The sequence below is a fragment of the Ruegeria denitrificans genome (assembly GCF_001458295.1).
Lineage (GTDB): Bacteria > Pseudomonadota > Alphaproteobacteria > Rhodobacterales > Rhodobacteraceae > Ruegeria > Ruegeria denitrificans.
The window spans coordinates 169,979-226,053 of record NZ_CYUD01000007.1 but is presented as its reverse complement, the minus strand read 5'-3'; the positions used below and the strand labels follow the sequence as shown (position 1 = coordinate 226,053).

The 56,075-nt window shown below is 52.4% G+C and carries 57 protein-coding genes (2 of these 57 running past the window's edge); 27 read left to right on the top strand and 30 right to left on the bottom strand.

Features of this window, described 5'->3' with window-relative positions; all coding sequences use genetic code 11:
- The 5 genes from RUE5091_RS12650 to RUE5091_RS12630 all read right to left on the bottom strand — a co-directional run.
- Nucleotides 1–616, bottom strand: partial view of a D-TA family PLP-dependent enzyme gene (locus RUE5091_RS12650; RefSeq protein ID WP_058282279.1) — the 5' portion only. It extends 440 nt beyond the left edge of the window; 616 of the gene's 1,056 nt are visible here — the first part of the coding sequence; it begins with the start codon at nt 614–616; its stop codon lies beyond the left edge, outside the window.
- On the bottom strand, nt 613–2,079 hold the full coding sequence (locus RUE5091_RS12645) for a M81 family metallopeptidase (protein WP_058282278.1): 1,467 nt from the start codon (nt 2,077–2,079) through the stop codon (nt 613–615). The genes RUE5091_RS12650 and RUE5091_RS12645 overlap by 4 nt, the downstream gene beginning before the upstream one ends.
- A gap of 88 nt (nt 2,080–2,167) precedes the next feature.
- A complete protein-coding gene (locus tag RUE5091_RS12640; RefSeq protein WP_058282277.1) occupies nt 2,168–3,208 on the bottom strand; it encodes a TRAP transporter substrate-binding protein in 1,041 nt (346 codons plus the stop codon).
- A 36-nt stretch (nt 3,209–3,244) separates the two neighbouring features.
- Nucleotides 3,245–4,528, bottom strand: coding sequence for a TRAP transporter large permease (locus RUE5091_RS12635; protein WP_058282276.1), 1,284 nt, complete (start codon nt 4,526–4,528; stop codon nt 3,245–3,247).
- Nucleotides 4,525–5,043 carry a TRAP transporter small permease gene (locus RUE5091_RS12630; protein ID WP_058282275.1) on the bottom strand — a complete coding sequence of 173 codons (519 nt, stop codon included), beginning with the start codon at nt 5,041–5,043 and terminating at the stop codon, nt 4,525–4,527. The genes RUE5091_RS12635 and RUE5091_RS12630 overlap by 4 nt, the downstream gene beginning before the upstream one ends.
- Before the next feature lie 201 nt (nt 5,044–5,244).
- On the opposite strand from RUE5091_RS12630, the gene RUE5091_RS12625 reads away from it, so the two are divergent.
- Nucleotides 5,245–6,180 (top strand): MurR/RpiR family transcriptional regulator, encoded by a 936-nt coding sequence (locus RUE5091_RS12625; RefSeq protein ID WP_058282274.1) that lies wholly within the window; start codon nt 5,245–5,247, stop codon nt 6,178–6,180.
- 517 nt (nt 6,181–6,697) lie between these two features.
- Here the strand turns inward: RUE5091_RS12625 and RUE5091_RS12620 are convergent.
- Entirely contained in the window at nt 6,698–7,180 is a 483-nt protein-coding gene (locus RUE5091_RS12620) for an Lrp/AsnC family transcriptional regulator (protein ID WP_058282273.1), read from the bottom strand.
- A gap of 136 nt (nt 7,181–7,316) precedes the next feature.
- Between RUE5091_RS12620 and RUE5091_RS12615 the strand changes: the two genes are divergently transcribed.
- The 3 genes from RUE5091_RS12615 to RUE5091_RS12605 all read left to right on the top strand — a co-directional run bounded on the left by RUE5091_RS12615 (nt 7,317) and on the right by RUE5091_RS12605 (nt 8,942).
- Nucleotides 7,317–7,907, top strand: a complete 591-nt coding sequence (locus RUE5091_RS12615; RefSeq protein ID WP_058282272.1) for a LysE family translocator — start codon at nt 7,317–7,319, stop codon at nt 7,905–7,907.
- A gap of 17 nt (nt 7,908–7,924) precedes the next feature.
- Nucleotides 7,925–8,332 (top strand): DUF2000 family protein, encoded by a 408-nt coding sequence (locus RUE5091_RS12610; RefSeq protein ID WP_058282271.1) that lies wholly within the window; start codon nt 7,925–7,927, stop codon nt 8,330–8,332.
- 127 nt (nt 8,333–8,459) lie between these two features.
- Nucleotides 8,460–8,942 carry a bleomycin resistance protein gene (locus tag RUE5091_RS12605; protein ID WP_058282328.1) on the top strand — a complete coding sequence of 161 codons (483 nt, stop codon included), beginning with the start codon at nt 8,460–8,462 and terminating at the stop codon, nt 8,940–8,942.
- Between the two features lie 323 nt (nt 8,943–9,265).
- On the opposite strand, the gene soxR is transcribed toward RUE5091_RS12605, so the two are convergent.
- Complete coding sequence (gene soxR, locus RUE5091_RS12600) at nt 9,266–9,697, bottom strand: redox-sensitive transcriptional activator SoxR (protein WP_058282270.1); 432 nt, start codon at nt 9,695–9,697, stop codon at nt 9,266–9,268.
- Between the two features lie 72 nt (nt 9,698–9,769).
- Here soxR and RUE5091_RS12595 point away from each other — a divergent pair, with 72 nt between their 5' ends.
- A complete protein-coding gene (locus RUE5091_RS12595; protein WP_082643652.1) occupies nt 9,770–11,206 on the top strand; it encodes an MFS transporter in 1,437 nt (478 codons plus the stop codon).
- 317 nt (nt 11,207–11,523) lie between these two features.
- Here RUE5091_RS12595 and RUE5091_RS12590 read toward each other — a convergent pair whose 3' ends face one another.
- Nucleotides 11,524–11,994 (bottom strand): nucleoside deaminase, encoded by a 471-nt coding sequence (locus RUE5091_RS12590; protein WP_058282268.1) that lies wholly within the window; start codon nt 11,992–11,994, stop codon nt 11,524–11,526.
- A gap of 84 nt (nt 11,995–12,078) precedes the next feature.
- On the bottom strand, nt 12,079–13,449 hold the full coding sequence (locus RUE5091_RS12585) for an amidohydrolase family protein (RefSeq protein ID WP_058282267.1): 1,371 nt from the start codon (nt 13,447–13,449) through the stop codon (nt 12,079–12,081).
- A 98-nt stretch (nt 13,450–13,547) separates the two neighbouring features.
- Here RUE5091_RS12585 and RUE5091_RS12580 point away from each other — a divergent pair, with 98 nt between their 5' ends.
- The gene (locus tag RUE5091_RS12580) at nt 13,548–14,468 is read left to right on the top strand and encodes a LysR family transcriptional regulator (protein WP_058282266.1); all 921 of its coding nucleotides are present in this window, start codon (nt 13,548–13,550) and stop codon (nt 14,466–14,468) included.
- Between the two features lie 295 nt (nt 14,469–14,763).
- Nucleotides 14,764–15,855 (top strand): BMP family ABC transporter substrate-binding protein, encoded by a 1,092-nt coding sequence (locus RUE5091_RS12575; protein ID WP_058282265.1) that lies wholly within the window; start codon nt 14,764–14,766, stop codon nt 15,853–15,855.
- Between the two features lie 528 nt (nt 15,856–16,383).
- Here RUE5091_RS12575 and RUE5091_RS23435 read toward each other — a convergent pair.
- From RUE5091_RS23435 to RUE5091_RS12550, 5 genes are all read right to left on the bottom strand, one after another.
- Nucleotides 16,384–16,548, bottom strand: coding sequence for an antibiotic biosynthesis monooxygenase family protein (locus tag RUE5091_RS23435; protein WP_207383735.1), 165 nt, complete (start codon nt 16,546–16,548; stop codon nt 16,384–16,386).
- A 126-nt stretch (nt 16,549–16,674) separates the two neighbouring features.
- Nucleotides 16,675–16,995: a hypothetical protein gene (locus RUE5091_RS23590; RefSeq protein ID WP_243470775.1), complete on the bottom strand. Its 321-nt coding sequence runs from the start codon at nt 16,993–16,995 to the stop codon at nt 16,675–16,677.
- 62 nt (nt 16,996–17,057) lie between these two features.
- Nucleotides 17,058–17,936, bottom strand: a complete 879-nt coding sequence (locus RUE5091_RS12560; RefSeq protein WP_131726311.1) for an FUSC family protein — start codon at nt 17,934–17,936, stop codon at nt 17,058–17,060.
- A gap of 165 nt (nt 17,937–18,101) precedes the next feature.
- The gene (locus RUE5091_RS12555) at nt 18,102–18,941 is read right to left on the bottom strand and encodes a hypothetical protein (RefSeq protein WP_243470774.1); all 840 of its coding nucleotides are present in this window, start codon (nt 18,939–18,941) and stop codon (nt 18,102–18,104) included.
- Between the two features lie 213 nt (nt 18,942–19,154).
- A complete protein-coding gene (locus RUE5091_RS12550) occupies nt 19,155–20,249 on the bottom strand; it encodes an HlyD family secretion protein (RefSeq protein ID WP_058282261.1) in 1,095 nt (364 codons plus the stop codon).
- Nucleotides 20,250–20,580: 331 nt separating this feature from the next.
- Between RUE5091_RS12550 and RUE5091_RS12545 the strand changes: the two genes are divergently transcribed.
- Nucleotides 20,581–21,522: an AraC family transcriptional regulator gene (locus tag RUE5091_RS12545; protein ID WP_165590779.1), complete on the top strand. Its 942-nt coding sequence runs from the start codon at nt 20,581–20,583 to the stop codon at nt 21,520–21,522.
- An 89-nt stretch (nt 21,523–21,611) separates the two neighbouring features.
- Nucleotides 21,612–22,832, top strand: coding sequence for a sodium/glutamate symporter (gene gltS / locus RUE5091_RS12540; protein WP_112297175.1), 1,221 nt, complete (start codon nt 21,612–21,614; stop codon nt 22,830–22,832).
- Nucleotides 22,833–23,500: 668 nt separating this feature from the next.
- Here the strand turns inward: gltS and RUE5091_RS12535 are convergent.
- On the bottom strand, nt 23,501–24,607 hold the full coding sequence (locus RUE5091_RS12535; RefSeq protein WP_058282259.1) for an alkene reductase: 1,107 nt from the start codon (nt 24,605–24,607) through the stop codon (nt 23,501–23,503).
- A 122-nt stretch (nt 24,608–24,729) separates the two neighbouring features.
- Nucleotides 24,730–25,326 (bottom strand): TetR/AcrR family transcriptional regulator, encoded by a 597-nt coding sequence (locus tag RUE5091_RS12530; RefSeq protein ID WP_058282258.1) that lies wholly within the window; start codon nt 25,324–25,326, stop codon nt 24,730–24,732.
- 570 nt (nt 25,327–25,896) lie between these two features.
- Between RUE5091_RS12530 and RUE5091_RS12525 the strand changes: the two genes are divergently transcribed.
- Nucleotides 25,897–26,316 carry a hypothetical protein gene (locus RUE5091_RS12525; protein ID WP_058282257.1) on the top strand — a complete coding sequence of 140 codons (420 nt, stop codon included), beginning with the start codon at nt 25,897–25,899 and terminating at the stop codon, nt 26,314–26,316.
- 329 nt (nt 26,317–26,645) lie between these two features.
- Here the strand turns inward: RUE5091_RS12525 and RUE5091_RS12520 are convergent, their stop codons facing one another.
- On the bottom strand, nt 26,646–27,416 hold the full coding sequence (locus RUE5091_RS12520; RefSeq protein ID WP_058282256.1) for a lysophospholipid acyltransferase family protein: 771 nt from the start codon (nt 27,414–27,416) through the stop codon (nt 26,646–26,648).
- Between the two features lie 338 nt (nt 27,417–27,754).
- On the opposite strand from RUE5091_RS12520, the gene RUE5091_RS23290 reads away from it, so the two are divergent.
- Nucleotides 27,755–27,910 carry a hypothetical protein gene (locus tag RUE5091_RS23290; protein ID WP_165590778.1) on the top strand — a complete coding sequence of 52 codons (156 nt, stop codon included), beginning with the start codon at nt 27,755–27,757 and terminating at the stop codon, nt 27,908–27,910.
- A 33-nt stretch (nt 27,911–27,943) separates the two neighbouring features.
- Here RUE5091_RS23290 and RUE5091_RS12510 read toward each other — a convergent pair whose 3' ends face one another.
- Together RUE5091_RS12510 and RUE5091_RS12505 are read right to left on the bottom strand one after the other, a co-directional pair.
- Entirely contained in the window at nt 27,944–28,714 is a 771-nt protein-coding gene (locus RUE5091_RS12510; RefSeq protein ID WP_082643651.1) for a hypothetical protein, read from the bottom strand.
- 73 nt (nt 28,715–28,787) lie between these two features.
- Nucleotides 28,788–29,303: a DUF805 domain-containing protein gene (locus RUE5091_RS12505; protein ID WP_058282253.1), complete on the bottom strand. Its 516-nt coding sequence runs from the start codon at nt 29,301–29,303 to the stop codon at nt 28,788–28,790.
- Between the two features lie 567 nt (nt 29,304–29,870).
- Here RUE5091_RS12505 and RUE5091_RS12495 point away from each other — a divergent pair.
- From RUE5091_RS12495 to RUE5091_RS12480, 4 genes are all read left to right on the top strand, one after another.
- Nucleotides 29,871–30,170 (top strand): hypothetical protein, encoded by a 300-nt coding sequence (locus tag RUE5091_RS12495; protein WP_058282251.1) that lies wholly within the window; start codon nt 29,871–29,873, stop codon nt 30,168–30,170.
- Between the two features lie 185 nt (nt 30,171–30,355).
- The gene (locus RUE5091_RS12490) at nt 30,356–30,730 is read left to right on the top strand and encodes a DUF4345 domain-containing protein (protein WP_058282250.1); all 375 of its coding nucleotides are present in this window, start codon (nt 30,356–30,358) and stop codon (nt 30,728–30,730) included.
- Between the two features lie 16 nt (nt 30,731–30,746).
- The gene (locus tag RUE5091_RS12485) at nt 30,747–31,604 is read left to right on the top strand and encodes a DUF302 domain-containing protein (protein WP_058282249.1); all 858 of its coding nucleotides are present in this window, start codon (nt 30,747–30,749) and stop codon (nt 31,602–31,604) included.
- Between the two features lie 276 nt (nt 31,605–31,880).
- Complete coding sequence (locus RUE5091_RS12480; RefSeq protein WP_058282248.1) at nt 31,881–32,501, top strand: cysteine hydrolase family protein; 621 nt, start codon at nt 31,881–31,883, stop codon at nt 32,499–32,501.
- A gap of 204 nt (nt 32,502–32,705) precedes the next feature.
- Here RUE5091_RS12480 and RUE5091_RS12475 read toward each other — a convergent pair whose 3' ends face one another.
- On the bottom strand, nt 32,706–33,941 hold the full coding sequence (locus tag RUE5091_RS12475) for an adenylate/guanylate cyclase domain-containing protein (protein WP_058282247.1): 1,236 nt from the start codon (nt 33,939–33,941) through the stop codon (nt 32,706–32,708).
- A 407-nt stretch (nt 33,942–34,348) separates the two neighbouring features.
- Between RUE5091_RS12475 and RUE5091_RS22660 the strand changes: the two genes are divergently transcribed.
- From RUE5091_RS22660 to RUE5091_RS12460, 4 genes are all read left to right on the top strand, one after another.
- On the top strand, nt 34,349–34,606 hold the full coding sequence (locus RUE5091_RS22660) for a YjhX family toxin (protein ID WP_082643650.1): 258 nt from the start codon (nt 34,349–34,351) through the stop codon (nt 34,604–34,606).
- A 9-nt stretch (nt 34,607–34,615) separates the two neighbouring features.
- Nucleotides 34,616–34,990: a GNAT family N-acetyltransferase gene (locus tag RUE5091_RS22655; protein WP_082643649.1), complete on the top strand. Its 375-nt coding sequence runs from the start codon at nt 34,616–34,618 to the stop codon at nt 34,988–34,990.
- 236 nt (nt 34,991–35,226) lie between these two features.
- The gene (locus RUE5091_RS12465) at nt 35,227–36,081 is read left to right on the top strand and encodes a CE1 family esterase (RefSeq protein WP_058282245.1); all 855 of its coding nucleotides are present in this window, start codon (nt 35,227–35,229) and stop codon (nt 36,079–36,081) included.
- Between the two features lie 87 nt (nt 36,082–36,168).
- The gene (locus RUE5091_RS12460) at nt 36,169–36,990 is read left to right on the top strand and encodes a class I SAM-dependent methyltransferase (RefSeq protein ID WP_058282244.1); all 822 of its coding nucleotides are present in this window, start codon (nt 36,169–36,171) and stop codon (nt 36,988–36,990) included.
- Between the two features lie 179 nt (nt 36,991–37,169).
- Here RUE5091_RS12460 and RUE5091_RS12455 read toward each other — a convergent pair whose 3' ends face one another.
- Nucleotides 37,170–39,050: a tetratricopeptide repeat protein gene (locus tag RUE5091_RS12455; protein WP_131726310.1), complete on the bottom strand. Its 1,881-nt coding sequence runs from the start codon at nt 39,048–39,050 to the stop codon at nt 37,170–37,172.
- 208 nt (nt 39,051–39,258) lie between these two features.
- Here RUE5091_RS12455 and RUE5091_RS12450 point away from each other — a divergent pair, with 208 nt between their 5' ends.
- From RUE5091_RS12450 to RUE5091_RS12440, 3 genes are all read left to right on the top strand, one after another.
- Complete coding sequence (locus RUE5091_RS12450; protein ID WP_058282242.1) at nt 39,259–39,891, top strand: tyrosine-type recombinase/integrase; 633 nt, start codon at nt 39,259–39,261, stop codon at nt 39,889–39,891.
- A gap of 252 nt (nt 39,892–40,143) precedes the next feature.
- A complete protein-coding gene (locus tag RUE5091_RS12445) occupies nt 40,144–41,886 on the top strand; it encodes an adenylate/guanylate cyclase domain-containing protein (RefSeq protein ID WP_058282326.1) in 1,743 nt (580 codons plus the stop codon).
- A 204-nt stretch (nt 41,887–42,090) separates the two neighbouring features.
- Nucleotides 42,091–43,806 (top strand): adenylate/guanylate cyclase domain-containing protein, encoded by a 1,716-nt coding sequence (locus RUE5091_RS12440; protein ID WP_306347354.1) that lies wholly within the window; start codon nt 42,091–42,093, stop codon nt 43,804–43,806.
- A gap of 244 nt (nt 43,807–44,050) precedes the next feature.
- Here the strand turns inward: RUE5091_RS12440 and RUE5091_RS12435 are convergent, their stop codons facing one another.
- Both RUE5091_RS12435 and RUE5091_RS12430 read right to left on the bottom strand, forming a co-directional pair.
- Nucleotides 44,051–44,245: a DUF1059 domain-containing protein gene (locus RUE5091_RS12435; protein ID WP_058282241.1), complete on the bottom strand. Its 195-nt coding sequence runs from the start codon at nt 44,243–44,245 to the stop codon at nt 44,051–44,053.
- Between the two features lie 31 nt (nt 44,246–44,276).
- Nucleotides 44,277–44,687, bottom strand: coding sequence for a GFA family protein (locus RUE5091_RS12430; protein WP_082643648.1), 411 nt, complete (start codon nt 44,685–44,687; stop codon nt 44,277–44,279).
- Nucleotides 44,688–44,846: 159 nt separating this feature from the next.
- Between RUE5091_RS12430 and RUE5091_RS12425 the strand changes: the two genes are divergently transcribed.
- A complete protein-coding gene (locus RUE5091_RS12425) occupies nt 44,847–45,743 on the top strand; it encodes a LysR family transcriptional regulator (protein ID WP_082643647.1) in 897 nt (298 codons plus the stop codon).
- Between the two features lie 53 nt (nt 45,744–45,796).
- Here the strand turns inward: RUE5091_RS12425 and RUE5091_RS12420 are convergent, their stop codons facing one another.
- From RUE5091_RS12420 to RUE5091_RS12410, 3 genes are all read right to left on the bottom strand, one after another.
- On the bottom strand, nt 45,797–46,192 hold the full coding sequence (locus tag RUE5091_RS12420) for a rhodanese-like domain-containing protein (protein WP_058282238.1): 396 nt from the start codon (nt 46,190–46,192) through the stop codon (nt 45,797–45,799).
- 186 nt (nt 46,193–46,378) lie between these two features.
- The gene (locus tag RUE5091_RS12415; RefSeq protein WP_058282237.1) at nt 46,379–48,025 is read right to left on the bottom strand and encodes a hypothetical protein; all 1,647 of its coding nucleotides are present in this window, start codon (nt 48,023–48,025) and stop codon (nt 46,379–46,381) included.
- A gap of 385 nt (nt 48,026–48,410) precedes the next feature.
- A complete protein-coding gene (locus RUE5091_RS12410; RefSeq protein ID WP_058282236.1) occupies nt 48,411–49,691 on the bottom strand; it encodes a tetratricopeptide repeat protein in 1,281 nt (426 codons plus the stop codon).
- A 266-nt stretch (nt 49,692–49,957) separates the two neighbouring features.
- Here RUE5091_RS12410 and RUE5091_RS12405 point away from each other — a divergent pair, with 266 nt between their 5' ends.
- The 3 genes from RUE5091_RS12405 (at nt 49,958) to RUE5091_RS12395 (ending at nt 52,312) form a co-directional block, all read left to right on the top strand.
- Complete coding sequence (locus tag RUE5091_RS12405; protein ID WP_165590777.1) at nt 49,958–50,878, top strand: sulfurtransferase; 921 nt, start codon at nt 49,958–49,960, stop codon at nt 50,876–50,878.
- A gap of 63 nt (nt 50,879–50,941) precedes the next feature.
- Entirely contained in the window at nt 50,942–51,733 is a 792-nt protein-coding gene (locus tag RUE5091_RS12400) for a class I SAM-dependent methyltransferase (protein WP_058282234.1), read from the top strand.
- A gap of 126 nt (nt 51,734–51,859) precedes the next feature.
- Nucleotides 51,860–52,312, top strand: a complete 453-nt coding sequence (locus tag RUE5091_RS12395; protein ID WP_058282324.1) for a MaoC family dehydratase — start codon at nt 51,860–51,862, stop codon at nt 52,310–52,312.
- Nucleotides 52,313–52,475: 163 nt separating this feature from the next.
- Here RUE5091_RS12395 and RUE5091_RS12390 read toward each other — a convergent pair whose 3' ends face one another.
- On the bottom strand, nt 52,476–53,363 hold the full coding sequence (locus tag RUE5091_RS12390; protein WP_058282233.1) for a LysR family transcriptional regulator: 888 nt from the start codon (nt 53,361–53,363) through the stop codon (nt 52,476–52,478).
- Nucleotides 53,364–53,460: 97 nt separating this feature from the next.
- On the opposite strand from RUE5091_RS12390, the gene RUE5091_RS23285 reads away from it, so the two are divergent.
- The gene (locus RUE5091_RS23285; RefSeq protein WP_165590776.1) at nt 53,461–53,682 is read left to right on the top strand and encodes a hypothetical protein; all 222 of its coding nucleotides are present in this window, start codon (nt 53,461–53,463) and stop codon (nt 53,680–53,682) included.
- 328 nt (nt 53,683–54,010) lie between these two features.
- Here RUE5091_RS23285 and RUE5091_RS12380 read toward each other — a convergent pair whose 3' ends face one another.
- The 3 genes from RUE5091_RS12380 to RUE5091_RS12370 all read right to left on the bottom strand — a co-directional run.
- Nucleotides 54,011–54,790, bottom strand: a complete 780-nt coding sequence (locus tag RUE5091_RS12380) for a methyltransferase domain-containing protein (protein WP_058282231.1) — start codon at nt 54,788–54,790, stop codon at nt 54,011–54,013.
- A 222-nt stretch (nt 54,791–55,012) separates the two neighbouring features.
- The gene (locus RUE5091_RS12375; protein WP_058282230.1) at nt 55,013–55,585 is read right to left on the bottom strand and encodes a carboxymuconolactone decarboxylase family protein; all 573 of its coding nucleotides are present in this window, start codon (nt 55,583–55,585) and stop codon (nt 55,013–55,015) included.
- A gap of 457 nt (nt 55,586–56,042) precedes the next feature.
- On the bottom strand, nt 56,043–56,075 hold the end of the coding sequence (locus RUE5091_RS12370) for a hypothetical protein (RefSeq protein ID WP_058282229.1). Its footprint extends 156 nt past the window's final position; the window shows 33 of its 189 coding nt (coding positions 157–189); the start codon falls outside the window, past its right edge; the stop codon is at nt 56,043–56,045.

The following is a 56,075-nucleotide window of genomic DNA, read 5'->3' as shown; positions in this document are numbered from 1 at the left end:
GTGAACCGCCATGGGATACGACGTGCACCGACAACCCGATCTCTTCGATTTCTCGTTTGGCTCTGGTGAGCCATTCTTGAACAGCAACCTCTTGGCCCACCGGCGGATAAGTCATTAGACCGAGGAATGTTACACCCGGTTGTCTATCGATGTAGCGCGCGAGATCTCGCGCCTGCTCAGGTGTGGTTACGCCGCATCGTGCCGCGCCTGTATCGCACTCCACAAGTACACACAGTGGTGTCGCGGCATCAGCAAAGAATCTCGACAAACCGTCAACGGTTTCGGTGTTGTCCGCGACCACAGACAATCTCACCTTCTCTGACAGGGCACGCAACCGCGCCAGCTTGGCGTCGCCGAGGATATTAAAGGTTATCAGCACGTCGTCGATACCACCCTCAGCAATCATTGCCTCGGCCTCGCTCACTTTCTGGCATGTTATGCCAATAGCACCGGCCTCAATTTGCCGTTTGGCTAGCATAGGGAGTTTGTGGGTTTTGATGTGCGGTCGGACGGCAAGTCCGTGTTTCGCACAATGCCCCTGAAAGCGATCGATGTTCGCTTCGGCGATATCCAGGTCAACCAGGACAGCCGGTGTGTCGATATCAGAAAAAATCATTCCACAACTTCCTCATGAGGGTTCTTGACGATAGGCCAAATTGGGCGTGTCAGATTCTTGTAACGTGTTTTGGTGGGATCATTCGGATAGGGGCCTTCGACGGCTGCATAGATTATTTCGGCAGCGACGTCTGAGAAGGCACCATGAAAATGGTTTGTAGATTTGACGACCAGTATCTTTTTCTCAGTGACATCGATGCCGAGGTTAGTGAACAGGTCTGGCGAGAAAGCCTGACTTCGGTTTGAGTTCAAAACGACCTCAATCCCACCCAAACGAATGACCGAGCAGTCCCCCATGGGGACGATAGATGCACCAAAGCTCTGAACTGCATTGCGTTGATTGCGGACGACCGTGACCGTGGCGTCAATTGGGTTACCTGCGAGAGCCGACGTTTTGCCTCCGAAGCGAAGATCGAACACTGCGCCTTCTCCGGCCGCATGGCATAGGCGAACAGCCATGGGATCCCATATCGTGCCGAATGCGACAGATTTGAGGTTTTGAGCAATGGCCTCTTCAAGGATCAGGGTTGAATCCCCCGCGACGCCTCCGCCCGGGTTATCCCACACATCCGCCACGACCACAGGTCCATGCGCGGCTTTCTGAGCCTTTCTCAATGCTTCAACCGGGGACAGGTAGTCTGGCTTGGTCTGTCCTCGGAACGAAAATAGCTCCGTTCCCAAATTCCGGGCTATATTGTCGGCTTTGGCTTGATCATCATCTGTCAAAACGACGATTTTGGCGCCGAGATCTGGGGAATCCCCGGCCATAAACCCGTGAATGACAGAAGCTGAGAGAACTTCCCCCTTTGCTTCCATCTGGTTCAACTGATCAACAAATCCGCGCATGGGTTCCTGGCTGGTTGGCAGGACATCCAACATACGAACGTCAAAAACTGAGATAACGGGCCGAATGTCTCCTTTGATCGTGCGCAGGGTAAGGTCGACACAGGCTTCTCCTGCTTCAACAAAATCAGTATGCGGAAACTCTTTGAACACAGTGATTACGTTGGCATTCGATACACGTTTTTGGCTGAGATGACTGTGCGGGTCGAAGCTGGCTCCGATAACCGTTTTGGGGCCGACAATCGCGCGAATGGCTTCGATCAATTCACCTTCGCAATCCACACACCCTTCGGCAATCATCGCCCCATGCAGACCCAGAACAACACCGTCCAAAGGTAGCGCAGCGTTCACCTGATCCAGCACCTCGCGTTTAAGGCGCGCCCATGTTTCGCGATTTAGCAACCCGCCCGGTTCCGCCCATGTGGCGGTGCCCTCGATCAACTCCAACTCATTGTCCTGTGCCCGTTTTCTCAGCGCCGGAAACACCGCGCTGCACAACGTAGGGGTAACGGGGTGCTCGCCGGGCGGTGCGTAAAAGCTCTGCTCAAAATCGGAAAAATCCGTGCGCAGGGGGGAAAACGTATTTGTTTCGGTCGCAAGGGACGCACAGAAAACCCGCATGTCTAATCCAATTCGTTGGTTGGGCCGGAGACCAGAAACTGGTCTCCGACAAGAGGTGCTGCCGGTTGGTTCCGGCAGTCAGGGAGGATCAATCGAGGTAAGACGCGTTGTTGGCGTTCTCCACCGCAGCTTTGAAACTTGCCAAAAGCTCGGCCGCTTTCTCATCCAGGTTTTCCTGAACATGCGATTCAAAAGCAGGCTGCGTTGCAGCCGCCATGGAACTGCGTTGCTCGTCAGTCAGGGCCGTCACTTCAATCTGATCCATGAGGCCCGCAAGACCTCTATCTGAGGATTCGATGATCCGTGACAGACCGCGGCTTGCAGTTACGCAGTTTTCAGCGGCCGTACGGATCGTGGCCTGCTCGGCCTCGGACAGGCCCTCAAAGAATGCGCGGTTGATCATGAAGGTGTAGGGCGAAAACAGATGGTTGGTCAGCGTCAGATACTGCTGAACTTCGGCAAAATTGGCGAAGGAGATGATCGGGACTGGATTCATCTGGCCGTCAATCACGCCGGTTTGAAGGCCGGAATACACCTCGCCCCACGAGAGGGGATAGGCTTCTGCACCCAAGGCTTGCACGATCTTTTGATGTGAAGGCAAAGTCATCGTGCGGATGCGAATGCCATCAAAGTCCTTCAGGTCCGCAATAGGTCTCTGAGAGTTGGTGACCGCAAAGAATCCGCCCGTATCAGGGAAGCCCAGCACCACAACATCACCCATTTCTGCTTCGATATCTGCGGCCAGGGCTTCGCCAAACTCGCCGTCAAAGACTTCGTAGGTCGAGGCGTTGCCATTAAATGCAAATGGCAGATTCAGCACATCAATCCGTGGGTAGTAGCTTGCCAAGGCACCAGTCGATGTCAGGGTCGCCTGAATGATGCCGTCCCGCACCTGCTGCACATGCTCGGCGGCCGAGCCCAATTGGTTCGATCCGAATACTTCAACCGTGACGCTGCCGTTGGTGCCGGAATTCACAAGGTTGGAGAACACGGCCGTACAGGCGTGCGCCGGATTTTCAAACGGATCGGTTTTGTTATCATGCCCAAACTTGATGACGCCACCTTCGGCCAGCGCACTGGATGCAAGCATAGTCGCGGTAAGCGCCGCTCCTGTCAGAATTTTCTTCATTGTACTTCTCCTGTTGGTTTGGTTTTCGTGGGGAATTTACTGAGCAAAGCCCAACATCCGGGGCAGCCAAAGGGCGGCGTCCTCCCAAAATGCAAAGGCAAATAGGATAGCGACTTCGGCGATCAGAAACGGAAACAGCTTGATTGAGATCCGTTCTAGCTTTTCGCCGGTCACGGAAGACAGAACAAACAGGCAAGCGCCCACCGGCGGGGTCATCAACGATATGTTTAGAGCCAGAACAAAGATGATCCCGGCGTGAATGGGTTCCAGCCCAACCTGCTGTGTGAGTGGAACCAACACCGGCGCAAGGATGATCAGAATGGCGGTGATATCCATCACCATACCAACAATAAGCAGCAATCCGATTATGATCGCGATTACGGCATACCGGTTATCTGAAAGACCAAGAACGGTTTCCGCGATAAGTTGCGGAATGCGTTCAAAACTCATCCACCAGCCGAGAATACCGGCGAAGGCAATAATCACAAAGATAACACCAGTGATGCGCGCCGTACGGACAAGCATCGCGTAGAAACCTTTGAATGTCAGCGATCGATAGACAAAAATCCCGATGAACATCGCGTAGGCCACAGCAATCGACGCAGCTTCTGTCGGGGTGACAATCCCACCCAGAATGCCCCCCAGGATTATCACAGGCATCGCCAACGCAGTCAGTGAGGAAACAAATGTACCCCAGACCTCGCGAGGGGTCGCACCGCGCAATGCTTTTGGAAGGTTTTCTCGCTTACCGCCGATTGCTATGACCGCCATGCAAACGATACAAATCACTAGGCCTGGCAGAACGCCTGCGGCGAACAGGCCTGCAATGGAAACACCCATTAGCGACCCATAGACAACCATTAGCCCCGAAGGCGGAATGGTCGGGCCGATGATGGATCCCGCTGCCGTCACCGCACAGGCATAATCACGTTTGTAGCCTTCTTTTACCATTGCAGGCACAAGTGTCCGACCAAAGGCCGCCGCGTCCGCAGTCGCCGAGCCTGTTAGTCCAGCGAAGAAAACCGAAGCCAGCATGTTGGTATGGGCCAACCCACCACGGAACCGTCCAACCAGAACCTGAGCCAGTTTCACAAGGCGGCTGGTGATCCCGATGTCATTCATTATCTCACCGGCCAGGATGAAGAACGGCATGGCAAGAAAAGGAAAGATATTGAGCCCGTTGAATATCTTGCTGGGACCAATCGCAAGGAACTGAGTTCCGCCCATGTCAATCAGACCAACGACGCCGGCAAGGCCAATGGCAAACCCAATCGGCATCCCGAACAGGATAAGGGCGACAAAAACGATTGCGACGATCACAGCGTTTCCTCCGCCTCAGTGGCAAAGGGTGGTTCGTCAATATGCGACCCCAGATCCCGAAACAGGACCAGCACCAGCTGTACAGATGACAGTGCTGCCGCGACGGGAATGGCTGCGTAGAACGGAGCAAGGCTGGCACCAAAGATCATCGCGTGGCGGGGAGCTCCGCTTTCGGCGAAGCTGATCCCAAAGAACGCGACGTATAAGAACAAAGCCAGCGCCAAGACGTCCATCGCAATCAGCAGAGTACGGCGCAAACCGACGGGAAGTATCATGATGAACGCAGTCAATCCGATGTGGTCCCTGCGCGCGATTCCGGAAGAAACGGCAAGCAATGCGGCCCAGATCATCAGGTAGCGGGCCAGCACCTCGGGCCAAGGAAGTTGCCAGTGAAAATAGTAGCGGTCGGCGACGCCAAGCCAGACATCCAGCACCAAGGACAACATCAACGCGGCAACGATACCCTCGACGACTGAGTTTATCCTTGCGCTTGCGGTGGCAAACCAGTCTGACATTCGCACTCCTCCCCAGGATCCGAATCTGTAACTTGGTTACACTTTGCGCGATCAGGGCCGAGCTTTCAATGAAAAAGTGTAATTTAGTTTCTTATTTGTGGCTGAAACTGAGGATTTTCCGCAAATATCGGCGAATTCCTTGCTCGATCGCGGCGTTCCGTGTAACTAAGTTTCATCAGCGACCAAGAGAAAATCACGCACATGCCGAACCAACCGCGCCCTGTCTCAGATGAAAACGCGCCCCCGCATAAGGGCCGCATTGGCGCTGTGGATCTAATCCCGGCACTGCATAATTCGCAGACCAAACTGGCGGTTCAGGAGCAGAAAGTCGCTGACTACGTAAAGGACCACCTCAACGAAATCAGCTCGATGACCATCGGGGATCTCGCGGAACGTTGTTCGGTCAGTAAGCCAACAGTTGTGCGGTTCTGCCGTAGCCTCGGCTGTGAAGGCTTTCGGGACTTCAAGCTCCGCCTGGCCCAGAACGTCGCCGTAAGCGCTCAGTACTTATACAGAAATGCCGGTGATGAAAGCTCTGACGCGAATTCAGCGATTGACCAGGTCCTGGGGGCATTGTTCGCAACCCTGGATGTCATGCGCGGTCAAATCGATACCGAGAGGCTTGAAAAAGCAAGGGATGCCTGCCTAGACCGGCGGCAAATCCTTTTCGCTGGAATAGGAGGAGGGTCTTCTCTTGTCGCTCAGGAAGCATCCAATCGCTTTTTCAGGCTCGGAATTCCATCATTCTTTGTGAATGACAGCTACGTCCTGCAAATGCGCGCGGCGGCGCTTAGACCCGAAGATGTTCTTTTTCTCGTTTCAGCTAGTGGTGAAGCTGACGCAATCGTCAGTGCCGCGGAAGTCGCCAATGGTTATGGCGCAACCACCATCAGTATTACAAAACCCAATACCCGACTGGCGGACATATCTAAAATTGCCCTTCTCACGGAATTGCCAGAAGACAGTGACATCTACAAACCGACCGCATCGCGATATGCGCACCTAGCGATTGTCGACGCATTGGCTATGACGGTGGCGCAGGAGATGACTGACGAAACGAAGGAGAATCTTCGTCGAATTCGTGCGTCCTTGACGGCTTACCATGGAAGAACTGGGCCACAGCCTTTGGGCGACTAACTTAGGGACGAACAGATCAGTTTGATTAAGCGTCGCTGATCGGTATTTGCTGGTAATAGCCCGGCAGTCTTAGGCAATTGTGAGCCATTGAATTGGAGCGGTTTGCGAGTTTGGAAGCGTGGTGCGCGTCGTAGGCCTAGATATATCTAGCTGCATTGGCAACGATGTGCTTACGACTATCTTTCACTGTAATACGCATAAGCGACGGGTCACGGCCCCAATTCGACTCCCCAATAACGGGTCATTTGTTTCGCGACTCGGCTTGGCGGGTTTTCTAATTGACGCCGTCGAGCGGAAGGAAACCGTCGGTCATGTTTTTGGTGTTTCTCGGCAGAATGATTGAGGGTGCCAAAACGCGACTTGCCGGGTTGCCTTGTCACGTCCAATCTGGGGTCAACTCGGCGGAGTGCAAACTAGGGTGGTAGAGGGCACCTAGATCGGATTGATTGGAAAACGATCTCCCCTGCACCCCAGGGGAAATAGGCGACCCCCACACTCCCTAGGTTCACGCAAAGCCTTACGGCTGATGGTTCGTCAATTCGAGTGTATCGGAGAGATCGTGCTGAGAAACGCTTTCAAAAACGATAGATGTCTCTATTCGACTGATCTCTTCTCGTGACGAAAACCGTTCAACAACCAACCGATGCAGGTGTGAGGTGTTTTTTGTTACAACTTCCACGACCGCATCAAATCGGCCGCTGATCATCCAGCCTGCACGTACCTCAGGGATCTTCAGAATTTCCTTCAGAATTCGATCAAGGTCACTCTTTTTGTGTTCAGACATTTGAATGAACAATAACGCTTTCAATGAGAGGCCCAATCGTTCCAGCCGAATGTCAGTATATGCCCCCACTACCAAACCGCTGTCATGGAGACGCTTTAGCCGCTCGTGGACGCTTGAGGCCGCCAAGCCAACATCATGTGAAAGCTCTTTGTTGGTCTTCCGTGCATCATTCGACAAAAGCGCCAAAATTCGTCGATCCGTTCGGTCAATGTCCACTTTCGCTCACCTCTTCCGAAATAGCTTCGATATATTTGCCTACTAATGAATGATATACGATTTAGATAGAGTTTTACAGAATAAAACTCCCACATATATCAAGAACGACGAAACAACATAGGAAGAGGTGGCAACGATGGAACTGCCAGCATTTTTTCTTTTTGCCTTCCTGGCATCAGTGACGCCAGGCCCATCCAATGTACTGTTGACAACGATTGGCGCTCAGATGGGCGTTCTGCGCGGGCTTCCTGCATTGGTTGGAACCGCAATGGGAACGGGACTGATCCTCTTTACAGCGGGATTTGGTCTTGGCGCATCTGTTCTTGGAAACGAAGTCGTGCTTTCCACACTGCGCGTTGTCGGAATGGGAGCCATACTTTGGCTGGCTTGGGTCATTGCTAGCGCCCCGATTTCAAGAGACGAAGCACTGAGTACCCGTGAGCTCAAAATTGGTTTCCTGCCCGCCTTGTTACTTCAGTGGGTCAATCCGAAAGCATGGATCGTATCGGTCTCTATCGTTGGTGCATTCATGATCTCGGAAGGGTCTGCCTTTCAACAAGCTGCAACGCTTAGTGTGGTTTTCACCATTGCCGCAGTTGTGGGCTGTCTTCCTTGGCTTGTGGGCGGAGCGGCATTGCAGAGACTTTTGCAAAACCCAACACTAGCCCGTCTGATCAATCTGGCTCTTGGCCTTGGCCTCGCCGTGTCAATGATCGCGCTGATTTAAGAAGGAAGGACGTACAAATGTTTGACACCAAGATTGCCATCATTGTCCGTGATGACCTTGCCACTTGGCAAAAACTAAACGTAACGGCCTTTTTGATGAGCGGCATTACCGGCGCCAACCCCGATCTTATTGGCGATTTCTATAAAGACTCTGACGGCAACTCTCATCTGCCGATGTCCGTTCAGCCAGTAATCGTGTTGTCAGGCGCTGCCAATGTTCTGACCAACATTCGCAATCGCGCCCGCAATCGGGGCGTCGAAACCGTGGCTTACATCGAAGAAATGTTTGCCACTGGCCATGACGAGGCTAACCGGGCCGTTTTTTCTGAACATGGCCCCGACGAACCCAACACCGTGGGCATAGCCCTACGCGCTAACAACAAGGTCGTGGACAAGATCACCAAAGGGGCGAAGATGCATGGATAAATGCAGGCTTTGTGACGTTCGGCTTCCTGCGTCAATTAATGAATTGAAACAGATAAGCTACTTTAGCTTGGCTTCAACTTCACTTGAGAAACCAGAATGAGGAGGTGACACCCTCTTGGAGAGCGATATGACATTCAGAATCGAGCCATTGGTTCCGGAGCTTTGGTGCACTGACTTTGAGAAATCGATGGCGTTTTATACGGAAACCATCGGCTTTGAGGTGGCCCAACAACGCGGACAAGATCCTCACGCCTATCTATCGTTGAATCAGGCTCAGATTATGATCGCGCATTGGACCATCGACGGAAGCTGGGAGCCCTGGTTTCCCAAGTCGATGGAGCGGCCCTTCGGACGTGGGATCAATTTTCAGTTCATGGTCGACAACGTTCAGGACCTGTATGACAGAGTACGCGCAAAGGGGATTAAGCCGTTCGTCGAAATTCATGATGCAGAAGATTGGAAGACCGATTGCATGGATACAAGGCGGCAGTTCATAGTTCTTGACCCCGACGGATACCTTTTGAGGTTTGCGCAGAGTGTTAGTACGCGCGCAGTCACAGATAGTGATCATAAACAACTAAATCAGAAATATGGGACGAGTTTCCTTTGAAGCGGCCTCAGGTTGATCGCCGTCGCGAAGCTGACATTTGTGACCGTATGAACCATAAGCAGCTCACAAGGGAATAGAACACATCAAGATCAAAGAGATAAGCGTTTTTCAGAAGACATTACCGCATGTTCGGGGCAAGCTTGCTGTTGGTGATCGTACGGCAGAGCGCACGGTAACTTGCGATACAGGCGCTGGCGTCAGTGGTGGATGTGGCGAACGGCGGCTTATGTGAGGTTCAACAGGTGGGGCGTGCCGCATTAGGATCGGGCGTTTCTGAACTCACATTGCACGTCTATGCGATAGCAGCGGATGTCGCCTTTTTACTATAGAAGCCTCGGCCCCGACCCTTCTTCCGCCAGATGGTCGTTTTCATTGTAGAGCGGGCAAGTTTTGACACTTAGACAGCCACACCCGATGCACTTACCCATTTTGTCTCTCAGAGCGGTAAGCAGATTGATCCGGCGTGTCAGATCATCAAACCAAACCTCGGAGATACGGGCCCAGTCATCAGTGTCTGGCGCTGCACCCGGAGGCAAGCTGGAAAGTGCTTCCGCGATTTCGGCAAGAGACACCCCGGCACTCTGGGCCACCTTGATCACCGAAACACGGCGCAGAATTTCACGGCGGTAAACCCGATGATTGGCTGCATTCCGTTCGGAGGCAATCAGCCCTTTGCGTTCGTAGAAATGCAAAGTTGAGACCGGCAGGCCGCTGCGGCGAGCAACGTCTCCGACCGAAAGAAATTTCTCTGCCATTGATTTTCCCCTCTTGACCTCAACCAATGTTGAGGTCGTAGCAGGGAAGCTGTCAACACGTTGGAGATAAAGATGGCCGCACCGGGTAGCGACAATAGTGCCGACAGTTTTGTTCCATGGCGAGAGTTCCTGACGAGCGCTTATGCGCCGTCTCTTGCACTGGTTTGCCTCGCCGTTTGGCTGCACGCCGCTGATGGGCTCATCGTGGCAACCATGCTTCCCTCTATTGTCTCCGACGTTGGCGGGGCTGCGTTGGTCGGATGGTCTGTGTCGCTTTATGAGATTACTTCGGTTGTGGCCGGGGCAGCGAGCGCGCTCTTGACGATGCGACATGGGCTGCGGCGTCCGATGAGTCTTGCGGCAGCCCTGTTTGGGATTGGATGCCTACTCAGTGCTTTAAGCCCTACGATGGCCCTGTTCCTTGCCGGACGCGCCATGCAGGGGCTGGGCGGCGGCGGGCTTGTCGCCATGGCCTTCGTGGCGGTGGGTTCGATTTTCCCAACACGATACACGGCACGCGCAATAGCCATGGTTTCAACTTTCTGGGGTCTTTCCGCGTTTCTTGGCCCGTTGATCGGAGGCTTCTTTGTCGAGTATGCAACATGGCGCTGGGGGTTCGGTTTCTTCGCGCTTCAGGCTTTCGGATTGTCCGTCTGGATTGCTCTGCGACCGGATCAGGCAGCATCTAAAACGACGGATTCCGGCAAGTTTCCCCTTAGGCGACTGGCGTTGCTGTGTCTGGCGGTCCTGTTGGTGTCGTCGGGCGGGGTTGAGGTCAAGCCAATACAAACCTCGCTTCTGGTAGCGATGGGTCTGTCATGTCTGGTCATTTTCCTGCGCCTTGATGGCCGCGCCGGGACAGACAGGTTGCTGCCGAACCACCCGTTCGGGCTGGGCACGACGACGGGGGCCGCGCTTCTGATGATATTGTCACTATCCATCGCTACTGTCGCCCTGACAGCCTTCGGCCCGCTTCTGGTGATCGCCATACATGGTGTATCCGCCTTGACCGCGGGCTATATCATTGCCTGCTCTTCCATCGGTTGGTCGATTGCGGCGGTGCTTGTGAGTGGCTCACCGGAGCGATTTGATCGTCTGATGATCGCTGCCGGGATCACCCTGGTGGTACTGAGCATTGCAGGCTTTCTTTACGCTGTTCCCAACGGGCCTGTCTGGCTGATCGCGGTATTCGCTGCGATGGATGGAGCCGGGTTTGGCGTGGCCTGGACCTTCATTCTTCGCCGCACCACATCGCTTGCCGAACCGGGTGAAGTGCAACGAATCTCAGGTGCGATGCCCACAGTCCAGAGATTGGGATACGCGTTGGGAGCCGCCTACATTGGGATTGTCGCAAATGCCTCAGGTTTCGTTACCATGAGCACGACTCAGGCAGCATCAGACGTTGCCAGATGGGTTTTCCTCGCCTGCTTGCCGTTTGGGCTTATTGCACTCATGGCGATGTTCACTCTGGTGCGGAAGCAACCTGCTTCGCGGGAGGTGTCGGCATGAACGTCGTTCGCAATTGGCGGCATTCCTTCAACGAGTGTTTTGTTGCGCATCTCGCTCGCTGATCGAATAGATCACGCTACGCTCGGAATGATGAAAATGCGGCAAAATTTTTTGTTGCCAGCGCACGCAGTGAGAATTCCAAATTTACGGGTTCGGCTCTGCTGGCATTCTCTGCAACACACATAAGTGACTGGTCGCAGCCCAAACCGGACATTCACAATAAGGCTTTGCAGTTTCTGGGATGCGCAACAAACTCGCCATTTCAATTTGAAAATACAAGGTTCATTTGGCAAATTGTTCTCGTAGCTGACATCCAATTACCAGAAACCCGAATGACCCTCGGCAACTTCTTCTTCGATTTCGGCAAATGGTCCGCGGGTCTCTACTTTTCGTTGACCTGCTGCAAATACGGTTTCACAAGGTAGATTCAGCGTCAGGTTCTCTTCGTTGTCACCGGTGAGTACAGCTAATCGCTTTTCAGTCATCCCGTAGACGACAGTTCCAATTCCTGCCCAATAGCAAGCTCCCGCGCACATGCAACAGGGCTCTACGGATGTGTATAGCGTACATTTTTCCAAGTATTCAGGTTGGTACTTTCGGCTCGCTGCTCGGGCAACATTCAATTCCGCATGCCCAACGCCTTTTTCATACGAGTACGAGTTTCCTGCCCGAAGCAATATGTCACCTTGGGGGCCGACGAGAATGGCCCCGAAGGGATGGTTGCCGGAATCTCGGCACTCTTGGGCTATCTTTATGGTTTCACGCAGATATTTCAGATCATCGCACATTTGTTTTTCCTATAATGCCCGTAAAGCCTGCCAAACATAGTTCGCCCTTTGACTGGCATGTTTCCTCCGAAGCTACGCTGTTCCTCAAACCGGGCTGACCGCACCATCGGTGTTTTCAGACAGAAAGGCGGCTCGGCGTTCAAACAATCCCGGAAGAACTTCGTGAACTTCATTGATCATGTCGGACAGATCAGCGGTCACAAGCCGCCCCTCTTTCACGATCTGATTTCCGTCCACCATTGTCATGACCACATCCGAGCCCCGCGCTGAATGCACGAGATTGTAATGGAGGTTGAAGAACTCACCATCGCCGATCAGGGGCGTCATCCGTGGCGTATCAGTCCGTACGGCAATAATGTCAGCCTTCTTGCCAGCCTCCAACGAACCGATTTCGTTCTCCAGACCGATGCTTCTGGCGCCATCGATTGTGCCCATACGCAGAACTTCCCACGCGTCCAGCGCACTGGCGTTCAAGTTGTTCAGCTTTCCAAGAAGCGATGTGCACTTCATGTCGTCGAACATATCGAGATTGTTGTTCTCCTTTTCGCCATCTGTGCCGATCCCGACAGCGACACCTGCCCTGAGCAGCTTTTCCACCGGTGCAATGCCACTTGCCAGCTTCATGTTGCTGACCGGGTTATGGGCGACGCCGACACCATTTTCGGCAATGATCTCGATTTCCGTATCGTCCAGCCAGACACAATGCGCGAGCAGAGTGTTGCGGGGTTCGAAAAACCCAAGATCCCTGAGAACATGAACCGAGCGCTTGCCATAACGGCGGTCCATTTCCCGCAGTTCTATTTCGGCTTCGTTGCTGTGGGTATGGAAGCCCGTGTCATATTTCAGCGCCAGATCAATGAAGTCCCGATGCTTTTCTGGCGACGCATAGAATAAATGTTCCAGGCCCACCCAGACATTGATCCGACCATTCGACTTGCGATGCCAGTCTTTCAGAAGCTGTTCGTTGGATTCGAGCGTTTCGAAATAATCATAGTCCGGGTGTTCGCCGACATACGGCACAAGCACTGAACGAGTGCCGATTGTATCGGCGGCCTTTGCGCTGCCATGCATATAGCGCCACATGTCAACGATTGTCGTCGAGCCAGCGAGGGCTGATTCCGCATAGCAAAGCCAAGATGCCGTTTCCGCCTCACGCGCGTTGAGGACCCGGTGCATCGGGTCGATATACATGCGCAGCCAATCCCAGACGGGCAATCCTTCGGCCGTTCCTCGCAGGATGCCCGAATGGCAATGCGCATTGACCAGGCCTGGCATTAGCAAACTGTCCCTGAACTCCTGAATTTCTGCGCGTGGATGTTCGCGCGCCAACTGGTCCCGCAGCGCAACGGAGACAATTTCATTTCCGCGCACCAAAACTGCGCCGTCGCTCAAAACGGTGTTTTGCGCATCCATGGTCAGCACGTACGGGGCGCACAGCAAGATTTCGCCAGGCATCTCTCTATCCTTATGAATTTTGTTCAGGCTAGAAGGAAGGAGCGTTCCAATCTATGATAATAAACCGGACGGTTTGGACTAATAATTAGGACGCTAAAATGCCACTGCTCACTCAAGCCGCGCACGTTCTTGAAATTGTTGCCAGCTCAGGCTCGATCCGGAAGGCTTCGGAGAGAGTAAACCTGGCACCTTCAGCGATCAATCGACATGTTCTGAACCTTGAACGAGAGTTGGGAACCCCATTGTTCCTGCGCCATGCAAAAGGGATGAATTTGACCGAAGCCGGAAAGTTGGTCGTCGACTACATCCGGGAGTTTCAAGTTCAGGATCAGGCTCTGCGAAGCGAAATCGAAGTTCTGAAAGGGCGCGTCGGCCATGTGCGTTTGGGGATAATGGAGTGCTTTGCCGAAGGTTTTTTGGCGACGGTGTATGACGAGATCAGACAAAAACATGGGTCTGTCGCCATTGACGTTGTAGTGGCTGGAACGTCTCAACTGGTTCAGCAGATGCTTGCAGGCGAGCTTGATCTGGTTGTTGCATTCAACATGCCCGGAGATCTCGGGTTTCGGTGCCATTATGAAGCAAGGTTGGATATTGGGGCCGTTATGAAACCCACTCAGGAGCTGCGCGCTAAAGGTTTGATTGGGAAAGAGGAATTGCAAGGGCAGCAGCTTGTGCTTCCGGATCACTCTCTGTCACTGAATGCAACCGTAAAGTCCATGATCCAGCGCATGGGCTTGAACTCACAGGCCATAGCAAAATCCAACTCGGTCAGCGCGATAAAGCAGCTTGTCATTCAGGGTGCAGGCGTCAGTTTTTTGACATGGGCGGACGTGCGCGACGAAGTGGCCAGAGGTGACTTGCTGTTCTGTCAGATCGAAGGCCAAAACATTTATGAACTGCTGACACTCAGTGGCCGCAACCCCGCACAGATGTCAGAGACAACTCAGGCTCTGGCACGGATATTGGTGCGAACCTTGGAGGAAATAGAAGCAGGCGCGCAAACCTCGGATGCGTGACAAATCGTACCCTGTGTGGCGCCTCTCGCCGCCGTAGGGAACACATCTCAAAAGCAGTTTCGAATTCACCATTGAAGGCGGGCGTACTCGTAAGAGCGTTCTGATTTTGCGCACAAACAGGGCGAATGTATGCGCTTGAATGCATCGCTAAGTGGGCACTAATTTCCTAAACAAATCCAAATCAGCACGAAGCCGGAGCAGGTCTTTGAGCGGCGTCGCGAGTTGCGATCTCGCCCATGCCGCCTGCAAGTCGCCAGGCACGGCGCATCCGGAGGACGTACAAGGAGGAAATTCGATGAAAAACGAGCTCAAAAATAAACTTCTGGCTGGCGGAATGTGTGTCGCAGCGTCATTCCTGCTGGGTGCAATACCCGGCATAGCCGAAGAAAAACTGAAAGTCGGGTTTGTTTATCCCAGCCCGATTGGCGACAACGGCTGGTCCTATCGTCACGAAGTCGGGCGACAGGATGTCATTGCTCATTTCGGAGACAAAATCGAAACCACTTTTGTTGAAAGTGTACCTGAAGGTCCCGACGCCACTCGTGTCATCACTCAACTTGCCTTGACCGGGCACGAGCTGATCTTCACCGCGTCATTCGGGTTCATGGAACCTACATTGCAAGTTGCCGAGAAATTTCCCGACGTTAAGTTTGAAAACAACACAGGTTTCAAAACGGCGCCCAATGTCAGCGTGTACAATGCCCGTTTCCATGAAGGCCGCGTCGTATTTGGAACAATCGCCGGGGCGATGACTGAAACAAATACCATCGGTTACATCGCATCCTTCCCAATCCCCGAAGTCATCATGGGAATAAACGCCTTCACCCTGGCGGCACAAAAAGTGAATCCGGATGTCGAAGTGAAGGTGGTCTGGGTCAACACCTGGTATAACCCCGCACTGGAAGCGGACGCCGCACAAGTGTTGCTGGACCAGGGTGCAGACATCATAACGCAGCACACAAACAGCCCAGCACCATGCCAGCGGGCCGAGGAGGCAGGTGTTTTCTGCTTTGGTCAGGACGCCGACATGTCGCAATTCGCTGAAACAGCGCATCTTACCGGTATCGTGAACAATTGGGGGCCGTATTACATAAGCCGAGTTCAGGATGTCCTAGATGGCTCGTGGGAAACCAATCACACTTGGGATGGCATAAGTGGGGGACTGGTTATGATGGCACCCTATAACGACGCGCTGCCAGATGACATACGAACTGCCGCAGCCAATGTCGAGAAAGCGCTGAAAGATGGAACACTGAACCCGTTTTCTGGCCCCATCACCAACGCAAATGGTGAGACGGTTATCGATGAAGGCGAAGCGCTGACCGACAAGCAGGTTCATGAGATGAACTGGTTTGTGCAAGGTGTCGACGGCGAGTTGCCATCCTAAACAAAGCCATGATCTTGCGTAAAATAAGCGCGTTGATGAAGTTCTCCTGAAGCAAGCTTCTCCCCGCTTCAAAAAAGGAGAGTTTCGTAACCGCTAGGTGAGCGCGTCCAATCCGGCGCGCTCACTTTTTTAGCTTTGTCGTTGATGAAGGCTACGGACTTGTCAAACCTTGAGCTGAACGCGAACGCCAGCAGGGCGATTAGAACGGACAATGGCTTCAATGCCAAAAAGCTCTACATTACGAACTTAGCGTTGTCGTCCAATACTTTCCACTCCTGTGACTGGTGGCAGCCCAACCCGGACATTCGTTACAAGACTTTGCAATGTTGGCTTTCAGGACTCTTGGCCTCGATGTGCCTTATTGCTGTCATCTGGGGCTGACTCTCGTCTTAGGTCATGGGTGTAGTCTCGGGTAACGTCAGCCATCACCAAACGGTAGCTCTTATAGAAGCAGGACCGGCCAAGCGCTTGCGCGCGACGATGCGCAGGAAGATTTCGCCATTTGGTTACAGCGTCTTCGTCCTCGAACTAGCCGATGGCGACAAATCTGCCGGGTTTGGCTGAGCTTTCAAAACGTTCGATTGAAATGAAGCCTTCAATACCATTCAGATGTTCGCGCAAATCCGTCGACGTTTGCATGTAGTCGTCCATTTCATGCGCTTCAACGTCGAACTCAAATACCATGACAATCATGCGGTTATCCATCTAGTTTGATTTTTCGGGTGATAACTATCAGTAAAACGGCTCTATTGTTTCGATGCGGGTCTAAGCGTTGATGCTGCTGAACTCGTTGTCATTTTTGACAAGATGGACGCCAACTCATGTCGCGTGCGCCTTCCAGCTGTCAGCCGGAGCTTGCTCTCGATCAAACATGCCATAATCCCGGATCACGCTGGCGATCCGCAGGCGGTAGTTATCAAAGACCCCGGGGCGTCCTTTCGCTTGCGCGCCTCGGTGTGCGAGGATTGCGCCGACACCTTTCATGTCAGCGTCCCCGTAGGACTCGAAACTTGGTGGGAAATTGCTGCCGCCTGAAGCGGTTGCCGCGTATCCAGGTTCGGCTAAAATTACTAGGTACAGAGCGCAGAGTGTCGCCACACATACGGAATAGAAATCCTTTCGAGTCAGCGGTCTTTTCATTTCGTCCCCCAATACCATTGAATTTTTTCTCTCAGTCCGTTCGGTTGTGATGAAATACCCAATCAAGCGGCGGTCTTAGCCAAACGGCGGCCGATTGCCCAAATCGCGATGACCGCGAGGAAAATCCCAAGAAATTCTGCGAGCAGCTTTTCATTGCCGATTGCATGCCCAGCCTCTCCGACCGCACCAATCGGATAGGTGAACATGATCGCGAAAGCCCCCACCAGAAACCCGATATTCACCCAGAGAAAGGCCAGCGCGACGAAAGAACATACTGCAATGACGAGTTCGTAAGCGATCAATCCGGGAAACAACAAACCAATGTAAAAACCTACTATCGCGCCGCCAGCACCAAAGATCATTCTGCCTATTCCCGCTTGCCATGTCTGTTCACCAGAGGGACTGATGATGTTCAGAGACGCTTGGGCCATGATTGTTGGGTCCGAAGATAAAATTCGGCCACCAACGCCGAATCCGATCATCATGGTTGCAGATAGAATTCCGGCATAGGGAAGGACGATACCAAAAGGCGTGCGCTCTTCGACCGGCCAATCACGATCCCAACTGTAGCCGTCGACCCATCGGCCCTGCAATATCCAGAAAATCAGAATTCCAAGGCATCCAACCAAATGCCCTTCGATTGTGTTGTACAAGCCGAGGTTTGCTGAAAACAGTGGAGACAGAACGTACCAAAACACCAAAACATAGCCGACGAGATAACAGAATGTCCCGAACCGCAAAGTCAGTACTGCGACGAACGAGATCACGCCAACGATCAATACCCGGGCAACCTCGCTTGAAAGAGAAGCGTGCCCAATAAAGGAGAGAATGCATCCTGCAACCAAGTAAACCAATATCGCAGCGATGCCGCTGGGGACGTGCCTGTGCTGCGTCAGAAGGAGTGGAAGCCAGGCCAAGAGAGCGCTCAGACCCGCCGTCATCCACGCGGCATCCCGAAACTGTGCCAGATTCATGACAACGAACGACACGACTGCGAACCAGAGGCCAAGTTTGAGATCAACTTTGGACCAGTCAAAGCGCATCATGAGCAGCCACCGGATCGACCCGCTATGATGCAAATCATGTGTAAGCTCAGCCAAGGCCGTTCAACCATTTGCGCCTCCGGCATGTGAGTAGGCCCTGACGCGGCTAATAAACCCGACTACGGCAAACACGGCAGCGACATACAAAGCGCCTGTGCCGATTTGCACGACCCGATCCAAAACCTTGTCGGTGGCTATTACACCCTCTTTGGGAAGTGTTCCGCTCAGCAGGAGTACAAAGCCAAAGCATGCGCTCGACCATGCTGCCGCCATCGGAGAGTGTCCGAAGGTCTGTTGTGCGAACACGTAAATGACCAGGAACACCAAAGCGGACATCATTGGCAGCGAAGGGACCATGACAAGGATTTCGTAGACAACGATTGTCGCCAGTCCGGCCAGCACAAGATTGGCAATAAAGTAAGTGAGGAACGAATCTCTGACGCCAGAAATAGTCAGGGAAAGCGCAAAAATCGTTGAATAGATCAGGACCAGAATGTCCGTCAGGCCAAAGACCAAAAAAACTGCCAGCAAAGTGGCTAGGATTAGTCCGAGCGTTACCGAGATTTGCGTTACATCCAGTTCTGATTCCGAATGTGGATGCGCCAATGGAACATCCGCTGGCGGACGAATGATCGCGAACGCAAATGTCGAGATCAGCCACGCAATGAAGAACGAGGTCATCGCACCAATCGTTGCGACCAATGCGAGCTCGGGCCAGATCAACACCAGGACCGGTATTACTGTGCAGCCAACCAGAAGGCCCACAAAGATGATCAAGTGTTCGCCAGTTGTCAGCACAAAGCGAAACAGCAGGATGAATAGGAAGCCATAGGTGAGTACCATGACTGCCGGAAAGCCCGACAGGAGAAGTGCTGTCAGAAACCCACCGGCGAGTGATGCCATGGCAATTAAGATTGTTCGCAAACCAAACCAAAAAGGCATCGCCTTGGCATCTTGAAGCAAGGCGACAGCACCGGCAGATGCCAATAACGCGACTGGCCATTGGTAAATCTGCGAAAGCGTAAAAACGACAGTGACGCCCAAAGCCAGCCGAAACGCTCTTCGATTGCGGGATTCAAATGATGGAGGCGCTGCGGACATGCTGATCGAGCCGTTTCAATAAAGATACGACAGGTAACTTACGAACCTGATCCAACCCTTGGCCAAGGTATTCCAAATCGGATTGTCACCCGTGTAAACCACCACTGTCGCTTGAGAATTGTAACGGAGACCGGGCTGATCAAGACTGTCTGCCGGTGTGTAGTTCGTAGTTTCTATAATCACGGAAAAACGTTGAGGATCCCGTAACCACCCCTTTGGTTTTGATGCGGTTGGAAGATCGCCAAGATCAACTGTCTTACCTGACGAGACACCCCATGCGGTACTTTTGACCTTGCCTTCAAAGACCTGTCCCGGAAACGCATCAAAGGCGATTTCGGCTTTGTTGCCGGGTGCAAGCCGCGTCAGGTTGTTCTCGGTCATGAAGGCTTCGACCCACTGATCCTCGATTGAGATCAGGGTCATCAAGGGCGCACCAGCATTTGCAAATGCCCCCTCGTCAATCTTCAACCCACCCACAATAACGTCCGCGGGGGCGACAAGATCAGTCTTCTCAAGGTCAAGGCGCGCATCAGCTAATTTAGCGACCGCCAATCGGAGGCGTGGATTGTCGTCACCTGCCGAGCCAAGTTGCTCTCGTGCGCGTTCCAACTCAGATTCGGCTGCGGCGACAGCGGCTTCTGCGGTCGAAACTGCTGCACGCGCTTCGTCGCCGCGCGCTGGAGCGTAAATTCCTTTTTCTTCCAGCGTGAAGATGCGGGCAGATTGCGCTCGGGTTTCTTCCAGAAGCGCCTGAGCTTTTGCCAATGCCGCGGTTGCTGTGGCAACGGAAGCAGTCGAGGCACCAACGGTCTGTCCGGCGGCCTCCAGCTCTGCTTCAGCTGCTTCAATTGCATTTTCAAAGCGCGTTTTTTCTAGGGATGCCAGCGTCGTGCCAGTTGGAACGAGCGTGTTCTTTTTAATCGGAATGTCAGCGATGTAACCCGATACTTCGGGAACAACCGCAATAGTGTAACCCTGTACGGAAGCATTGTTAGTTGTCGGGGTAATCCTGTCGCTAAAAATATACCATACAATAATCAGCAGTATGATTACCGCGACGATTGGAACTGCCCATCCTGGTCGCTGAAGCTCGTGGTCAGAGTCCGCCATATCACCTCCCTCATCGTTAGCAAGCTCATCGAGGCTGGCATTTTTTTCCTTTGGCAGAACCAGTTCTGATAGATCGCCTCCTTACGGAATTGGTTCAAAGGCATTTCGACGAGCGACTTGCTGCAAAACATTTAGGCATCTGAATATCTAGAATACATGATAGTTTTGGTCATCAAGCTTCGATTTTTGACGAAAATCATCAGGTCGACGGAACTCTCTTGCGGTTCCATGTCATAGTAACGAGGTGGAAAATGAGCCTTGCACTTTCCGAGGGTCGAACATGAATGGCCCCGCGCAGCCCTTGATCCGGTTGTCTACAGCAAGACCGATCTTGAGCACGCTGGATGCTGTCTATGCCGACACCGATGAGCTGCTAACACGCTTGGGCATTTCAAGATCCTCGTTCGATGATCCAGACGCGTATATCCACGCAATTGTCATGTACCAGCTGTTCGAAGAGGCGGCTGAGGCCACAAATGATATTCATCTGCTGGGGAAACTTGGCGCGAAAATGGCGGTTTCAAACTGGCCACCGTTGGTCGACGCTGCCATAGATGCGAAAACGCTCGGCTCCTTTCTGACGGCAGTCGTTATCGCTGCGACTGAGCATTCAAGCTCAACTGAGCACCACTTGGACATACATGGCAAGTCAGCGCTTATGTCCGGGAAGCGGTATTTTGAAACACCTTTCGTTCCTGCTCAGATAGACGCGTTTTTTGCCTGCTTGTTTTCAGAGATTGTCGCAAGGAGTGTCGGGAGTAAGTGGTCCGCTGCCAATACGATGATAACCGTAAGCGACCCCAATGCATTACCGGATGACTTCAAAGGTTCCAAACCTATCAAAGGGGACAGGTTTGGGCATCGCGTAGCGTTTCCCGCTGAGTGGTTGAACTTGGAGTTTTCGAAGAAAGGGTACTTCCAAGTCCCCGCAGATGACAGTGGTGAACGGCAACCTCCTCGGTCACTTACCGAGAGTGTCAGCGAAGCCCTTAGACCGCACGTGGATGCGGGCTTTCTAAGCAACAAAAAAGCGGCTGAAATCTTTGGCCTATCCGAGCAGCAGCTTGCCCGGAAGCTTAGGAAAGAGGGCACGACTCTTGGAAAACTGCTCGCGGATCTGAAGCGTAATCGCGCGGAAGAATTGTTGAAGGAAGGCGATCACAGTGTGACGCAAGTGGCGGAAATGCTCGGCTACTCTGACGCAACAAGCTTCGCGCACGCATTCAAGGGGTGGACTGGAGTACCACCGAGCAAAGTCAAAAAGGATATCTGATCTAACTTTTCAAATTCAAAGACTAAGACAAAGCCAATCCTAACAAAACTGACAGAAATTCACTTGCTTGGACGGGGACACAATACACCATGGAAATGCTTGATCCGATAGAAATTGACAGCTTTGGCGCCGTTACAATCGGTATACTGGTCTATTTTCTTGGCGCACGGTTGACCCGTCGTTACGCAGTCTTGTCCAAGTACAGCATTCCGGAGCCAGTCAGCGGAGGCCTTCTGGCGGCCATTCTGGCTTTGCTTGTGGTTTTAGCCACTGGCCGTGCAATCAGCTACGAACTAAGCGCGAGAGACTTTTTGTTGGTCTATTTTTTCACGACAGTTGGTTTAAACGCCCGTTTCGCTGACCTGATTAAGGGTGGACCACTTCTTGTGCTCATGCTTGGGCTCACGATTGCCTTTATGCTCGTGCAGAACGTGGTGGGCATGATTGGTGCGCTTTTGTTCGGCATGCCGTCTCAAGCAGGCGTGCTGTTGGGAACCGCATCTTTGATTGGAGGCCACGGCACAGCCATTGCCTGGGGCCCAACTATAGAAAGTAGCTATCAAGTCGTCGGCGCTTCCGAACTGGGAATAGCCACGGCGACCGTTGGGCTGATCCTGGCCAGCGTTCTGGGTGGACCCATTGCCCGTTTTCTCATTCAAAAGAACGACCTCAAGAGTGTCGATGACGCAGAAGAAGAAGTTGCGACAGTTGCGGAGCCAACTACCGACCAACCATCGACAGTTACTCATGTAGACCTGATGAATTGTGTTCTGTGGATTCACATCGCTATCGCGATTGGGTATTCCGCATTTGAAGCACTAGAGGCAGCAGGAGTTAAACTGCCCCTGTTCGTGCCGTGCCTCTTAAGCGGCATCGTACTGTCGAACTTATTGCCGCCCTTGTTTTCTAAGCTCAAATGGCCCGCGGGCACTCCTGCGATGAACGTGATTTCCGAATTCAGCCTGTCAGTGTTTCTGGCAATGTCGCTGATGAGCATGGAGTTGTGGACCCTGGCCAGTAGTGCGGGAGTTTTAATCACCACCATGCTTTTGCAATCCGTCGCCGCCGTCGCATTTATTATTTTCATCGTGTTCCGCCTGATGGGAAAAAACTACTTCGCAGCGGTCATATCAGCGGGGTTCGCCGGTTTCTCTTTGGGTGCAACGCCAACCGCCATTGCGAATATGACAGCAGTTACCCAGCGCTACGGACCATCACCAGTTGCGTTCATAGTTTTGCCGTTGGTCTCTGCGTTTTTTGTGGATCTGGCCAACGCGTTTATCATTCAGTGGTTTCTTGGATTTGGCTGAAACACTGTGTTTCGGGTCAAAGTTGCAGAATTGCCTCGGCAGACCTAGTTCGGCTTAGCCCGCGTCGTCGAACCGGCAAAGTCCAGTTGTGAATGTCCGCTTAGGGCTGGAAGCGGCCATCCGAAAACCTTCCCCGGCAATACGGCGATGGCGCGAAATAAGCAAAGAATGAGACCCGAAGATATGGAGCCTTGAACTAAGAAAGTTGAAGGTTAATGCGCCCAAAGTTTTGGGCCAAAAATGCAATTCTTTGGGCGAAATGCAAAGCTATGGGCGCACCTACAAAAACCCTGTAGGGGCGCTCATAACGCTGCATCCCCGCCATTGATTTTACTCACAAAAATTGAAGACATTCGCCCAAAATATTGCGCGCCATTTGCGCATAAGTTTGCACGATTTGCCCATAACAATGCGCTGTTCGAGAAACGCGTTCAATTGATGGTAGTCACCGCACATCTTCTTCAACTAAAACCGGGCGCCTCTCAATCAAAAGTGCATTCTGATTGGAAATATTCAACCCTGATCATAGGGAAGCAGTTCATTCGTAGGCTTGTGTTAGATCCCGGCTTCAAGAAAGGATATTGCCGTAACCGCGAGGTGAGCGCGTCCAAATCGGCGCGCTCACTCTATTTTGTATTGCCTGTCACTACGGAGGCTAGAGCGATGTATTACTCTGCGGCAACCGCTTTCTCTTCCAGTGCCGGGTAATCGGTGTACCCTTTTTCATTGCCGCCGTAGAGGGTAGTTGGATCGAGCTCATTCAGAGCGGCGCCTTTCTCCAACCGGTTGACAAGATCAGGGTTGGAAATAAACGGCCGGCCAAAGGCCACCAGATCGACGGCTCCGGTTTCAACCGCTTCAACCGCCATTTCCCGGTCATAAGCGTTGTTGCCCATTTTGGCACCGTCAAACAATTCATAGAGCGCCTTCAGATCGCCACCTTCCGGAATATCGCGCGGGCCGCCGGTCTGTCCCTCCACGAGATGGAGATAGGCCAGCCCATAGCCATTCAGCAATTTGACCGCATGGGTGAATGTCGCCTGCGGGTCACTGTCGGAGATGTTGTTGGCGTCCGAGAAGGGGCTGAGGCGGACACCAACGCGGTCGGCGCCCCAGACATCGACAACCACGTCCATAACCTCTTTCAGGAACCGTGCTCTATTCTCGACAGGACCGCCGTATTCGTCTTCACGCCTGTTGGATTCGTCCCGCAGGAATTGATCGATAAGGTATCCGTTGGCTGCGTGGACCTCGACACCGTCGAAACCGGCCTCTTTGGCGTTTTCCGCGGCCCTCCGGTAGTCCGCAACGATGCCAGCAATTTCTTCGATGGCCAGAGCCCGCGGTTCAGATGTTTCAACAAACTGCTCACCATCAAACGTCTTGGCCTTAGCTCCAATTGCGGATGGTGCAACAGGGGCGCCACCATCCTGCTGCAAGCTGTAATGCGAAATCCGGCCTACATGCCAAAGCTGGATTACAATCTTCCCGTCCTTGGCATGGACGGCCTCAGTCACTTTTTTCCAGCCGTCGATCTGCGCTTCGGAATAAATGCCGGGCGTCCAGGCATAGCCCTTGCCTTGGGGCGAGATTTGCGAAGCCTCCGTGATGATCAGACCTGCACCCGCCCGCTGGGCGTAGTACTTAGCCTGCAATTCTTGGACACTGTCATCCTCGGCTCTTGCCCGATTGCGGGTCAATGGCGCCATGACAACGCGGTTTTTCAGCTCGATTGCACCAGCTTTGATGCCGGAGAACAGTTTTTCATCAGCCATTGCTGCTTCCTTCTTTGGTAAACTTCGTTCAGATATTATTGGATCAATCAGTCCAATATTAGGGTCACTGTCTCATTATTGAGTTTGTTTTAGGTTTCATTTCTTTAAGGCGGCGGGAGGCCTTATGGCGAAATCACCAACCGGGCTTGTTTCAGGGTTTGCGATATCTGCTCAGCGGGAACGCCCGCCTTGCGCAAGGCTAGTGTTCCGATTGCAAGGGACGCAAAGGCGCGTGCCTTGTTGAGGGCCTGTCCCGGATCCGAAGGCTCAAGCGCTCTCGCAATAATCTCGTCAATATTCTCCAAATGCTGCCGCCCGAGAGCCGCCACTTCATCATCATGAGGAGCAAGTTCCGTCAGGCAGTTGATAAGCATGCAGCCATCACGACCGCCTTGCGGGTTCGCCAAAGCTTCCATTATCGCACCAACAGGGTCATCTCCGCCTGCATCAGCAACGTCACGCAGCTCTTTCAAACCACGCCTTGAATAGTGGCTGAGGGCTTTGTGAAACAAAGCCTGCTTGTTGCCGAACGCACCATAGAAGCTAGACCGACTCAAACCCATGGCCTTGGTCAGATCGTCCAGGGACGCGGTCTCGTAGCCCTTGTGCCAGAATACGCACAAGGCTTTTTCCAATGCCTCAGCTTCGTCAAAGGCACGAGGTCTACCTGGACCTGCGGATGATTTGATGTCGCCATTTGGGAGAGTTTTTTTGCTCATGCGCATGATTTGGAATGATTGGTCCAGAAATTCAAGGTGGCGGTAGGAAGTTTTTGGAATGGTCAGTCCGTATTATGACCAGAGAAAAGAATTTAGGTCGGTAGAAATACAAAACCTCCCCATCCCGGTTGGTGTCACGCTAATCTTAGAATCAGGACTGTATGTCTTTTTGCGGGAGTGTCAGACGAGGAGGATCGTGATCGTAGAAAAGAGAGCCCGCGCTCGGTACTAGTTTCCAACACTGGACTGAGTGACTGGCGGCTTTGTCCAACGCGCTGATCTTGATCACTCACAAACCAGAGATTGGTTCGGTAGATTCATGACCAATGCCCTCATCTTGTGAGGATTACTACTCCAATGAGTAACAAAGCCAGGAATCCAGAACTGGTTTTTCGAGCATCAGAACGGCGGGTCATCGTAAGCAAACCAACAATAATTTCAGCGCGCTAGGTATAAAAAACGAGGTTAGCTGAAGTTTAATTTGCCCAATGTGAACTTCTTAACTTTGGTTAGAACGGTTTTTTGGCAGTATCGTTTCATGAATTGTTAGTGAGTTCAGTGAGTAAGTAGATGTATTTGCATAATTTCGAGGGGCATTGTTGCGCGGTCAATGACATCCGGATGGATGATTTTGCGCGTGAGTATCCGTTGCTGGACGATGTAGGCGTGCACGCACAATGGCAGAAGGGCTCCTGGCAGATCACGCGGATAGCCGACATCTGGACACGAACCGGGAAGGTACTTTCTTTACCTTACAAAGGAGCCAACGCCTATCCATCTTTCCAGTTTGCTCAGGATGGAACCCCGCTTCCTTTGATGGAAAAAGTGTTGAAAGCCCTGCCACGTGAAATGACCCCGTGGCAATGCGCGTTCTGGTTAACCTCTCCCAAACTGGAACTCGGAGGGGAAAGCCCGGCAAATCGCATTCAGATCGGCGATGATTGCATAGTCGGTATCGCAGGCGATGCTGGTGGTCTGATGGCAGCTTAGTGTTAGCTTTTGGTCACTCATACGTCGTACAGCATCTGGCAAATTCGTGTCTCCCCTGCATTTTCTGCCTCCGGCAAGAATCGCGAGATCAGGGCACTTAATTGTCCATTCTCTTCTGAGAATTCAGAGACAATACCAAGCAGCCCATCCATAAATACGAATGGCCAAGAGCATACTGAAATACGGGTACTAACTAGGTCTTCGAATATCGATACCCGTTGGAGAAAATCCCACCAACAAGTACAACTGCTCTGCAAATCTGTTATCTGCCGCTACGCGTAGCGGAAACTCAACAAACTCGGTTTCTACATATTTCTGTCAAACAGACTTCACCGCTCAAATACAGCCATCATCTGCCTGCGCAATCGCGCCAGATCCTCATCCACACTAGCGGTAGGATCGCACGTAAATGTTGGCAAAGCCTCCACACGGATCGTCCCGCTGCGCGGTAAATGTTTGCCGCGTGGAAGTAGACTATCGCTGTCGTGGATGACAATAGGGGTGATCGTGCGGCCGGTTTCTCGGGCGACTAATACAGCACCCGCCTTAAAGTCCCCTAGCGATTCTGTTTTGGCCCGGGTGCCTTCTGGGAATAGCACAATGGAACAACGGGCAGGCATTTCCCTGACAGCCTTTGTCAGCGTATCCATGGCCGTTGAACCGGAATCCCGGTTGATAGGGACGAGACCCGCTCCATCAAAACCAGTACGCAGGAGTTTGCTGTTCCAGAACTCTGATTTCGCAGCGAAAGTGAACCATTTGGTGTCGGGCACCACATGCATGAGACTGAAGCCATCGAGATGGCTACGGTGGTTAACCACGATGATGCTGTTGGTGTCGGCGGCGAGGGCATTCTTTTCCTCAGGACGCATCTCGACGCGGATGCTGAGGAGCCACAGCAGGCGGGAACATGACCGTTTCACCAGGCGCCAATACCAACCCCGAAACCCTCTGCGCCGAACGCAAAGAAGAGGGGCAAAGGCCACGAAGAGGAAATAAAACAGGCCGACAAGAACCAGTATAGCGCGCTTGATAAGGCGTATTGGCAATGGGTCAATGGCGCGAGTAGCGCGGTCTTGACCGTCAGGTGAAAAGGGCATGACGTCCTCTGATAGGGCCTGTGGCTGGTGCGTAAGCCATGAATAAAGGCCACCGGAGGTCCTCCGGCAGCGCTTTGACGCGCCACTTGCGAAGGAAGACAGCCACCGCACACCTCTCTATCTGTCGAAGTCAGTACCAGATCAATGAGAAAAGACGACGTAGCGAAATGTATCTTGGTGCTTCAGTCTGACTGGAGTAACAACTGACCGGCCTTGGCATAGAATATCGGTAAGAGCCCAAAGTTACATCATCGGTCGAGAGCATCCGCAATTAGTTTGGCAAAGGTTCGGAGCTCGTTGTTCCCCGGATTCGGGATTGGTTTGAAGGTGATTACTTCTTGCTCGATGTAGCGTCGCGAGGTGACATCGTACTTGTCGAGAAGCGGTATCAGATGCGCATGAGCATGGGCGACATCACCACCCGAGAATTGAAATGCCACACGCTTCCTAGACCCGAAACCAGCACCATTCCGGAAGCCAAACATTTCATCTGACGCACTACTTTGGAAGCTGGTTGGAAGGAGGTATCAATTGCACTGATCATACCTGTAGTCCCCATATTCCAGCCAGTTTGCCGAGCCGTCGCTAAAAATCAGAAACTCGGACCTGTCTTCCCCAAGCAGGGCAACGACAAATCCAGCGGGCGGCTCAGAGTTCCCGAAGTAACTGTAGGCCGTCATGGCTCTGATCGGCTCGCCGTTAACCATTACTCGCGCGTCCCACTCCCCCTCCGGCTTGTCCAAAATTACGGGTTCGATCACGCGCTCTATCGCTCCGCCACCACAATAGACGATGCCTTCGGGCGCTTCGTAGGAGGTCTCTTGGCTAACTTCTGAAACGCACGCAGAACGAAGGGACCGAATTGCTGCGCTGGAACCTTTCAAGTCAAAGATCCCATAGCTGACATCCTGATCAATCATCGACAGATTAACCGATGCATTGGCCGCAAGCTGATCCAGAACAAAACCATAGTCCGGCTGACTATTGAAACTGACCTCGACGGGATAGTTGTCGACGATCTGCACGGCAGCGTTTTCTGCGCCAACCTGAAATGCTCCAACTTCGGTGGTGCCGTTCTTCAAAAAACGAATGGAAAGCCCCTGCTTGTCCGCAATGTCCTGGCTGTCCTCGAATCCAGCCGGTGCAAAGCGGATACGGTCACACTGAAGTTCCAGCGTCATGTTTCCTGTCTGAATAAATGCATTGGGATTAGGCCCGGAGTTGAACGACCACTCCGCTGATGCTGTGGTCGCTCCTGCCATCAGTAGCATTCCAATGGAAATGGTTTTTAAGCTCATTTTTTCTCTCCATTGAGTTACGGTTCGCACTGTCGTTCAGCAGAGATTCCAGCCAATTGCCCGGACAGCCAGATCAGGAAACAGGTTCGCCGTATTCGTTTGCGCCTTCTTCCGAAGGGCGCGTCAACCACCAGATCATCAGAATGGACAGAACCAATTGAAGAATTGAGACAACAACAATACCGGTCACGCCCAGGACTGCCGCGGGTCCTCGTAATGCGTCAGGGTTCTCGGTCCCTTGCTCCAAAACCGAGAAGAACGCCACCCCACCCAGCATAACAAAGAGCGTTGTAATGCTGAGCGCCATCGGCAGCAGCAAATACCAGCCAGGTCGTCCTGTATCATGCAGCCTCCGCCAACCGGCGGCCAGCATGGGTATGAGAACAGCCAGTTGGAAAACAGAGGACAGAACCCGAGATCCCTGCCCTGTTTCGGGGTCCGTCCCGAATATGATCGTATCCAGCACAGCTAAAGCAGCACTCATGAGAACCACAAACAAGAAGAACCACCAGTATTCTGAGCGTATGGCCCGACCGGAGAACTGGAAGTATTTCGAGAAACACGTTTTAACTGCTTCCACAAACCCCATTTTCAACCCTTTCTAAGTTTCTGTGCGGCCTCAAACGCTTCGCCGCTCTAGAGAACGCACTCGCCCCTTAGGATGCTCCCTCTTACCTTTTTGTTTGAAAGCAGAAGCCTATCGCACGAGAGCGTAAAGAATTTTACGCGCGGAAAAAATATTGATTTGTAAAAAATTAGATTCAAATATGCGAATTCGACACAACTTTATTTACCTCCGTTGTTGTCGCTGTCGCCCGATTTGTCGGGCCCTTCCGACTGCTGGAGTGAGTGCTGGCAGTCGGAAGGCACTTTACAAAGATTGAGCGTTGGGAGGACGCGATGCCCAAAATTAACGTACTCGCCCTCTTTCCAGAGTTTGTTCTAGCCTTTGCCAGTGACTTCATTCGGAAATCTCACGTTGTTGGAGGTCTTAGCAGTAAACGTAAAATCGCTCTGCACGCCAAGCCCCCCGCGACAAGTTGTTGGAAAGGGAAATCACAGGGTCGAAGTATGTTCCATAGCCTGCTCTGACGCGAGAAACTCAAACAAGCCCATCCAATTTCACTAATTTCAAGGAAACCAGAGGGAGAAGAAAATGTCTAACAAGATGGTGATGATTGCAGGCACGACATGTTTCGCACTGCTTGCGGCCTGCGACGATACGAGTACATCAAGCGCGTCCGCCGAGCTCACGCCGGCTCAGCAGGCGTGTTTGCGAGATGTAGCCAATACGACAAACAATTCGCAAGTCGTGGTGCTCTCATCCGCGTTTAGCGAGGCAGGAACACAGGTCACTGTAGGCGTTGGCGAGGATCGTGCTCCTTGGAATTGCATAGCTTACAGTGATGGCACGACAGCTGGTATCGAGTTCCTTGGCGACGAAGGCGCATTGTGACCTGTCTGCTGCGTAGCTGAAAACGGCTGCGCAGTACCGGCTCGCTCTTCAGAAAGCTCGACTTGGCCTGTCGGATACGCCTTTCAAAGCGTAGCGTGGGCATCCGTTTCGGATCATCGGATGCCTCAATAGACCGATCAAGAATTTTGTAAACAAAGCGAAACCTCTACAAGAAGGAGTCCTCCATGAGTGCTAGATTCGTCCTTCTGCTTGCTGCCGTCGGCCTCGTGCCAATTGCGTTATCATACGGTCTGATGCCCGGCAGTTCGATCCCAGTTTTGCTGGGATTTCCGGTGGAAGGTACGAACCAAACCCACGTGTTCCGAGCGGTTATGGGTCTTTACCTGGCAAACGCATTGTTTTGGTTGGCGGCCGCTTTGAAACCAGAATTACAACGCCCCGCGCTGTGGATTCTATTTTTGTTTATGTCGGGACTGGCCGTTGGACGCTTACTAAGCATTCTTATCGATGGAGTTCCGAACGGGATACTTCTCTTTTACCTTGCGGCCGAGATAGCTTTTGCGGCTCTGGCGGCGGTTTCCCTGACAAAAGTACAATAAAAAAGGAAGTGGCAAAATGGTGAGGTTTGGCTTTGTTTTCTCGATGATTGCAACTGTTTCGGTTGCGACATCCGCTTTTACACAATCGTCATCTGTCCAGACCGCGGTGGACAAAAACTTCTTAGCGATTGAGACTGCCGTTGCCGAAGCGGGAGCTACTCCAATCGCATCGATAAATCACGCGCGCTTGGCCAAAGCCGAAGGCGTAGAAATGCCAGCGTCTCGTGTGCTCATTTTCTCTGATCCAGAGATAAACACGCCCTTTCTAGAAGAGACCGTGCGAGCAGGTCTGGACCTTCCTCTTCGCGTTCTTTCCTTCGATCAGGATGATCGCCCGCAGATCGCCTATACAGACTCTCAGTTTCTCAAAGTGCGGCATGGTCTGAATGACATCCAAGCGTTAAATACATTTCAGAGCAAGATGCTCGAAGTTCTAAACAACTTGGATGCAACACCAGCGCCGACCAACGGGTTGTTTGCCGACTATGGGGTCATCGAACTGCGATCTCAGCTCAGCGTACCAAAGGCAGTGGAACGTCTCAGAAAAGCAGTGATGGAGCAGGACGATACGGTCTGGTTTGGGGAAGTCGATTTTGCGGCCGAAGCGTCCCATCTGGGGGTGGAACTGCCGGATGCAGTTCTCTTACTGTTCGGCGGACCAGCACCCGGTGGCGTGGCTATGGCGGGCTTTCCGGCAATTGGTTTGGATGCCTTTTGCCAAAAACTATTGGTTTACCCGAATGAAGAAGGCGGCTCCGTAGTCATTTTCAATGACATCGCTGCCTTGGCAGAGTTGAACTACGGTTCCTCAGCCGAGCCTCATCACGGTTTGAACAAACGGCTTACCGCAACATTTCGCACTGCAATTGAGTAGCCGCTGGTTGAAAGTCACAATTTTTCTGAATTGCTATATTCCGTATTTGGCTGCCCATTCTGAGCTGGGTACAGACCATCGCAACACTTAACCCCTAACGGCGGTTTGCGGGCAATGTTGCCCTGGGCGCGAGCATATAGTTTTCATTCCAAAACAAGGCAGCACGGTCTTGACCATACTCAGTTGCACATTTAGTCAAAATTGATCTGCCCGCTGGGACGACCCGGCCCAACAAGGGCGTTTCTTCAGGACGACCTGGCAAATTGGAGGTCGAACATGACGACTAAAACCAAACAAGCTAGGAAACTGATCGAGGGTAGACCTGCCCTAATCGTAATCGACATTCAAAAGAGCACGTTTATTGATAACAGCGAAGTACGCACCATCGACAACATGCCGGGCTACAAAGAGCGCATGATCGCTGCGCGTGATTTGGTTGATGCCGCACATGATTACAATGTGCCAGTCCTTTTCATCCAAGAAGTCCATCGTCCCGATAGGATAGACTTCGGCCGTGAACTGGATGGTGACGAAGACATACACTGTCTCGAAGGCGATCCAAGAACGGAGGTTGCAAAAGATGAGATGGGATATCGCAAAGGTGACTACATCGTCCCGAAGCGACGGTATTCTGCATTTTTCGGAACCGATTTCGAAATCCTGCTACGAGGTTTAAAGGTAGACACACTTTTGTTGTGCGGCGGGCTGACAGATGTTTGTGTGCACTACACATTCGTCGATGGCCACCAATCAGACTACTTCTGCCGCGTAGTAGAAGATTGCGTTGGCGGGTCATCTGTCCAAGCCCATGAAGCTGCTCTCAAAGCTATGGAATATCTACAAACTGGCGCTGTTCAGAGCCGAGAAGCAGTGATCAATGCGATTACGTCGCTCTAAATTGCAATCGAAACGTTAGTGCCAGTTGGGGTGCATAGTTTTTTTGGGTGCGGAAGCGCAGGAGCCGAGGTTTGTTATGAGGCTCTGGTTTGGAGTAATGGGAAGATTTTAACCGTAGGATCGTCGCAAGAGTAAGCCCGCGCGGCGCTAGCGGTTGTTTACGCGCCTGGCCTAATGGGCCAGAACTTTTGGATTGAGCTTTATCTAGTCTATCGTGAACAGCTCCTGTCTTTCAGCAACACCGCGCAATCTGTATTGCCCCAGGGAAACAAGACTTGGAATGGAGCTCACCGACTCGCCGGCCACCTTGTCGGAAACAACAATGTTCTGATCGAGCGCGCTGCACATGCCAAGAATACGGGCCGTTGTATTGACTGCTGGGCCAACCACTGTGAAATCCAAGCGAGACCTACCGCCAATGTTGCCATAAAGAACGTCGCCAGCGTGCAACGAAAGAGTGAAGCCGGTCGTTGGCAAACCATCTGCTTGCCGTCGTTGGTTGAGTTCGTCAAAAGTATCCCGCAACTCCGCAGCCGCGTGAATTGCGACGCGGCGAGCGTCCGTAACCTGATTGATATCGAAAATGGCAAGCATACCGTCTCCCATGAATTTCAGAACGTTACCGCCATTCCGTTCGACCACGTCAACAGCTTCTGCGAAGTAATCGTTTAGCAATTCTATGATTGAATCTCCCGGAAGCGCTTCTGATAATTTGGTAAATCCTTGCAAATCAAAATACCAAATCACCGCCGAAATCGTTTCGGATGAACCTCGTGTGATGTCCCCAGAAAGAACGCGCCTGCTGGCGTCTTTGCCCAAATAAGCGGCGGTTATGTCTTCAGCCATCAGCCTGTTTGCCCCACATTTTAGCGTCAGGCAAAGCGGAGATATCAGTTGACGCAAACCGTCAAGTTGCTGGCTCGTGAAGCCCCCGCTCGCGTCGGTCGTCAATGAAATAATGGCACCTTCCTCGGCCTGCATTGGGTCAACAGGCATAGCGTTATCCTGTATAAGGAAGAACCGTTTAACAGCGAAGTAGTCTGTGGCACCGCGCTCGCGAAGTTCATCAAAGATTGGAAAGCTAAGCTCTGGATCTTCGACTGTCAGATCTTGTCTGATCTCTTCAATGTTGTTTGCCAAAAGATAGTAAATCGGGCTTAGGATGTATTGTTCAGGCGCATCCGTTCTTCGGACAAAGTCCTCTCGCTCATTTCCCCCGTCCCTGTGCCAGCGGAAAGCGACTGTCCCAATCTCGGGATGATGAGCGCGCACAGTAATGTTTGCTCTCTGAAGCGGAATCCCTGCCGAAACAAGACGTTTGCAGAATGCTTCCAACCAGGTTTCAACCGGCGCATTCTCTAAACCTTGTTGAACCAGCCAATCGGCTAAGTCCTTTATGGCGGCTGTGAGTTCCCAGTCTTGGATTAATGGAGCTGCCATGATGACCTCACGATGAGATGTCTGAACAGTTTGTTACTAGTCTAATTCAGTTCAAGTACACATCAAATTCAATTCTCCCACTGCGCTTGCAGCCCTAAGGCCGTTAACAGTCGACGACTTTTTGCGGGGTATCGATTGGGTGCTGGCGCGTGCGGCAAGTGATGCGTATCACCACTCAAATTGAGACATCTCGAACTTAAGATATATTGACGCATCTTGCCTGAAGGACTATCCGAGCCAAACGTATGAGGCGGTACGCCTCACACAACGGAGATTTTATGAAAGAGACCCGGGCCTAACGCCCGTTCCTGGCGAACCAAATTCAGGAACACCAACACTGATGGGTACACTCACGCGCGATGCTGAGTGTCCTTTTTGTTGTGCTTTCGTAAAATCGAGACATCCCAATGAATATCTCAAAGCACGAGCAACGTGTTTTGCACGAACTCGCCCTTGGCGGGGCGATCCACTTCGAACGACTGAAAAACGGAAAAGTCCATGACGTCACTTGTTATACGCGTGACGGCTATGTGCTGTCCGACTGCACCCTGAGTGTTTTCCAACGCTTGCTGAAAAAGCGCTTTATCCACTCGAAAAACGGCACCCCCTATCGCGCCTCCGCGTTGGGTATCAAATCCGTGCGCGCGCAAATGAGCCAAAGATAGGAAAGACCCATGAACCAGACAGAAATTGACACTATTGTTGAAGTCCACCGGCTGGCCTTCGGAAAAGAAGAAGGAGACGACATCGCTCGGCTCGCCAGAGGCTTCCTCGATCTCCCGGACACGATTTCTATCAGTTCCGAACGCGACGGAAAAATTGTAGGCAACGTGCTGTTTACTCCGTTTAAGTTCGTAGACCACCCAGATGCGAAATGTTACCTGCTGGCACCTTGCGGGGTGCTGCCAGCGTATCAGGGCCACGGCGTAGGGAAAGAGATCATGGAGGCGAGCATTGAACATCTCAGTTCCGTCGGGGCGGATGCGGTGTTCGTGCTAGGGGTTCCGACGTTTTACCCTAGATATGGATTTGTATCGACTTACCGGTAAAGCTATCCATAGAGCTGCGGCAAGTATAAGTGCAGTTATTCTCATCAAACTCCTCCATCTAAGAGCAGCTGGAGTTTAACACGCACTCTGTCTTGTGTCGGCATTGGACTAGAGTGATCACTTGTTGCCAATAAAATATGCGGTGGAGATGTTCCAAGACATTTGGGCCGGTGCCTTCGGAGATGCGTAACGCTGTGTTATGATTTGTATAGTCTAACGACAGAGGTAAACGTTTGATGCGACACGAAACACGCATTTGCATTTTGACGCTCGGTATTGCCATTGCTGTTATTGCTGCAAGTCCGAAAGCGGCCCTTGCCTCGGACGGAGAGTGTGGCGCGCCGGATGCACCTTGCACACTGGAAGGCGGTGAGTACTACGTGGCCCTGCCAGAGGCTCCGGATGAACCGCCTGCCGTCATTTGGTTGCACGGTTATGGACGGTCTGGCAAAGCGATGATCCAGAATTCCGCTTATGTCGATCCTTTCATCCGGCGCGGCTACGCTGTGATTATGCCGAGCGGGCAGCCCAGTATTAATAACAAAGACCTCGATTGGGGCGTGGCCGACGGGTATGACCTGGCACGCGATGATGTCGCCTTTATCGACGCCGTGCGCGCCGACGTAGTGGAGCGCTTTGGTATTGACCCGTCGCGAATACTGATCGCAGGCTTCTCCCGCGGCGGTTCGATGGTCTGGGACATTGCGTGCCAAGCGCCGGAGTTGGCGAAAGGCTTTGCTGCCGCGGCCGGGGCATTTTGGGAGCCCATGACCACAGAGTGCGATGCTCCCGTTCACCTGTTTCACGTACACGGCTTCAAAGACCGAATGGTGCCGTTCGAAGGCCGACAGCTGACATGGGAGGGTGTTGAGTTCAACCAGGGTAACGTTATGAAGGGCGTGGATGTCTGGCGCCGCGAGAACGCCTGCTTGGGCAGCGCGGAAAACAGCTTTGGCGACGATGACTCGATGCAAAAGGACTGGATGGACTGTGAGGCCGGCTCGATCCGGTTGAAAGTCACCAAAGGCGGGCATGGCGTACCGGAGGGCTGGCGGGACGCGGTGCTCGACTGGTTCGAAGCTCTACCCTGAGCACTTGAGTGCCCCGCCGGCTCTCCGCGAAATTTGATCTGATGTGCATTCAGTAGCTTTCAATATGCTTGGTGAAAGGGGCTGAGAATGAAAGAGCAAGTTTCCGACCACTATGGCCGCAGCCGCAGGCTGATCGATCAGATAGCTGATGACCTGAAGGCCGCGGGCATTGACCCGAAGAAACTGCGCGCCGCTGATTTTGAACCAATCGATGAGTTCCATTTTCGAGGCCGGCAAGCGACTTTGGAGCTGCTGGAGAAGCTGGAGTTGGCGCCAGATGCGAATGTGCTTGATATAGGTAGTGGTCTGGGCGGGGTGACCAGAACAATTGCCGAAGAAGCAAGCGCTAAGGTTACAGGCATAGATCTGACGCAAGAGTTTTGCGACGCAGCCAAAACCATTTCAGATTGGGTCGGTCTCAGTGAGAAAACCATGTTTGTTCAGGGAGATGCGACAAAGCTCTCATTTTCGGACGGCAGTTTTGATGGCGCGGTAACTGTCCACGTTGCAATGAACATCCCGGACAAGCTTGCGGTGTACAAAGAGGCCCACCGTGTCCTGAAGCCGGGAGCACGATTTGGAATTTATGACATTCTACAGGGCGAAGGTGGTGACGTCGTTTATCCGACGCCATGGGCCATGGATGCCTCGATCAGTTATCTCGCGACCCCGAAAGAAATGGCCAGTTTGCTGCAAGATGCAGGTTTTAAGATTTTGGACGAAGAAGATTCAACGGCTGAAAGCTACGAATGGCTAAAGGCGAGAATTTCGAAGCCCAAGTCTGGTCGCACCATGCCGGTTACGACACAGATTCTATTTGGGGACATCGCCAACGATATGATTCAGAACCAACTTCTGGCCCTAGATGAACGTCGTTTGTTGACTTACCGCTTCATTTGCACAGCCTGACGCGATTGTTGCATCGACGCTCGAAATAGTCATTCTCTGCGGTATGCGTGATTGACTGACGTTCAGCCCAAAGCGGACATTCAAAATCGAGCTTTGCATCAACTATGCCTTGAGACAAAGCAGGCGAACGCTTGGGGAAACCGCGCATACAGCCAGTATTCGGGGTTTTGAAAACCTTGTTATTCGGGCAATCCACCAGCAACCATCGCACCAAAATACCGGTCCTGGTCCTCAGTATGCATAAAGGGTGTGTTTCTGTGTGTAGAAACACGGAAGTCCGGCCGGATTTCGAGTAATTTCTTTGCTTCAACCTGAGCATCTTCCAGACGTCCCATTTCAGCAAGGGTTGCAACCAAGATTCGGCGCGGAGGAAGCGACTTTGGATAAGTTGAGACACCGGTTTTTGCCAGCAGAATTGCCTGTTCGTAATCTCTGACTAGGAATTGAGAAAGGGCCGCGTTAAAATTGTACCAGCCGGGATAACGTGGGTTGACCCTTTTTGCCTTGTTGTTCCACTCAATCGCTTCGGCTGGCTCACCCATAAGCGACCTTAAAAAGCCCATACCATATAGGACCTCAGGATCATTGGGGTTCTCCCTTATTGCCCGCTGAAATGCCTGGTACGCGAGTTGATGATCGTGGTCTGCAAACAAATGTAGCTGGCCCAAGCGGTGTTGAACGCGATAGTCCGATTGATCCAGTTCTAACGCACGCTGTGCGTGCCTGCGGGCTTTGTTCAGCGCGGTTTCTGGATCGTCCGACCCACCAAAGCGCCAAAGGCTAAGATAGCGACCGCTCAGTTCAATATGGGCAGAAAGGTAGTCTGGATCGAGCACTATTGCTCGTTCCAGAAGTTCTATTGCCTCTTTCCGACTCGCAGTATTCAGCAGCTTGCTTTTGGCGACAGCCCTCAGAAAAAGTTCATACGCTTCTAGATCATCGGTTGGCCGTTTCCTAAGCGACGCGATTTCTTCTTCCTCAACTACTATTTTCAGGGTGGATGCGATTTCCCGAATAAGGTCGGCCTGAGCGGAAAACAATTCTTCGACGCCAACGTCATATTGTTCCGACCATAGAGCGTGCCCCGACTCTGTCTCTATCAGTGTTGAGTTAATCGAAATATTCTCGCCAACGCTCTGAACGCTACCTGACAAAACATATCGCACACCGAGCTCTCGACCAATTTCTCGCGGTTTGACCAAGCTGTCCGCAAAGGTAATCGAAGTAGAACCAGCAATCACAAATAGCTGTGGAAACTTCGAAAGCTGCGTCGTGATTGCTGTTCCAAAACCTTCTGCCAGATAGCCGACCTCTTCAACTGTTGAGCGGTTCTCAAAGGGCAAAACGACGATGGACGGTTCGTCTGGGATGGCAAGCGCCAACTCCTCTTGTTCGGTCAGGGGTGCCACATCACTGGATCGCCACCATATGACCGCAACCAGCACCAAACAGATGCATGCTGCACCGACCAGAGTTGGCGCCCACTTGGACATGTGTGGTTTCGTATGCGCAACTGGCTCTGAAATAGCCAAAGCCTTGGCCTTGTCATCCAGAACGACTTCGAAGGCTCGGACTGGTCTCTCTATGTTCTTGACTTCGGTCTCACCCAGATCCTCGAAATTCAGATCCAGCTTGTCCTGTACCTGGTCCCTTACGCTGCGGTGAATGCAGATACCTCCGGGCTCAGCCAAGCCTTCAAGTCGAGCGGCGACATTGACGCCATCACCATAAATGTCTCCATCCTCGGCAATCACATCTCCGATATTGATGCCGATCCGAAACACAATTCGTTCGCTTTCTGGAACGTCCGAATTACGAGAGAGCATTTCGTTTTGAACAGAAACGGCAAATTTCATTGCCTGTACGGTGCTTTCGAACTCCAGTAGAGCACCATCACCTATCAATTTGATCGTCTTGCCACCATAACTCGCCGCAAAGGGGTCAATGAGTTCAGACCGATGCGACTTTAGTGCTGCCAGCGTCGCTGCCTCATCGCGTTCCATCAGTCGCGAGTAGCCCACGACGTCAATACTCAAGATAGTGGTAAGGCGGCGCTCCACTCCCGTTCTCCCCTACACCCAAGATTATCCATCCTGATCTATTGAATCCATAGTACTGCTATTCGCCCTATACCAAATCGCATATTTGTGGCGCCGGTCAGGCTTCGACAGATTCAGATTTTTCATGGCGGAGACCAAGCATGGTAACCAATAGACGCTGACACTGTGTGGGCGATGAGGTGGTGCGTGGCGGTGTGGAGTATTCGTCATGCAAGCTTTAAATCTACCCGTCATTCGAGTTGGCCGATCTGCGTGGAACAAAGGTCGGGTTATTGGCCAGAAGCGCCCGCTTTTGCCAAGGCATGTCTGGGCAATACGCGTTCGCTTAGAAATTTCAGAAGATCATAGGAACTTAGCACTGTTCAATTTAGCAATAGATAGTAAGCTCCGTGGTTGCGATCTAGTTCGCCTGAAAGTTGCAGACGTGTTTACTGCGGGAAAAGTAAAGGAACGAGCGTCAGTCAACCAAAGCAAGACACAGAAACCAGTTCGCTTTGAAATTAGCAGTGGTACGCGAAACCCGCTTTTGAATTGGATGAAACAACCTGCAATGAAAAGATCCGAGTACTTGTGGCCAGGGCGTTTTCAGCATCGGCTGCATATTTCTACTCGTCAGTACGCGAGGTTGGTTCAGTCATGGGTCGCTTCGATTGGGCTTGATCCCAGTCAGTATGGGACCCATTCAATGCGACGCACAAAAGTGGCGCAGATTTATCGTAGAACAGGTAACTTGCGAGCCGTGCAGCTATTGCTTGGTCACACCAAGATGGACAGTACAGTGCGTTACCTGGGTGTAGACATCGAAGACGCACTCGCCATCGCGGAAGCCACCGAGGTGTGATCTATCAGGCCGCTTTCGAGCGGCCTTTTTTTGCGCGAACCCCGAGAGTAGAATTTTCAGCCCCAAAGCGGACATGGCGCAACTCAAGGCGAGGACAATTCGGCTGTTTGTTCTCCAAGCCTTTCGCGCAGACAAATGGTAAAGTTCCCCAACGCTGAAACCGACTTCAAGCAAGGTCAGAAACCGACCCTGTTCATTTTCGCGTGGTCTAAACACTTAGCGACCAGTATTAAACAGAAAGGAGGACAACACGTGGAGCGAAAGCTAGCGGCCATCCTGATTGCTGACCTTGTCGGCTTTACCGCTCGGATGGAGCGGGACGAGAAAGGCACGCTCGAAGTCCTTTCAGCGCACATTGACGATATTGCTGCTCCGCTTGTCGGTCGGTATTACGGTCGCATCGTCAAACAGATGGGTGACGGCCTGCTCGCCAGCTTCGACAGCGCAGTCGACGCCGTTTCCTGTGCGGTTGAATGGCAAAACGCATCAGCGGCAGGTAAGGACCCTCTCCAATTTCGTATTGGCGTTACTCTTGGGGACATAATCGTGCGCGACGGAGATGTTTTTGGTTCCGGTGTGAACCTGGCGTCGAGACTGGAGCAGCTTGCCCCACCGGGCGGTGTGTTGGTGTCGGACGCTGTATATCGTGTGGTCGGAAACCGTATACCGGTTGCTTGGGAGGATGCTGGTCAGCACACAGTAAAGAACGTTGCCGAACCGGTACATGCTTGGCGCATTGGCGGGTCAAGCGCAGTATGCGCTAAACCGGATCGGCCTGAATCGTCAGGAACAGCCACTATTGCGGTCTTGCCACTGCACAACATGAGCGATGACCCCGAGCAGGCCTTCTTCAGCGACGGGATTGCGGAAGACATTATTGTGGGCTTATCGCGTTTTCGGACGCTTAAGGTTGTTTCGAGAAATGCGTCTTTCAGGTTCCGGACACAGGACACAGATCCGGCCAAAATCGCGGAGGCTCTCGGCGCTGATTACCTGGTTGAAGGCAGCGTGCGAAAGGTCGGCAGTCGCGTGAGAATCTCGGTACAGCTCGCTGACGCGGGTACGGGCACTCAACTCTGGTCGGATAGATATGACCACGAACTGGAAGACATTCTGGCGGTTCAAGACGAAGTGGCTCGAAATATCGTCGCAGTGTTGCCGGGCAGGGTCCAGCACGATGTGGTCGACCGTTCGACACAGAAACCAACGGATCAGATGAAGGCCTATGAACTGATGCTCAAGGGCAAGGCGCTACGCGATGGTCTGAACGCACGAGATACGGCCAAGGCGAGAGCGTTGTTGGAACGCGCGGTCGCACTCGATCCGACCATCGCGCGATCTTATATGTATCTTTCAGATACATATGTCATAGATTTGTGGCTTGGGCTGGCGGACGCTGACGCACCGGCCCACACTTTGAAAATTGCCCGAAAGGGCGTGGCACTGGATAACCGGGACGTCTACATTCAGGACCAACTTGGTTTTTCCTATCTCTGTGCTGGCCTTTGGGATGAGGCAGAGGCACAATTCAACAAGACACTTTCCATGATAGAAAACGAGGCGGAGTCGATGGCATGGTGCGGCTACGCTTTCCTATTGCTCGGCTTGCACGAAAAGGCGCGCGAAGTAGTTTCGAAAGCGATGGCGCTGGACCCGCTACATCCGCCTGCCATCGACTGGATTATGGGGCAGGTCGAATTTTTCAACGGCAACTTTGAAGCAGCGCTTAGTTTTCTAATGGGAGCAGCGCGGCTTAACTCGTTGGCCACAGCATTTGTCGCCGCGTCCTACGCGCAGCTCAAACGGGAGCGAGACGCCTCTGACGCATTGCAAGAATTTGTTTCTGAACGTCACGATGAGTTCACAAGCCGAGGAATTGTGGTTGAGGATGATACGTTAGATAGCCTTGCTCGCGGGTTTCGGTCTATGTGGCGGCGACCGGATGATTTTAAACTTCTCACCAATGGGCTACGGGCGGCAGGTATGACCGGCTGACGCCGACATTTACTCTTTTGTCCAACCGCCGCGGCCTCAATTACGCGTTTCTCTGGGCCCTGTTTTTTCGGCCGATGGCAGCCCGAAGCAGACATTCACAGTCACGCTTTTCAGTTTTGCACTAAGCCATTCACTAGGACATGCGCGACGTTCAGAAAATCATGTTGTCTTTTCCAAGCAGCGTAATTTGCGCTACCAATAGACATGAATGGAGACCGCAGACTTTCCGCAGTACTCTCGGCCGATGTAGTAAACTACTCAGGCCAGATTAAGGCAGATGAAAATAGGACTCTCAGCGAACTTCGTGTTCTACGTCGAGAGTTATTTGATCCTTTGGTTAGCGATCATCGAGGTAATGTCGTTAAGAGGATGGGTGATGGATGGATAGTCGAGTTTAACTCGGTATCTGATGCAGTACGATGCGCCCTTGATCTTCAAAGCCAGGTGTCAACTCAGTCCTCATTGAAACTACGAGTGGGTGTGCATCTTGGAGATGTCGTATTCGACGACGATGACATTTTCGGCGATGGCATCAATCTGTCTGCACGTCTACAAGAGGCTTCCAACGAAGGGGCTGTGTTAATTTCAGATGTCGTCCATCGCAGCCTTGACGAGCGCCTCGCTGAGCAATTTTATCGCGCTGGAGAGCGACAGTTTAAGAACGCGCCGTCACCAATAGAAGTTTTCCAATGGTCGCCGCCAGGTTCTGCCCCACCGCGAGTAACTCCGGCTAGCCATACAAAGTCTCTGCTAATCGGCGTCTTACCTTTCGATAATCTTTCTTCTGACCCCGATCAGGAGTTTTTTGCAGATGGAATTACCGAAGAGATCATCACCACTTTATCAAAACTCCCGAATTTACTGGTCGTCGCGCGTAACTCTACATTCGTCTACAAAGGTCGCTCCGTTGACGTGAAACAGGTCGGTCTGGAGCAGGGTGTCGATCTTGTTCTTGAGGGAAGTGTCCGTCAAAGCGGTAACCGGGTGAGGATCACAGCACAGCTAATCGATGCAAAGTCCGGCATGCATATTTGGGCAGACCGCTATGATCGCCTCATTGAAGATGTATTCGAAGTTCAGGATGAAATCGCACTTAGGATTGCAACCGAGCTTCAAGTCGAACTGTTGGCGGGAGAAATGGCTCGTTTCAGAGGATCCGGCACAAATAACCTAGGCGCGTGGACTGCTCAACTAAAGGCCGTTGAGGCTTCGCGCAGAATTACCAGGGAAGCTCAGGCCGACGCTCGCCGATTTGCACAACAGGCAATTGCACTCGACCCGGGTTACTCGGCTCCGTATTGTACTTTGGGATTCATTTGCACTGTCGAAGCACGACATGGATTTGTTGCTGACCGGCGTGCCGCGCTAACGGAGGCTCGTGACTGCGCTCAGCGGGCTCTGGAAATAGACAGCTACAACCCAGAGGCTCACGCTATTGCGGGTTTTGCGGATGCAATCGATGGCAAGCTGGTTTCGGCTATCGAGAAGTTCAACGAGGCACTAGCGCTGAATCCAAACCACGCTGACGTGGCTGCCAGACTGTCAATCACCCTAGCTTTCAATGGCCAGGCAAATGAAGCGATCCAAGTCGCACAACAAGCCATTACCCTGAACCCTCACTATCCAGGTTGGTACGCAGGCGTTCTGGGTTTAGCCCTTCGACTCGACGGTCAATACGAGGAAGCCAAGAAAGCATTCACCGAATATGGTCAAAGGGTTGAAGGCTTTGGTCACCTCGACCTCGTAATCGTCCATGTAGAGACGGAGAACCTTGAGGCCGCTCGCGATGAAGCACGGAATGTGATGAAATACCGCCCTCAGTTTTCCATAACGGACTGGGCGAATACTCAACTTTTCTCTGACAGAAAAAGGCTGGAGAAAGACTGTGCGTCTTTGCGACTAGCCGGTTTGCCTGAATAGAAGCAGGGTTTCGCTGTAGCAGGATGGTTTGTGATGGAAACCAATCTCACACGTTTCCGATTTGGGTTCGTGATGGCCTTGCGCTTCTAGGCGCCTTGGCGGTAGGCCGCAGCCCAAACCGGATACTCACAAATGGGCCTAGCAATTTCCCAGCTGCGGAGGAAAGCTGCCCTTCGCGGTTAAACAAACCAAGTTGATAGTTTTGGCCGATTATCCGTAGGAACTTGAAGCTTAATTTATTTGATCACGCGGGCTTTATCAGTGTTTCCAGATATTCTCGAGTGTCGGCATCCCACGAGCTGGGGTCCTCTCCATGGGCGACCACCGCGTGCAGTTCCATGAGCTTCCAGACTTCGTCCTTGGTCGCTGCAACCACTTTGCCTGGGCAGGCCTCCATGCCCTCGCAATCATTGCAGGCATATGAATAAACAGTGTTCATCGCTTTCTTCTCCGTTCGCTCGAAAAGTTGCTTAGAACTCAGGAAACGTCGGCAGCCCGTCGTCGAGTTTTATCCATGGCTGCTGATGTGACACGAAGATGTGGGCCTTGGGTTGCGCAATCGATGGGTCGTCCAACGTTACAGCAGAAAACCAAGCGTCAGCGCTCCAGTCTTGGCCCTCAACTTCATTTAGGGCGGCATAGGTCAACGTCGTTCCACAGTCCCGACAAAACCCGCGGCGAATACCCGAAGTTTTCTCAATGTGTTGGATTTCGCCTTTGATAACGGCGAAGTCTTCGGCGGCTACCTTAGCCCAAGTTGCAAAGGCGCCACCAAGGGCCATTTGGCATGAACGACAATGGCAATGCCCCGACCAGACAGGTGGTGTCGCGATCTGGTATCGAACAGCACCACAGTAACATCCACCTTGAATTTTTTTCATCGTATCAAGCTCTCATGACGTACGGCTAGGTTTACATCGATAATGAGGCATCTGCTCTAATATCTCATGATTTTAGAACAGATTTCACTGTGAATAATGTCAAGAATGCCGATATCATGCGACTCAAATAGTCTAACAAAGCTTTAGAAAAACTATAGTATGGATTGGTTGCACCTTCCCCCGATGAACGCTTTGCGCGCTTTCTCAGCAGTTGCGGAAGCAGGGAGTTACACCGTGGCGGCTGAACGCTTGAACGTTACCCAAGCGGCTGTCAGCCAGCAGGTGAAATCGTTGGAAAGACATTTGGGTGTAGCTCTCGTTGCTAAACGTGGGCGCAGCATTGAGCTGACCGAGCCAGGCATCATGCTTGCACGTGAACTGGGTATCGGCTTTGAAATTATCGGAAGGGGTGTCGAACGACTGGCAGAACACACAGCGCAGCGCCCCGTTCAAGTGACAATGTCACCCGCATTCGCGGTGGAGTGGCTATTGCCGAGAATGGCAGAGTTTCAACGTGAACATCCAGAGATCACTTTGATGCTGAACCCAACTTCGGAACTGGTTCAGATAGGACCAGGTGGTATCGATGTCGCCATTCGGTATCACGACAGACGCATGCCGAGAAAAGAAGAGGATACTGTCCTTGTTTCCGACATGGTCGTGATCGGGGCACCTTCACTGGTGGGAGGCCAAGATCTGCGTGACCCGGCCTCTTTAACGAAGCTGCCCTGGTTGCAGGAACTGGGCACCAACGAGGCGGCTGACTGGTTCACCTATCACGGGGTTATTCCTGCCGAACCATTGACCATAAATCACATGCCGGGGAACCTGATCATGACTGCGGTTCGCCGGGGTGACGGTATCACGTATACCGCCAGAGCTTTTTTCGAGGACGATCTATCATCTGGTCGGATGACTGAATTGTTCTCTGAGCCTCTCTTCGGCGTCTATTACATCCAGACGCAGGCAGAATTTCAGCGCCCCGAGGCTAAGGTTTTCGTCAATTGGCTAAAATCTCAGTCGCAAGTCGTATCGAGACACAACTCTGCAAGCTGAGAAGCTTCTATTGACCCCTGCGTGTTTGCTCAACACCGTTGGTTTCGCCTTTTTTAAGGCTGCTTTGTAGAGGAGCCCGCTGCGATCAGAGCCGCCATCCCTCCATCGATGAACTGCACGTTTTGAAAACCCATCGCAGTCAATACATTTGCCGCTGCCGCGCCTCGATAGCTCGGAGCTCCGCCACAAGTGGTGAAAATTCGCCTTCCACGATCCTGTAACTCTTGAGATCTGTATTCACTTTCAAGGTCTGCCATCCAAGCGACGGCGCGACCAGGAGCCGGAATTGCTCTCGGGCTGATACCTGTGGCCGCCATTTCAGCGCTATCCCTTACGTCCACCACAAGTGCGTTGGGGTCTTCGATCAGTACTGCCAGCGCGTCAGTTGCTGAAATTGGATTTGCTTTGGATATTTCCTGAGTTTCCATTTGTGCGAATGTTAAGACCATGTTGCCCCCCGACTGCAAATCCTACGCGATGCTACCATGCGGCTGATTTACCGCAAAACGGCATCCAAGCGATGATTGCCGGTCTTGTGGTCGCCCAGACGGTTGCCATCAACGAAGTTAAACAAGTCCCGATCAACGGCAGAAGCGGGCCTCGCAATTGCCCCAGCCATTGCTGTTGATCCGAGATTACTCGGCGGCCAACGCCTTCTGCCTGCAATAACACGACGCCTTTATCGGCACCTCGGCGCGGGCAGCGGCCTTGTCCAGTTGTAGCTTAATGTGGGCGGCTTCGACCGTTTCACCGCGCCGGGCGAGACATTCGTGCAAGCCATGCAGGCTCCAGACGTTGCCCGGATGCTGACAGGCCCGGCTAAGCGTTGCATCCAGGCCAAGGTCTGCACGGTAAACAGCTTCGGCTTCCTCCATCTGGCCCTGTTCAAGAAGAAGAGCACCCAGCGCATGACGGGTGGGTTGCATCCAGCCCCAGGGCTCGTCGTATGGCAAGTTGTCGTCGATCTCGACTGACTTTCGCAGGTGGTCAAAGGCCGTTTCTTGCTCTCCTGTGTGATAGGCCAACTCACCCAGCATCATTTGCTCAGCGACCTTCAGAATGTCCCGGCATGTGTTGTTGAACAGCATTCGGGTCTCAGGAACTCTGGCTAGAGCATCATAGAACTTGGCTTTTTCACTCTCGGCTTCAGCGACCCTGTGTAGGTTGGCCAAGGCAACCGTCCTTGCATACCGCATCATGGCGATAGTGACGCTGTAGAGCTCCGCATCTTCAGGTAAATCCTGATCAAGGATAGCCTGCCAGCGTCCAAACCTGATCAATACATGTTGTTTCATAGGAATGAACGCCTCGAACCAATCAGCCATTGGCCGAAGTGTCTCTGAAGGTAAAGTTTCGACAAGCTCATCAGCAGCTTCCAGTGCCGCCGTTGGCTGCCCCAAAAACATCGCTCCGTAGATTTTGAAGTGGTAGTTATGACACCTGTAAACGGAATAGAAGTTGTCAGGGCCTTCGCGTTCCAGGAACTTTCGATCTGACAAGATGGCTTTGTGATTACGCAACACAACGTTCATGTAATCTCCACACAAGACGTCAATATGGGTGGGCATGTGAAGCAAGTGCCCGGCTTCAGGCACCAACGTGCTGAGCACATCACCATGGCGAAGGGCTCGCTCAGGATTTGGCGACATTTCCATCAGGTGAATGTACATGTGCAGGAGCCCTGCGTGTTCCCATGCTCCGGGGAGTGTATCAAATGCAGTTTCGAGGACTGCTATGGCTTCAAGTGTATCGGCCCCTTCGGCGGGCTTTCCGGTCGGCAAATCCCAAAGCTGCCAAGGTGTGCGGTTCATGAGCGACTCGGCCAGAATCGCAGACACGTCCAGGTCCTGATCGAATTCGGAGTGAACCTTTCGCATCGCATCAGCGAAGGCATCATTCCAGGGGCTGAAATCCTCAATATCCGATGAGGATGGATAACGCGCTGGAATGGCTTCGATGAGCGCGCGTTCAACAGGCGTCAGTTTGTCCTTTAATGACGCAGCAGCCTCGATTGACGCTTTTGCCAAGGCGATACAGTCAGGCTTCTCGTCTTCTTCGAATGTTTCCCAGGGCTTGTTGTAGTTCGGCCCAATGCAATACGCGATGCCCCAGTGCGCCATTGCGCAATTTGGATCCGCAGCCACGGCATTCTGAAAGCATACAATCGCTTCTTCGTGGTTGTACGCGTAAGTCCAAGCCAAACCACGATCAAACCAAAGCTGGGCTTCGTCCGACGAGGTTGTGATCCTTCGGCTGTAGCTACCTAGATCATAGTATTCCATCACAATAACCCCCTAATTAAAGGTAGGAGATTACCACAATGGGCTGTTTCTCGATACTAGCGACATCAAAGCCGATCCAAGGCATAGACCCATCTTATTTGAACTCCATTTGATCGAAGCACTCTTCTTGGCGACTGATCAACTTGTTGGCCGCGTGAGTGACGCGTCGTCCAATCCCTCCACAGTAGCCCACCGACAAGACCACAAACACCGCTCGCACAATCCTAAGACGGGCTTTTGAGAAAGCTGATGTTAGCAGTCAGATTGGTCTTTTCCGCCAACTAACACTTTTGGGGCCTAGTAACGTCGTGCGACAGCTTCTGTTCTAACTGGCGTTGAAAACGTGTAATTTGCGCACATTGCGGGCGTCAAAAATGCGGGCACCCTATCCTTCTAGCGTGGCAACTGCATGGTCGTGAGAGGTATGCGGTCGATGCATGTTGAGAATGCGTCGAGCTTCATTCGATTGTCCCGAAATTGCCAGCGCATGCGCCAATGAAAACTCAATAATGTCGCGTTGCGCCCGGCTGCCGCCAAGGCGTTCGTGCTCAGACATGACACTTACGAATTTCTCAATCGCTTCATCCGCATTTCCATCCGCAAGCGCGCGGAATGCGCCTGCGACTGAGGCAACGGTGGGTCCTGCGGGTCCCTTTGCGCCGTCAATGGTTGTTTCCAGACGCTCTCTGTTTCCAGCCATCGCATGCGCAAGAGCCGCGTGAACATCCGCAAAAGCCAAACCGGGTGAAGGAAAGAACTGAACAGCATAGTCGCTGAGTTGTTGCCAACGCTCCTGAGGAATTTGCTCGCCAGCCAAAAAGGCGCGGTGAACAATTGCCACACTATCAGTCAGAACGTTCAGTGGTGGCGCAGGAGGTCGGTCGGGGGAAACATAATCATCGAACAGCTTCCACATACCTGCCACATCGCCGCTCTCAAGCGCCCACAGAGCGACGTGCCAGCTGAGATGACAGTGCAAATACGCTGTGAAGGGATAGTCTTGCCAGAATTCGCGCAGATAAGCGTAGCCAGCGTCCGTCTCCCCGTTCTCATAGTAGAGATGGGCCCTGACATGTGCACTGTGTGCGCTGTCTGGCTTCAACTCAAGCGCGCGCTCGATGTTTTCCGCGGCCGGGCCGATCTGTCCGGCCTCCATCTGGGCAAATGCATGCTGGCAGAGAAACCACCAGTCGTCGCCATAGTGTGGCTTCAACAGGGTTGTGTACGCAAGCTGCTCCGCCTCGCGTCCAGCCTGACCTGAAAACCCAATTAAGCCAAATACGCTGGTACATGTCTGAGCAAGCAAAATATCTCGCGGATGGTCTGTGACGTGATCTCGGATGCGCCTGTAGGCCTGCGGTGCACGCCCCTCAATGAGATCGCTGATAATGTCGATCTGCGCGGCTTCGCGCGGGCTGACGCCATGCGACAGTTCCTTTGCGACGGCTATTTCACGCTTTGCATCTTGTGCACGCCCGACAGTAACAAGGTAGCGCGCAAGCCCGACATGGGGCATGGCAAAGCTATCATCTGCCTGCATTGCAGAACGGTAAGCTTCTTCAACATCATCAAAAGCACCCAGAAATCGGTCGATGCCTTCAACGTAGGCGTCTCGCGCAGTTTGTGATGTGGTCGTTAGCGGGCTTCCGTACCGATCTTCAAGCATCCAAACCTTCCACTTTCTGTACCAAACCTGTCCGTCAGTGAGCTATATGAGCATGCCTACCCATAAACGAGTCAAAGGAAATCGACGTTACGAGGCGCCATGATTTCAGCATCCGTTTCTTTCAGAAGTCTCATGAAATCATCAACATGCCGTTTAAATCATATTTACTTTATCAAATCCCGATTTTCCAAAATTGGACTCCGAAAGCAATTTTGGGGATTATTCCGTACGGCTCGCCCCGCGTCCGGTTAGAGGAGAAAGTAGGTATGACAACCCAAACTCGCCCGCTCATTGATACGGCTTGGTTGGCAGATAACCTGACTAACCCGAAACTACGCATCATTGATGTTCGCTGGAAGTTTAGGGAGGAAAACGGCAAGGGCGTAGCCTATGACGATAGGAGCGAGTTCCAGGCCGAGCACATTCCTGGCGCCGTGTATGTTGGCATGTCGACGGAGCTTGCAGACAGCACTCAGAACACTCCCGACATGATGCTCGGCCCAGAGGACTTCGGGGAAAGGATGCGTGAGTTGGGTGTTTCCGACGACAGTCATGTCGTGGTCTACGATGACTCCGGGCTTCCATTGGCGTCTGCGCGTCTTTGGTGGGCACTTTCGCACTATGGCCATAAAAACGTGCAGGTCTTGGACGGCGGCTTGCAGCAATGGAAACTCGAAGGTCGACCCACTGAAACTGGCGATCTAACCGTTGAGCATGGTGACTTTGAACCAACAGTGCAGAGCAATTGGATTGCCCGCAAAGCTGATGTCTTGGATGCGATGGGTAAGCCCGGAGTCAGAATTGTGGACTTTCTACCAAACAACCTCTTCCGAGGCGACGGAGTTCACACATGGGGAGGTCGCTCGGGACATATTCCCAGTGCCGTCAACATACCGGCGATATCGAACATCGATCCGGATTTGGCACACATACCCATTGCCGAACGTGCAGCTAAACTAAAGGAACGTGGTTCATTCAAGTTGGCGGATCATTCCAAGCTCCTCAAGCACTATCAGGACAAGGGAATTCAAACTGACGATGAGGTCATCGCCTATTGCGGCCGTGGCATAGCTGCTTCTTGTGGGCTCCTTGCGTTGCGCCAAATGGGGTTCGAAAAGTCCCGCCTGTACGATGGTTCATGGGCTGAGTGGAGCGCCGATGAGAGCCTTCCGGTTGAAACCTCGTGAGATTACGATTTTGGGTCACTTTGGGTGGTCCAATTATTGACGCGTTGCTAGGAGGATATTTTGATGACGGACAATTTCCGGCTGACCAAAGAGGCTGCGCAGAAGTACAATAACCATAGTGTGCCTGCGATGTTCGGCCCATTGGCTGAAGCAACAATGCAGAAGGTTCAGCTTCGAAGCGGCACTTGTGTTATCGACATCGCATGCGGCACCGGGGCTTTGACGCGAGAGATTGCAAGGAAACTGACGGGCAAAGGCCGAGTTGTTGGCGTAGATCTGAACGAAACTATGATTGAAGTCGCGCAGTCCAATCAGCCGGATTGTCGTCATGTGCTCGAGTGGTATGCAGCAGATGTAACCGAGTTACCTTTCGAAGATGCTACGTTTGACTATGCCTTCATACAACAGGGGCTTCAGTTCTTCCCCGACAAATCCGCCGCTTTGCAGGAAGTTCATAGGATCTTACGCAATGACGGTCAGCTATTTTTGACATGTTGGCGCGCAGTGTCGCCCTTCAATGGAGCGCTTGCAAAAGCTCTCGAACGGCATGTTGGAACAGATGCCGCAGTAAAAGCCAAAGCGCCTTTTTCGTTTCGAGATGGGGAGCTCATTTCTAAGTTGTTGGTCGATGCAGGCTTCAAGATAGCTCGTCACGAGCCATTGGTACTAGAGCGAAGATTTATTGACCTTCGTGCGCAAATCATGGCGCTGCCAATCGAAACTGATCTTAGGGATGCAGGTGCTGACGTCACCAACAAGGTCGTGGAAGAGGTTGCAGACGCTTTGTCTAGATATGACAAAAAAGGCGTATTGCACGTACCGCAAGAAGCGCACCTTTTTGTCGCCGCGGTATAGGTCAACGACCACTGGCTCAGTTCTCCAATACGATCTTTGCCATGGCCGAAAGATAATGCGGCATTAGTGGCGGCCGAGCCTGGCTCCGCGTTGACGGTTGAGTCTGCATCAAACTATACTTTTGCCATGGCTAGCGGAAAATACATCGACGATTTGTCGGTTGGCGAAACCTTCGAAACCGGAGGCGTTACGCTGACCGAGGGAGCGATTATTGACTTCGCACTGGTTCATGACCCGCAGCCCTTCCACGTTAACAAAGTGGCTGCCGCAGAGTCGATGTTCGGCGGTCTCATCGCCAGTGGATTTCAAACAATAGCGCTTACTTTCAGGTTGTTCCGCGACACTGGTGTACTTACCGGCACCAATCTGGGTGGACATGGTATGGACGAGGTACGGTGGCTGGCTCCGGTGTATTCCGGTGACACGATCAGCGTGCGCGTCACGGTTGAGGCAATTACACCGTCACGTTCGAAGCCAGACCGGGGAACGGTCAAATTCCGATACCAGACATTTAACCAGAACGATGTTGTTGAAGTTCTTAACCTGGTCATGCACCACGTGATGGCATGTCGGAGTTAAGGCGGTTTGCAGCGACTGGGGCGCGGCGATCAATTTGATCTCCCATTGTCATCTTCAAGAGTATCCTTGGGCTCGCCACATAAGGCTTCTATTCGCAATTGCGGTCGTGGCGTACATGCAAACTAGCTTGTTCGCGTGTTCTCAATCCTTTTTGCATAAATAACTACTTGTAGATTGCCGCATAGCGAGGTGCGAAGAACTTAACGAAGGCTCTAACCTCTGGCCGACGATAGGCTTCCGGCGAAATGAGCATTAGGTGCGGCACCGCAAGTTCAGGGATTTCGTCGAAACATCGGATGAAAGACATGTCTGTTTCCACCAGCTTGACATTGCTGATCCCAAGGCCTTGCCCTGACCTGATCGCCGCATGCATTAGCTCCAGTTCAGTGAAAGACATGACAATCTGGTCCGGCTCCACGTGATTGGTCAACCATTCGTGGAATACATTTGGCACATCGTCCCGCTGAAAGGTAACAAATTGATGCCCGGCCAGATCATTCGTTGACCCCGGTAAGCCAAATTTGTCCGCGTAGTTTCTGCTGCCGAACAAAGACCAGCGGGCCGTGCTGATCTTACGACAGATCAGGTCAGGATCGGGATCGGTTCTTGCAAGGCGCAAAGCAATGTCGGCCTCGCCCGCCATCAGGTCCAGCGCCCGAACGCTGGACAAAAACTCGAATGCGACATCCTGATTGACGGCGGAAAACTCGTTTACGATTTCGATCATGCGTGCGGAGAAATTTGCCGAATAAGCGGTGATACGGATGGGTTGTGTCGACGTCAATTCTTTCGCGCAATCGACAAATTCAAGGACTGAAGTCTCGATTGCTTCGGCGAGGGGAACGAGGCGAAGGGCTTCTGGGGTCGGTTTGAACCCGTGCGTACCGCGCTCAAAAAGCGTCAAGCCTGTTTCTCTTTCGAGAACATCAATGCGTCGGGCAACCGTTGGTTGGGAGACCTTTAGCTTTCTGGAGGCCGCAAGCGTCGACCCTTCTCTGAAGACAGAGAGGAACACACGAATATCCGACCAATTTCGGAACCCGTTCTTCATTTTTGTAGAACAGCACAATTTTGTGCCGGATACCAGAAAAACAGGTGAACAGTTACTGTTGTTGCGACAGCACAAGTAACTCGGAAAGGACCATGAGATGGCTTCCCATACAATGTCACCCAGCATCTGGACCGTATTTGGTGGACTGTTCGGTTGGACCAAAAGAGCCTTCCCCGAAACCCGGAAACCGCGGCTTACGGACAATGATCTTCACTCGGAACGCGACTATATAAATGAGGTGATCTGGAATAATCCGGACGCGTTTTCGAGTGAGCTGGACGTTCAGAACATGATGAGTCTGTATCCAGAAAGGTTCTGAAAACACTTGGTGACAATCGGCCGAACAGGGCGATTAGATCACGCCAAATACAGCTGCAAGCTGGAAGTGACAGCCACGCACCTGTGTTGTCGCCATTGAGTAAGTACCAATACGAGACCTTCTGTCATCACGCCTATCGCTGCGGTCGTTCGAACGTCTGATCAATGCCTGCACGTCTGGCACTTCCTTGGGACTTCACCGACGACAATTAAGTATGGACAAAAGATTTGCAGCACCTGTTGGGGCGCCTGTGACACCAATGGGGGTCTCTTGAACCACGACTTTCATGAAGCCCGCGAAAGAACCTAGGCCGATTTACTTAGCTCAATCACCCCTTTTTGCGCACCACGACGACAAATTGGGTCATCGAAAAGAAGAAGCGTCCAGTCCTTGCAAGGCTGAGCTGCTCATCAAACCACAATTGCGCAACTGCGGGATCAACATGGTCATTTGCGACAGTGTATTGCTTCATGAGGTGCATCATCATGATTGCGAGGCCATCAGGCCTTAGCTGGTGATCTGTCATTGTGAACGACAAGACATCTTCCACATGGTCGCCGCGAGCCTTTATTAGTGCAGGCAGTCTTTCCGGGACGGAGCCACTCACAAAGTGCTGGTTCCAGGACGTCAGCATCTTTTGCATTCTGTCGGGCTCATCGCTGAACCAAATCAAGCTCCCAAAGTGTAGATCGCTGATGACGAGGCGCCCGCCGGGTTTGACGCACCGCAGCGTGTCGGACAGTGCACCGTCTACGTCTTCGATGTACTCAAAGACCTGTACCGAGACGGCCTTGTCAGCACTCTCATCCTCAATGGGCAAACTATTTGCGGCACCAGCACGAAACTCCACGTTTGCGTAGTCACTGCACCGTTCTCTTGCTGCTGCTGTCATATCCTCGCTTGGGTCGATCCCGATGACATAGCCATCCGAGCCAACTGCGCGCGCCAACTCTGCTGTTAACATCCCGTTGCCACAACCGACGTCCAAAATGGTCTCACCGGGAGCAGGGCGCAGCGCATCAAATGAAGCCTGTCTTCGCCGCGTCAATTCAGCTCCTTGATAGGCGATTTCAAGTAATCTCGTTGTTTCAGCGTCAAACTTAAGCAACTCGCTCCCCTTACAAAGACCACAAGTCTGCAAACCTTATCAGAAAATGGGTTATCTACGAAAAGCAGGACGGATCGTTGAGTCTTGAGCATGGATCCACCAACAATAAATGATTGCGCCGACTTGATCCGACGAATGATTTAACCTCGAGAGCGAAGGACGCAGCTGGCGTTTTATCGGACCATCTTTTTGTCGTCGTTCGAACGAAAGAACAACATCAATTCAAGGGATGTCGAGACCGTTCTCTCTTCCGAAATCGGTATAGAAGCTGTCACTGCGGCATCGGTTTAAAGTGGCTTCGTCCGCTTCTCTTGGGTCGGTGCCAGGGCTTTGGACACCTGTTCCTTCTATGAAGCGATTCACGAGATTAAAGACACCACAGACCTGGATAGCATCGAACAGCGCGCTCTCTGACCAGCCTGCCGCGTAGACCGCATTTGCGTCGGCTTCCGTCATTCGTGATGGCGAGACAGTGAGCTTTTCAATGTATGCCAGTAACGGTTTGAGGTGATCCTCGACGGGCGCCGTATCGCGGTCTTCCATCAGTGCCTCGATTGTCTCGACTTCAATACCGTAGGCTTTGGCGAAAACGATGTGCGCCCCATGGCAATACGCACAAGCATTCAATCCCGAGACATAGGCCGCAATGAGTTCACGTTCAGCAACCGAGAGGTCGCTCTCGCCCCTCATCACAAGGCTTTCGTACGCACAAAGCGGCGAGAGTTTGTCTGGAAAGGCTTGATAGACACTTCCCAGCGTCGCGTTCTCAGGCAGAGATGGAAACAGGCGTTTCATTCAATCCTCTTTCAGTCTTGCTTTGGATAGCTTTGTCTCAAAGTGAGGACCCTAACGGTGCATACGCAACCTTAAAGCAATTCTGGGATCCGCACAGAGCTTCTGTTGGAATACAGCCGAAGAAAAGTTTGCCCAACAACACCCCAACGTGATCTTTGTTTGGCCAAAGGCAGTTTCAATTGAGCCTTTCTCGTAAGTCTACAAAGTCAGCTTTCCGTGCATCGCAGACCTTTGAGTTCGAAGAAGCACTTTGAACGTTGGGCTCAAAGCTGTCACCTATCGAAGTTTCACGACTGACCGTTGCTCGGGTGCAGCGGGTGGTTGGCCGGCGAGAGCCCAAACGCTCTATAATCGCGACTTATGTTAAATCCCAATCAGCCTCTGGATCGGGGACAAAATCCGCAATTCTTATACGTAAGATTAAGTTCGGCCTGCGATGGTTGCCCGGTATTCTACATTAGGATTTGCCATGACGAGACCCATAAACATC

What these genes read in the sequence shown, in the direction of transcription:
- RUE5091_RS12645 (WP_058282278.1), bottom strand. Translation starts at nt 2,079, where the DNA reads ATGCGGGTTTTCTGTGCGTCCCTTGCGACCGAAACAAATACGTTTTCC.
- RUE5091_RS12640 (WP_058282277.1), bottom strand. Translation starts at nt 3,208, where the DNA reads ATGAAGAAAATTCTGACAGGAGCGGCGCTTACCGCGACTATGCTTGCA.
- RUE5091_RS12630 (WP_058282275.1), bottom strand. Translation starts at nt 5,043, where the DNA reads ATGTCAGACTGGTTTGCCACCGCAAGCGCAAGGATAAACTCAGTCGTC.
- RUE5091_RS12625 (WP_058282274.1), top strand. Translation starts at nt 5,245, where the DNA reads ATGCCGAACCAACCGCGCCCTGTCTCAGATGAAAACGCGCCCCCGCAT.
- RUE5091_RS12615 (WP_058282272.1), top strand. Translation starts at nt 7,317, where the DNA reads ATGGAACTGCCAGCATTTTTTCTTTTTGCCTTCCTGGCATCAGTGACG.
- RUE5091_RS12610 (WP_058282271.1), top strand. Translation starts at nt 7,925, where the DNA reads ATGTTTGACACCAAGATTGCCATCATTGTCCGTGATGACCTTGCCACT.
- RUE5091_RS12605 (WP_058282328.1), top strand. Translation starts at nt 8,460, where the DNA reads ATGACATTCAGAATCGAGCCATTGGTTCCGGAGCTTTGGTGCACTGAC.
- soxR (WP_058282270.1), bottom strand. Translation starts at nt 9,697, where the DNA reads ATGGCAGAGAAATTTCTTTCGGTCGGAGACGTTGCTCGCCGCAGCGGC.
- RUE5091_RS12595 (WP_082643652.1), top strand. Translation starts at nt 9,770, where the DNA reads ATGGCCGCACCGGGTAGCGACAATAGTGCCGACAGTTTTGTTCCATGG.
- RUE5091_RS12590 (WP_058282268.1), bottom strand. Translation starts at nt 11,994, where the DNA reads ATGTGCGATGATCTGAAATATCTGCGTGAAACCATAAAGATAGCCCAA.
- RUE5091_RS12585 (WP_058282267.1), bottom strand. Translation starts at nt 13,449, where the DNA reads ATGCCTGGCGAAATCTTGCTGTGCGCCCCGTACGTGCTGACCATGGAT.
- RUE5091_RS12580 (WP_058282266.1), top strand. Translation starts at nt 13,548, where the DNA reads ATGCCACTGCTCACTCAAGCCGCGCACGTTCTTGAAATTGTTGCCAGC.
- RUE5091_RS12575 (WP_058282265.1), top strand. Translation starts at nt 14,764, where the DNA reads ATGAAAAACGAGCTCAAAAATAAACTTCTGGCTGGCGGAATGTGTGTC.
- RUE5091_RS23435 (WP_207383735.1), bottom strand. Translation starts at nt 16,548, where the DNA reads ATGATTGTCATGGTATTTGAGTTCGACGTTGAAGCGCATGAAATGGAC.
- RUE5091_RS23590 (WP_243470775.1), bottom strand. Translation starts at nt 16,995, where the DNA reads ATGAAAAGACCGCTGACTCGAAAGGATTTCTATTCCGTATGTGTGGCG.
- RUE5091_RS12560 (WP_131726311.1), bottom strand. Translation starts at nt 17,936, where the DNA reads ATGACGGCGGGTCTGAGCGCTCTCTTGGCCTGGCTTCCACTCCTTCTG.
- RUE5091_RS12555 (WP_243470774.1), bottom strand. Translation starts at nt 18,941, where the DNA reads ATGGCATCACTCGCCGGTGGGTTTCTGACAGCACTTCTCCTGTCGGGC.
- RUE5091_RS12550 (WP_058282261.1), bottom strand. Translation starts at nt 20,249, where the DNA reads ATGGCGGACTCTGACCACGAGCTTCAGCGACCAGGATGGGCAGTTCCA.
- gltS (WP_112297175.1), top strand. Translation starts at nt 21,612, where the DNA reads ATGGAAATGCTTGATCCGATAGAAATTGACAGCTTTGGCGCCGTTACA.
- RUE5091_RS12535 (WP_058282259.1), bottom strand. Translation starts at nt 24,607, where the DNA reads ATGGCTGATGAAAAACTGTTCTCCGGCATCAAAGCTGGTGCAATCGAG.
- RUE5091_RS12530 (WP_058282258.1), bottom strand. Translation starts at nt 25,326, where the DNA reads ATGAGCAAAAAAACTCTCCCAAATGGCGACATCAAATCATCCGCAGGT.
- RUE5091_RS12525 (WP_058282257.1), top strand. Translation starts at nt 25,897, where the DNA reads ATGTATTTGCATAATTTCGAGGGGCATTGTTGCGCGGTCAATGACATC.
- RUE5091_RS12520 (WP_058282256.1), bottom strand. Translation starts at nt 27,416, where the DNA reads ATGCCCTTTTCACCTGACGGTCAAGACCGCGCTACTCGCGCCATTGAC.
- RUE5091_RS12510 (WP_082643651.1), bottom strand. Translation starts at nt 28,714, where the DNA reads ATGAGCTTAAAAACCATTTCCATTGGAATGCTACTGATGGCAGGAGCG.
- RUE5091_RS12505 (WP_058282253.1), bottom strand. Translation starts at nt 29,303, where the DNA reads ATGGGGTTTGTGGAAGCAGTTAAAACGTGTTTCTCGAAATACTTCCAG.
- RUE5091_RS12495 (WP_058282251.1), top strand. Translation starts at nt 29,871, where the DNA reads ATGTCTAACAAGATGGTGATGATTGCAGGCACGACATGTTTCGCACTG.
- RUE5091_RS12490 (WP_058282250.1), top strand. Translation starts at nt 30,356, where the DNA reads ATGAGTGCTAGATTCGTCCTTCTGCTTGCTGCCGTCGGCCTCGTGCCA.
- RUE5091_RS12485 (WP_058282249.1), top strand. Translation starts at nt 30,747, where the DNA reads ATGGTGAGGTTTGGCTTTGTTTTCTCGATGATTGCAACTGTTTCGGTT.
- RUE5091_RS12480 (WP_058282248.1), top strand. Translation starts at nt 31,881, where the DNA reads ATGACGACTAAAACCAAACAAGCTAGGAAACTGATCGAGGGTAGACCT.
- RUE5091_RS12475 (WP_058282247.1), bottom strand. Translation starts at nt 33,941, where the DNA reads ATGGCAGCTCCATTAATCCAAGACTGGGAACTCACAGCCGCCATAAAG.
- RUE5091_RS22660 (WP_082643650.1), top strand. Translation starts at nt 34,349, where the DNA reads ATGAATATCTCAAAGCACGAGCAACGTGTTTTGCACGAACTCGCCCTT.
- RUE5091_RS22655 (WP_082643649.1), top strand. Translation starts at nt 34,616, where the DNA reads ATGAACCAGACAGAAATTGACACTATTGTTGAAGTCCACCGGCTGGCC.
- RUE5091_RS12465 (WP_058282245.1), top strand. Translation starts at nt 35,227, where the DNA reads ATGCGACACGAAACACGCATTTGCATTTTGACGCTCGGTATTGCCATT.
- RUE5091_RS12460 (WP_058282244.1), top strand. Translation starts at nt 36,169, where the DNA reads ATGAAAGAGCAAGTTTCCGACCACTATGGCCGCAGCCGCAGGCTGATC.
- RUE5091_RS12450 (WP_058282242.1), top strand. Translation starts at nt 39,259, where the DNA reads ATGCAAGCTTTAAATCTACCCGTCATTCGAGTTGGCCGATCTGCGTGG.
- RUE5091_RS12440 (WP_306347354.1), top strand. Translation starts at nt 42,091, where the DNA reads ATGAATGGAGACCGCAGACTTTCCGCAGTACTCTCGGCCGATGTAGTA.
- RUE5091_RS12435 (WP_058282241.1), bottom strand. Translation starts at nt 44,245, where the DNA reads ATGAACACTGTTTATTCATATGCCTGCAATGATTGCGAGGGCATGGAG.
- RUE5091_RS12430 (WP_082643648.1), bottom strand. Translation starts at nt 44,687, where the DNA reads ATGAAAAAAATTCAAGGTGGATGTTACTGTGGTGCTGTTCGATACCAG.
- RUE5091_RS12425 (WP_082643647.1), top strand. Translation starts at nt 44,847, where the DNA reads ATGGATTGGTTGCACCTTCCCCCGATGAACGCTTTGCGCGCTTTCTCA.
- RUE5091_RS12420 (WP_058282238.1), bottom strand. Translation starts at nt 46,192, where the DNA reads ATGGTCTTAACATTCGCACAAATGGAAACTCAGGAAATATCCAAAGCA.
- RUE5091_RS12415 (WP_058282237.1), bottom strand. Translation starts at nt 48,025, where the DNA reads ATGGAATACTATGATCTAGGTAGCTACAGCCGAAGGATCACAACCTCG.
- RUE5091_RS12410 (WP_058282236.1), bottom strand. Translation starts at nt 49,691, where the DNA reads ATGCTTGAAGATCGGTACGGAAGCCCGCTAACGACCACATCACAAACT.
- RUE5091_RS12405 (WP_165590777.1), top strand. Translation starts at nt 49,958, where the DNA reads ATGACAACCCAAACTCGCCCGCTCATTGATACGGCTTGGTTGGCAGAT.
- RUE5091_RS12400 (WP_058282234.1), top strand. Translation starts at nt 50,942, where the DNA reads ATGACGGACAATTTCCGGCTGACCAAAGAGGCTGCGCAGAAGTACAAT.
- RUE5091_RS12395 (WP_058282324.1), top strand. Translation starts at nt 51,860, where the DNA reads ATGGCTAGCGGAAAATACATCGACGATTTGTCGGTTGGCGAAACCTTC.
- RUE5091_RS12390 (WP_058282233.1), bottom strand. Translation starts at nt 53,363, where the DNA reads ATGAAGAACGGGTTCCGAAATTGGTCGGATATTCGTGTGTTCCTCTCT.
- RUE5091_RS23285 (WP_165590776.1), top strand. Translation starts at nt 53,461, where the DNA reads ATGGCTTCCCATACAATGTCACCCAGCATCTGGACCGTATTTGGTGGA.
- RUE5091_RS12375 (WP_058282230.1), bottom strand. Translation starts at nt 55,585, where the DNA reads ATGAAACGCCTGTTTCCATCTCTGCCTGAGAACGCGACGCTGGGAAGT.